Origin of the sequence: Rufibacter hautae, assembly GCF_008271695.1 — a bacterium.
GTDB classification, from domain to species: domain Bacteria; phylum Bacteroidota; class Bacteroidia; order Cytophagales; family Hymenobacteraceae; genus Nibribacter; species Nibribacter hautae.
Genome location: NZ_VKKY01000003.1, coordinates 748,555 through 806,225, shown reverse-complemented (window position 1 = coordinate 806,225; position 57,671 = coordinate 748,555). Strand labels below are relative to the sequence as shown.

General features: G+C 49.1%; 55 protein-coding genes (2 of these 55 only partly in view). 17 read left to right on the top strand and 38 right to left on the bottom strand.

What is annotated here, in order from left to right; translation table 11 throughout:
- The 4 genes from FOA19_RS19805 to FOA19_RS19790 form a co-directional block, all read right to left on the bottom strand.
- A protein-coding gene (locus tag FOA19_RS19805) for an SDR family NAD(P)-dependent oxidoreductase (protein ID WP_149092572.1) crosses the window boundary here: on the bottom strand, positions 1–375 show its 5' portion. The gene continues 648 nt to the left of window position 1, outside the view; only the first 375 of its 1,023 coding nucleotides appear in the window; the start codon lies at positions 373–375; the stop codon falls past the left edge of the window.
- A 4-nt stretch (positions 376–379) separates the two neighbouring features.
- Entirely contained in the window at positions 380–1,309 is a 930-nt protein-coding gene (ligD, locus tag FOA19_RS19800; RefSeq protein ID WP_149092571.1) for a non-homologous end-joining DNA ligase, read from the bottom strand.
- A gap of 407 nt (positions 1,310–1,716) precedes the next feature.
- On the bottom strand, positions 1,717–2,265 hold the full coding sequence (locus FOA19_RS19795; RefSeq protein WP_149092570.1) for a hypothetical protein: 549 nt from the start codon (positions 2,263–2,265) through the stop codon (positions 1,717–1,719).
- A 341-nt stretch (positions 2,266–2,606) separates the two neighbouring features.
- A complete protein-coding gene (locus FOA19_RS19790) occupies positions 2,607–3,155 on the bottom strand; it encodes an NUDIX domain-containing protein (protein WP_149092569.1) in 549 nt (182 codons plus the stop codon).
- Positions 3,156–3,316: 161 nt separating this feature from the next.
- Between FOA19_RS19790 and FOA19_RS19785 the strand changes: the two genes are divergently transcribed.
- The 6 genes from FOA19_RS19785 (at position 3,317) to FOA19_RS19760 (ending at position 10,591) form a co-directional block, all read left to right on the top strand.
- Entirely contained in the window at positions 3,317–3,787 is a 471-nt protein-coding gene (locus FOA19_RS19785) for a DUF2059 domain-containing protein (RefSeq protein WP_149092568.1), read from the top strand.
- Positions 3,788–4,067: 280 nt separating this feature from the next.
- Complete coding sequence (locus FOA19_RS19780) at positions 4,068–4,895, top strand: phosphatase PAP2 family protein (RefSeq protein WP_149092567.1); 828 nt, start codon at positions 4,068–4,070, stop codon at positions 4,893–4,895.
- 238 nt (positions 4,896–5,133) lie between these two features.
- Complete coding sequence (locus FOA19_RS19775) at positions 5,134–5,919, top strand: dienelactone hydrolase family protein (RefSeq protein ID WP_149092566.1); 786 nt, start codon at positions 5,134–5,136, stop codon at positions 5,917–5,919.
- 399 nt (positions 5,920–6,318) lie between these two features.
- A complete protein-coding gene (locus FOA19_RS19770; protein WP_149092565.1) occupies positions 6,319–8,124 on the top strand; it encodes a glycoside hydrolase family 3 protein in 1,806 nt (601 codons plus the stop codon).
- A gap of 101 nt (positions 8,125–8,225) precedes the next feature.
- Positions 8,226–9,515, top strand: a complete 1,290-nt coding sequence (locus tag FOA19_RS19765; protein WP_149092564.1) for an exo-beta-N-acetylmuramidase NamZ family protein — start codon at positions 8,226–8,228, stop codon at positions 9,513–9,515.
- Positions 9,516–9,544: 29 nt separating this feature from the next.
- On the top strand, positions 9,545–10,591 hold the full coding sequence (locus FOA19_RS19760) for a sulfatase-like hydrolase/transferase (RefSeq protein WP_149092563.1): 1,047 nt from the start codon (positions 9,545–9,547) through the stop codon (positions 10,589–10,591).
- A 96-nt stretch (positions 10,592–10,687) separates the two neighbouring features.
- On the opposite strand, the gene FOA19_RS19755 is transcribed toward FOA19_RS19760, so the two are convergent.
- The 3 genes from FOA19_RS19755 to FOA19_RS19745 all read right to left on the bottom strand — a co-directional run bounded on the left by FOA19_RS19755 (position 10,688) and on the right by FOA19_RS19745 (position 13,496).
- A complete protein-coding gene (locus tag FOA19_RS19755) occupies positions 10,688–11,473 on the bottom strand; it encodes a CDP-alcohol phosphatidyltransferase family protein (protein WP_223808990.1) in 786 nt (261 codons plus the stop codon).
- A gap of 18 nt (positions 11,474–11,491) precedes the next feature.
- On the bottom strand, positions 11,492–11,881 hold the full coding sequence (locus tag FOA19_RS19750; RefSeq protein WP_149092562.1) for a GtrA family protein: 390 nt from the start codon (positions 11,879–11,881) through the stop codon (positions 11,492–11,494).
- A gap of 289 nt (positions 11,882–12,170) precedes the next feature.
- On the bottom strand, positions 12,171–13,496 hold the full coding sequence (locus FOA19_RS19745) for an inositol-3-phosphate synthase (RefSeq protein WP_149092561.1): 1,326 nt from the start codon (positions 13,494–13,496) through the stop codon (positions 12,171–12,173).
- Between the two features lie 343 nt (positions 13,497–13,839).
- Between FOA19_RS19745 and FOA19_RS23450 the strand changes: the two genes are divergently transcribed.
- A complete protein-coding gene (locus FOA19_RS23450) occupies positions 13,840–13,995 on the top strand; it encodes a hypothetical protein (RefSeq protein WP_190300481.1) in 156 nt (51 codons plus the stop codon).
- A gap of 152 nt (positions 13,996–14,147) precedes the next feature.
- Positions 14,148–14,519: an SPW repeat domain-containing protein gene (locus FOA19_RS19740; protein ID WP_149092560.1), complete on the top strand. Its 372-nt coding sequence runs from the start codon at positions 14,148–14,150 to the stop codon at positions 14,517–14,519.
- Between the two features lie 116 nt (positions 14,520–14,635).
- Here the strand turns inward: FOA19_RS19740 and FOA19_RS19735 are convergent, their stop codons facing one another.
- The 8 genes from FOA19_RS19735 to FOA19_RS19700 all read right to left on the bottom strand — a co-directional run bounded on the left by FOA19_RS19735 (position 14,636) and on the right by FOA19_RS19700 (position 20,260).
- On the bottom strand, positions 14,636–15,595 hold the full coding sequence (locus FOA19_RS19735; protein WP_149092559.1) for a bestrophin family protein: 960 nt from the start codon (positions 15,593–15,595) through the stop codon (positions 14,636–14,638).
- Between the two features lie 37 nt (positions 15,596–15,632).
- Positions 15,633–16,529, bottom strand: a complete 897-nt coding sequence (locus FOA19_RS19730; protein WP_149092558.1) for a hypothetical protein — start codon at positions 16,527–16,529, stop codon at positions 15,633–15,635.
- A 119-nt stretch (positions 16,530–16,648) separates the two neighbouring features.
- A complete protein-coding gene (locus FOA19_RS19725) occupies positions 16,649–17,089 on the bottom strand; it encodes a PepSY-like domain-containing protein (protein ID WP_149092557.1) in 441 nt (146 codons plus the stop codon).
- Positions 17,090–17,274: 185 nt separating this feature from the next.
- Positions 17,275–18,537, bottom strand: coding sequence for a sensor histidine kinase (locus tag FOA19_RS19720; RefSeq protein WP_149092556.1), 1,263 nt, complete (start codon positions 18,535–18,537; stop codon positions 17,275–17,277).
- Complete coding sequence (locus tag FOA19_RS19715; RefSeq protein WP_149092555.1) at positions 18,534–19,211, bottom strand: response regulator transcription factor; 678 nt, start codon at positions 19,209–19,211, stop codon at positions 18,534–18,536. The genes FOA19_RS19720 and FOA19_RS19715 overlap by 4 nt, the downstream gene beginning before the upstream one ends.
- A 130-nt stretch (positions 19,212–19,341) precedes the next feature.
- Positions 19,342–19,602: a hypothetical protein gene (locus tag FOA19_RS19710; protein ID WP_149092554.1), complete on the bottom strand. Its 261-nt coding sequence runs from the start codon at positions 19,600–19,602 to the stop codon at positions 19,342–19,344.
- Between the two features lie 13 nt (positions 19,603–19,615).
- A complete protein-coding gene (locus tag FOA19_RS19705; RefSeq protein WP_149092553.1) occupies positions 19,616–19,807 on the bottom strand; it encodes a hypothetical protein in 192 nt (63 codons plus the stop codon).
- Between the two features lie 24 nt (positions 19,808–19,831).
- Positions 19,832–20,260 (bottom strand): hypothetical protein, encoded by a 429-nt coding sequence (locus FOA19_RS19700; RefSeq protein ID WP_149092552.1) that lies wholly within the window; start codon positions 20,258–20,260, stop codon positions 19,832–19,834.
- A gap of 348 nt (positions 20,261–20,608) precedes the next feature.
- On the opposite strand from FOA19_RS19700, the gene FOA19_RS19695 reads away from it, so the two are divergent.
- Both FOA19_RS19695 and FOA19_RS19690 read left to right on the top strand, forming a co-directional pair.
- Positions 20,609–21,847 (top strand): helix-turn-helix domain-containing protein, encoded by a 1,239-nt coding sequence (locus tag FOA19_RS19695; RefSeq protein WP_149092551.1) that lies wholly within the window; start codon positions 20,609–20,611, stop codon positions 21,845–21,847.
- A 96-nt stretch (positions 21,848–21,943) separates the two neighbouring features.
- Complete coding sequence (locus FOA19_RS19690; protein WP_190300480.1) at positions 21,944–23,437, top strand: S41 family peptidase; 1,494 nt, start codon at positions 21,944–21,946, stop codon at positions 23,435–23,437.
- Between the two features lie 374 nt (positions 23,438–23,811).
- Here the strand turns inward: FOA19_RS19690 and FOA19_RS19685 are convergent, their stop codons facing one another.
- Complete coding sequence (locus tag FOA19_RS19685) at positions 23,812–26,085, bottom strand: Tex family protein (protein WP_149092549.1); 2,274 nt, start codon at positions 26,083–26,085, stop codon at positions 23,812–23,814.
- 252 nt (positions 26,086–26,337) lie between these two features.
- Here FOA19_RS19685 and FOA19_RS19680 point away from each other — a divergent pair, with 252 nt between their 5' ends.
- Both FOA19_RS19680 and FOA19_RS19675 read left to right on the top strand, forming a co-directional pair.
- Complete coding sequence (locus tag FOA19_RS19680; protein WP_149092548.1) at positions 26,338–26,724, top strand: hypothetical protein; 387 nt, start codon at positions 26,338–26,340, stop codon at positions 26,722–26,724.
- A gap of 202 nt (positions 26,725–26,926) precedes the next feature.
- Positions 26,927–27,112 carry a hypothetical protein gene (locus FOA19_RS19675; protein ID WP_149092547.1) on the top strand — a complete coding sequence of 62 codons (186 nt, stop codon included), beginning with the start codon at positions 26,927–26,929 and terminating at the stop codon, positions 27,110–27,112.
- A 104-nt stretch (positions 27,113–27,216) separates the two neighbouring features.
- Here the strand turns inward: FOA19_RS19675 and FOA19_RS19670 are convergent, their stop codons facing one another.
- Positions 27,217–27,810 (bottom strand): hypothetical protein, encoded by a 594-nt coding sequence (locus tag FOA19_RS19670; RefSeq protein ID WP_149092546.1) that lies wholly within the window; start codon positions 27,808–27,810, stop codon positions 27,217–27,219.
- A 267-nt stretch (positions 27,811–28,077) separates the two neighbouring features.
- Between FOA19_RS19670 and dinB the strand changes: the two genes are divergently transcribed.
- Together dinB and FOA19_RS19660 are read left to right on the top strand one after the other, a co-directional pair.
- Positions 28,078–29,139: a DNA polymerase IV gene (gene dinB / locus FOA19_RS19665; protein ID WP_190300479.1), complete on the top strand. Its 1,062-nt coding sequence runs from the start codon at positions 28,078–28,080 to the stop codon at positions 29,137–29,139.
- 125 nt (positions 29,140–29,264) lie between these two features.
- Positions 29,265–30,071, top strand: coding sequence for a class I SAM-dependent methyltransferase (locus tag FOA19_RS19660; RefSeq protein WP_149092545.1), 807 nt, complete (start codon positions 29,265–29,267; stop codon positions 30,069–30,071).
- Positions 30,072–30,137: 66 nt separating this feature from the next.
- On the opposite strand, the gene FOA19_RS19655 is transcribed toward FOA19_RS19660, so the two are convergent.
- A complete protein-coding gene (locus tag FOA19_RS19655) occupies positions 30,138–30,677 on the bottom strand; it encodes a hypothetical protein (protein WP_149092544.1) in 540 nt (179 codons plus the stop codon).
- A gap of 28 nt (positions 30,678–30,705) precedes the next feature.
- The gene (locus FOA19_RS19650) at positions 30,706–31,242 is read right to left on the bottom strand and encodes a DUF7935 family protein (protein ID WP_149092543.1); all 537 of its coding nucleotides are present in this window, start codon (positions 31,240–31,242) and stop codon (positions 30,706–30,708) included.
- A 209-nt stretch (positions 31,243–31,451) separates the two neighbouring features.
- Between FOA19_RS19650 and FOA19_RS19645 the strand changes: the two genes are divergently transcribed.
- Positions 31,452–31,802, top strand: coding sequence for a HesB/IscA family protein (locus FOA19_RS19645; protein WP_149092542.1), 351 nt, complete (start codon positions 31,452–31,454; stop codon positions 31,800–31,802).
- Positions 31,803–32,003: 201 nt separating this feature from the next.
- Here the strand turns inward: FOA19_RS19645 and FOA19_RS19640 are convergent, their stop codons facing one another.
- The 10 genes from FOA19_RS19640 to FOA19_RS19595 form a co-directional block, all read right to left on the bottom strand.
- The gene (locus tag FOA19_RS19640; RefSeq protein ID WP_149092541.1) at positions 32,004–32,876 is read right to left on the bottom strand and encodes a ChaN family lipoprotein; all 873 of its coding nucleotides are present in this window, start codon (positions 32,874–32,876) and stop codon (positions 32,004–32,006) included.
- 199 nt (positions 32,877–33,075) lie between these two features.
- Positions 33,076–34,386 carry an ABC transporter permease gene (locus FOA19_RS19635; RefSeq protein WP_149092540.1) on the bottom strand — a complete coding sequence of 437 codons (1,311 nt, stop codon included), beginning with the start codon at positions 34,384–34,386 and terminating at the stop codon, positions 33,076–33,078.
- A gap of 4 nt (positions 34,387–34,390) precedes the next feature.
- On the bottom strand, positions 34,391–35,296 hold the full coding sequence (locus FOA19_RS19630; RefSeq protein ID WP_149092539.1) for an ABC transporter ATP-binding protein: 906 nt from the start codon (positions 35,294–35,296) through the stop codon (positions 34,391–34,393).
- 385 nt (positions 35,297–35,681) lie between these two features.
- Complete coding sequence (dnaJ, locus tag FOA19_RS19625; protein WP_149092538.1) at positions 35,682–36,836, bottom strand: molecular chaperone DnaJ; 1,155 nt, start codon at positions 36,834–36,836, stop codon at positions 35,682–35,684.
- Positions 36,837–36,842: 6 nt separating this feature from the next.
- On the bottom strand, positions 36,843–37,406 hold the full coding sequence (locus FOA19_RS19620; protein ID WP_149092537.1) for a nucleotide exchange factor GrpE: 564 nt from the start codon (positions 37,404–37,406) through the stop codon (positions 36,843–36,845).
- Positions 37,407–37,637: 231 nt separating this feature from the next.
- Positions 37,638–38,633: a GTPase ObgE gene (obgE, locus tag FOA19_RS19615; RefSeq protein WP_149092536.1), complete on the bottom strand. Its 996-nt coding sequence runs from the start codon at positions 38,631–38,633 to the stop codon at positions 37,638–37,640.
- A 145-nt stretch (positions 38,634–38,778) separates the two neighbouring features.
- Positions 38,779–39,372 carry an adenylate kinase gene (locus tag FOA19_RS19610; RefSeq protein ID WP_149092535.1) on the bottom strand — a complete coding sequence of 198 codons (594 nt, stop codon included), beginning with the start codon at positions 39,370–39,372 and terminating at the stop codon, positions 38,779–38,781.
- A gap of 134 nt (positions 39,373–39,506) precedes the next feature.
- The gene (hpt, locus tag FOA19_RS19605) at positions 39,507–40,046 is read right to left on the bottom strand and encodes a hypoxanthine phosphoribosyltransferase (RefSeq protein WP_149092534.1); all 540 of its coding nucleotides are present in this window, start codon (positions 40,044–40,046) and stop codon (positions 39,507–39,509) included.
- A 112-nt stretch (positions 40,047–40,158) separates the two neighbouring features.
- On the bottom strand, positions 40,159–42,405 hold the full coding sequence (locus FOA19_RS19600) for a sodium-translocating pyrophosphatase (protein WP_149092533.1): 2,247 nt from the start codon (positions 42,403–42,405) through the stop codon (positions 40,159–40,161).
- 108 nt (positions 42,406–42,513) lie between these two features.
- Positions 42,514–43,428 (bottom strand): M20/M25/M40 family metallo-hydrolase, encoded by a 915-nt coding sequence (locus FOA19_RS19595; protein ID WP_149092532.1) that lies wholly within the window; start codon positions 43,426–43,428, stop codon positions 42,514–42,516.
- Between the two features lie 372 nt (positions 43,429–43,800).
- Here FOA19_RS19595 and FOA19_RS19590 point away from each other — a divergent pair, with 372 nt between their 5' ends.
- Both FOA19_RS19590 and FOA19_RS19585 read left to right on the top strand, forming a co-directional pair.
- On the top strand, positions 43,801–45,069 hold the full coding sequence (locus tag FOA19_RS19590) for a tetratricopeptide repeat protein (protein WP_149092531.1): 1,269 nt from the start codon (positions 43,801–43,803) through the stop codon (positions 45,067–45,069).
- Positions 45,070–45,252: 183 nt separating this feature from the next.
- Positions 45,253–46,608, top strand: a complete 1,356-nt coding sequence (locus FOA19_RS19585) for a hypothetical protein (protein WP_149092530.1) — start codon at positions 45,253–45,255, stop codon at positions 46,606–46,608.
- A 79-nt stretch (positions 46,609–46,687) separates the two neighbouring features.
- On the opposite strand, the gene FOA19_RS19580 is transcribed toward FOA19_RS19585, so the two are convergent.
- The 9 genes from FOA19_RS19580 to FOA19_RS19540 form a co-directional block, all read right to left on the bottom strand.
- Complete coding sequence (locus FOA19_RS19580; protein ID WP_223808989.1) at positions 46,688–47,764, bottom strand: glycosyltransferase family 4 protein; 1,077 nt, start codon at positions 47,762–47,764, stop codon at positions 46,688–46,690.
- Positions 47,765–47,768: 4 nt separating this feature from the next.
- Positions 47,769–49,001, bottom strand: coding sequence for a glycosyltransferase (locus tag FOA19_RS19575; protein ID WP_149092528.1), 1,233 nt, complete (start codon positions 48,999–49,001; stop codon positions 47,769–47,771).
- Positions 49,002–49,067: 66 nt separating this feature from the next.
- Positions 49,068–50,279: a glycosyltransferase gene (locus tag FOA19_RS19570; protein ID WP_149092527.1), complete on the bottom strand. Its 1,212-nt coding sequence runs from the start codon at positions 50,277–50,279 to the stop codon at positions 49,068–49,070.
- Positions 50,280–50,337: 58 nt separating this feature from the next.
- The gene (locus tag FOA19_RS19565) at positions 50,338–51,411 is read right to left on the bottom strand and encodes a glycosyltransferase (RefSeq protein WP_149092526.1); all 1,074 of its coding nucleotides are present in this window, start codon (positions 51,409–51,411) and stop codon (positions 50,338–50,340) included.
- 1,374 nt (positions 51,412–52,785) lie between these two features.
- Entirely contained in the window at positions 52,786–54,015 is a 1,230-nt protein-coding gene (locus FOA19_RS19560) for a polysialyltransferase family glycosyltransferase (RefSeq protein ID WP_149092525.1), read from the bottom strand.
- A 56-nt stretch (positions 54,016–54,071) separates the two neighbouring features.
- Entirely contained in the window at positions 54,072–55,220 is a 1,149-nt protein-coding gene (locus FOA19_RS19555; protein ID WP_149092524.1) for an acylneuraminate cytidylyltransferase, read from the bottom strand.
- 42 nt (positions 55,221–55,262) lie between these two features.
- Positions 55,263–56,141, bottom strand: coding sequence for an N-acetylneuraminate synthase family protein (locus tag FOA19_RS19550; RefSeq protein ID WP_149092523.1), 879 nt, complete (start codon positions 56,139–56,141; stop codon positions 55,263–55,265).
- Between the two features lie 63 nt (positions 56,142–56,204).
- On the bottom strand, positions 56,205–57,275 hold the full coding sequence (locus FOA19_RS19545; RefSeq protein WP_190300477.1) for a glycosyltransferase family A protein: 1,071 nt from the start codon (positions 57,273–57,275) through the stop codon (positions 56,205–56,207).
- A 30-nt stretch (positions 57,276–57,305) separates the two neighbouring features.
- Positions 57,306–57,671, bottom strand: partial view of a glycosyltransferase family 4 protein gene (locus FOA19_RS19540; RefSeq protein ID WP_149092521.1) — the 3' portion only. The gene runs 732 nt beyond the window's last position; the window shows 366 of its 1,098 coding nt (coding positions 733–1,098); its start codon lies beyond the right edge, outside the window; its stop codon occupies positions 57,306–57,308.

The following is a 57,671-nucleotide window of genomic DNA, read 5'->3' as shown; positions in this document are numbered from 1 at the left end:
GGCAATGATACCGGCGTTGTTGATGAGCACCTCTACCGGTCCCAGCCGGTCTGTGATCTCCCGGATCATGGCTTTCACCTGCCCCTGGTCACTCACATCGCAGTTAAAGGCGAGAACGGTGGCGCCGCCGGCTTCCAGTTCTTCGCGGGCGGCATCCAGTTGGTGCTGGGTACGGGAACAGATGGCTATTTTGGCGCCCTGCTCGGCAAACATGCGGGCCAGCACCAAGCCCAACCCGCGGCTACCACCGGTGATGAGCACGGTGCGGTCTGTAAAGGAGAATTCCTGTTTGCGGCGCGCGCGGGCACGCAGGGCCAGGATTGTCCCCAAGGCGGCCCCGGCCAGTAAAAGTGTTTTCTTGGTTTGATCTTTCATAGTTCTATTTTTTCAGTTTCTTTAGGTAGGCGGCAACGTCTATTCCTTCCCCCAGCACCGGCTTGAAGATATCACCTAGTTTCTGGACGCGGTCAGGTACGTTCTTTATGGTAAACTGCGAAGGGTGCAATCCGGTTTTGACTTCTTCCCACAAAAGCGGCGTGGAAACGGTAACGCCGGCTCTGGGACGCACGCAATAGGGCGCCGCAATGGTCTGCGCGATGGCATTCTGCAGAAAATCAATGTAGATCTGGTTCCGGCGTTCTTTGGGGCTGCGCTCCAGGCTGGTGAGTTTAGGAAGTTTGCCGTGCAGGCGCTGAGCCAACAAATGGGCGAGTTCTTTCACCAACTCAAAGGGCCATTTGGCAGCCAAGGGCACATACAGGTGCATGCCGGTGGCCCCGGAAGTTTTGGCGTAGACAGGTATCTTCAGTTCATCCAGGATCTTCTTCGCGGCCAGCGCCGTTTCTACCACCTCGTCATAGGTGTTCTCGCCGGGGTCCAGGTCCAGCACCAGGTAATCTGGGGTGTCCAGGTTTTGCAGGCGGGAGTTCCAAGGGTTCAACTGAATGCAGCCTAGGTTGTTGAGATAGGCCAAAGCGGCTTTGTTCTGGCAAACCAGGTAATCGACTTGCTTACCCGTGGACTCGGCTTTGATGGACGTGGTCTGGAGCCAATCGGGGGCGTGCTCGCCAGCGTCTTTCTGGAAGAAACCCGGTTTGGTGATGCCGTTTGGGTGCCGCAGCAGAGACTCGGGCCGGTCTTTGAGATAAGGCAGCAACACATCGGCCATGGTCTGGTAGTACAGCACCAAGTCTTTTTTGGAAATGCCCTCCTCGGGCCAATACAGCTTGTCTGGATGCGAAATGGAGATTTGCTTGCCGTCCAGTTCCAGCACCAGAGAGTCTTCGTCTTTTTCCTGTTTTGAGGCCATTTTCGGGTTTTTTAGTTGATGGGGTTTAGCGAGGGACCTTTGCCTTCCAACTCCAGCTGGAAATCATAGTGCAGCTGGGAGGCTTAGTGCCGGTGCACCACAAAATGCAGGGCGCCTTTGCTTATGGCTTCTTTGCCTTCGGGTTCCGGGGTTTGGTTGAAGTGGCGTTTCTGGTGGTATTCTTGCAGGCTCATGTAGGCAGGTCTTTCTTACAAATGGCTGAATTTTGGCAGCTACGTCTGCGCGGCGGGCCAAGCGTTTACTACACGTCTTGTACGGAAGAAACCTTTTCTTTGCTGTCTTGCCCAGGCAGGAGGATTTAGGGGCGTTTCTAGGAAAACAGCCCAAAAACAGAAGGCCTGCCTCTATGCAAGAGACAGGCCTTCTGTGAATTAGTTATAAAGCGCCTAGTTTGTTCTGGCGCCCCGACCGGCTACATCTGGATCATTGTTCTGATCTTTGCCGCCCTTGTTGGGTGAATATTTCTCATCATCTGGGTCACCGCCATGGCCGGCGTGTCCGCTGCTGCGACCGCCGCCGGTACCGTCGTTCCCGTTATGGTTGCCTTTGAACCCGCTGTGGCTATCGCTGAGACCGCCGGCGTGGGTACCGTAGCCAGTGTCTTTGTCACTCTCGGCGCCGTGAATAGGTCGCTTCTCCTCATTCGGCTGTTTGCCAAGTTCCATGTTACGTTCGCCGTAGCCTCCGCCCCGGCGGCCCAGGATATCCCCGCCGCCGTTTACGTCATCGTGGGCTTGGCCATCGTCAATGCGACCGCCGGCATCATTTATGTCTTGGTGTCCGTCGGCGTCATAGTTGGCGGTGTTGCCGCCTTCGGCTTTGGTGCCGTAGTTATGATCCGCAAAAACACCGTCCCCGCGATTTCCATCCTGGCTGTTGTTGCTTCCATTTCCCTTCTGACGGGGCGTTCCTTGGTCCTTATTTTGATCTTCCATAGTTGGTCAGATTTAAGTGAGTACAATAAACTGATGTACCTGTTTACGGGCAGATCCGGGGAGAGTTAGTTAATGGTCTCTATTTTAGAACTCCGGGAGCATTCTCCGGCAGAAGACCAATCAGAAGCACCTCAGCCGATACGGTACGGCTTGCCAGCCAATTTCCGGGCGTTCTCTTATGGGCAGCAGCCAAAAGGTGCGCCTCTCACCTCCCTATAGCCAGGCAGACGAAAGCCGCACAATTGTTTTTGTTTTAGGGCTGATTCTGAGAAAACGGTACTAAAACGGAAATAAGTAAATTGTTCTGTAGCATCGGTCTTAATCCAGCCCGGAAAGGATTTCTATTTTGCTTTTTTCTTGCTCTGCAGGTCTGGCAGCACATTGGCTTTGGCCCACTCCACGGCCAACAGGGTTTTCCCGTCAATGAAGGAGTATTTGGCCAGTTCACTTGGAGACAGTTCCAGGGTTTTGATGTCCTCGTTCTCGTCGCCTTTGCCGCCGCCTTCGCTCGTTTTCTTGCTCACCTCGGCGTAGAACAGGTAGATTTTCTCCGCGAAAGCCCCCGGGGAGGGATAGAAGTCATAGATTTTTTGGAGCTTGTCTACGGCGTAACCGATCTCCTCCTCAATCTCGCGGGTGATGGCCTCCTCCGGTTTCTCGTCTTCGCTGTCCAGCATGCCTGCCACGGCCTCTACCAGGTCCTGCTCAATGGCCGGCCTGAACTGCTTGGCGAAGATGAATTTCTCTTTTTCGGTGTCGTAGACCAGCGCCGCCGCCGCCTGCCCGGTCTGGAAGACCTCACGCTCAAACTCGTTTCCTTTGTCTTGCACGGTGTACACCTGCAGGCGGTAATGCCCTTGGTAAGCGGTTTCTCTCTTGATTATTTCCATAGGTATGAATGGCTTGGTGATAGATCTGATAATCTTAGATTGCTGTGTTACGCAGACAAGGGAAAGCGGTTCCTGCGTTGGGATTGTCCAAAATAAATAAGCCTTAAAACTGGCTATTGTGCCCCGCTATACGTATTTATGGAACAAATTAATCTTAAAAAATGAAAAAGTTATTCTCTCTGTGGGTCATGCTGCTGGTGGTTTCAGCAGGCAGTGCCATGGCGCAAGCTCAGACGCAGACCCAGAGCAGCCATTACAAAGCCGCAGAAACCCTGCTCCTGACCATGGGCAGCCCCAAGACCATTGATGACAACCTCCAGCAGATGCTTACCATGCAGATGGAACAGGTACCGGCCATGAAAGCCGCCGAGGTGGAGGTAAGGTCTTTCTTTTCCAAATACATGAACTGGGATGCCATCAAGTCAGACCTGATTCAACTGTACATGACGGAGTTCACTGAGAAAGAACTCAAAGACATGAACACGTTCTATCTCACGCCCACCGGCAAAAAGATGGCGTCTAAACAGTCTATCATCACCATGAAAAGCGCCCAGATTGGCCAGTCCAAGGTGGAGCCGCACATGATGGAACTGCAGGAGGCCATCCAGAAGAAAATGCAGGGCGACAATTAGGCAACCCGCCCGTCCCGCAAAACGAAACGCCCCAAAGCAACAGGTTCCCTTTCCGGAGGGACTGCTGCTTTGGGGCGTTTTCCTTGAAAATGGGCTAAAAAAGCTAGCTTCTAAATGGACAAACCTTGCTCAAACAATGAGGAAGGCATACCCTTTAACCTTATAAACCTTTCAGTTCAAAGGAGCTTGCCAGAGATTCATCGAAATATTCTGAAACAGGAAACTTATTGTGGTAGAATGAACTTAGGTTTTTATCTATCCCTTTGACTTTTAAGTTTCTATGCGATTCCTTCTGATCCTTGTAGCGCTTCTCTACATGACCAGGGCTTCGGTATTTGCCGCCTCTCTGGGTCCCGATTCCTTACAAACACAAACAGACACCACCTACTTCCAACAGGCCCCCAGCCTTCCCTGGGTGAAACAACACAAAAGCTTGCTGCTAAAATCTTCCTCGGTGCTCCTGGTGACCGGTCTTTTCATTACCTCCTACAACCGGTATGACCGTCCGCTGCACGTTTTGGCACAGCAGGAACGCACCTCTGTTTCTGACAAGACCGCCCGCCTGGTAGAGCCTTTGGGCACGGCCCTTCCGCTGCACGCCACCTTTGCTACCATGTTTGCCATGGGTGCCCTGGCCAAACGGCCCAAGATGCGCGAAGCGGCCCTGGTAGGCTTAGGCGGATTTTACCTGAGTGCGGTTTCTACCAGCATCCTGAAGAAAAGTTTCCAACGCCACCGCCCCAGCAGCACAGATGACAGCCACCTGTTTGACGGCGCCGACGGCAGCGGCAAGAACACCTCTTTCCCGTCATCGCACACGTCCAACGCCTTTGCGGCGGCCACAGCCCTGGCCTCGGTGTACCGAGACAGCAAATGGGTGCCCGAGGTAGCATACGGGGTGGCCACGCTGGTAGGCTTATCCAGGATCAATGACAACAAACACTGGGCTTCTGATGTGCTGGCAGGGGCCGCTTTGGGCTACCTGACCGGAAAGGCCAGCTACTGGGCCATCCGGAAGGCGAAAACCCAACTGCAGAAACGGAACTGGGTGGTCTCTCCTAACTGGCAGAACGGCGCCGCCGGTTTAAACGCCTCCCTGCGGTTCTAACTCACCCGTCAAGATTCTGTTTCAGGCATCTTTTCCTTGAAAGAGCGTTGAAACAGCCCTCCGGCTTTTTGGTTTCTCAGCAGAAAGCTGGCTGACAGAACAATCGGAAATTGGGGTGATTTTAGGCTCAGAAATTGTAAAGCGGAACTGTTACCTTAGGGGCAGTATCCGCTTTTCTTTTTACCGGCTCTGGATACTGAGCCAGACCCACTTGATGAACCTAAAACGCTAGACCAAGATGAAAAAACTCCTTTTTGCCTTCGTGCTCTTCTTCTCCGCTCAGGTTGCGGCCCAGGCCCAACAGATCAAAACGCAGTTGGTGGAGTACAAAGAAGGCTCTACCACTCTGGAAGGTTACCTGGCCTACGATGCCACTAAGAAGGGCAAACAACCGGCGGTGCTGGTGGTACACGAGTGGAACGGCATAGGTGACTACACCAAAAAAAGATGCGACCAGTTGGCCCGAATGGGGTACGTGGCCTTCGCGCCCGATATCTACGGGAAAGGCGTGCGGCCCACCACCTCAGAAACCATGGGTGCCGAGGCTACCAAGTACAAAAACAACATTCCGCTCCTGCGCCAGCGGGTGAACGCCGGGCTTGCCCAGTTGAAGAAACAACCCAACGTAGACGCTACCAAGGTGGCCGCCATCGGGTACTGCTTCGGGGGCACGACGGTGCTGGAACTGGCCCGCAGTGGTGCCGATGTGGCTGGCGTGGTGAGTTTCCACGGGGGTCTGGGCACGCCTAACCCCGCCGATGCCGCCAACATCAAAACCAAGGTTCTGGTAGCGCACGGCGCCATTGACCCGTTTGTGTCCAAGGCCGAACTGGACGGCTTCTTCAAAGAAATGAACGATGCCAAGGTAGACTATCAGTTCATCGCCTACAGCGGCACGGTGCACGCCTTCACCAACCCAGAGGCCGGCTCAGATATCAGCAAAGGTGCCGCCTACAACGCCGCCGCCGACCGCCGCTCCTGGGAAGCTATGAAACAGTTTTTCGCGGAGATTTTCAAAAAGTAAGCTTAAAAAAAGCCCCATAAACCAAAAGCCGTTGCCAGATTCAGTTCTAGCAACGGCTTTTCTATTTACCCACAACAGGCGTTTCCAGGCCCCAATTTTAAAACGAAGCTGGAAATAGGAAGTCCATACCCTGGGGTATTGCAAGGCATATTTTCGCAAGTCATTGACTTGAATCTGCAGGTTTGATACTCCTCCAGTCACCTGTTTTTATCCGGCCCGATTTGTGTATGAAGCCCATTCACCTAATACGTTCTTTCTGGTAGGCTGCGGCGCTACACGATCTTGGTATTTAGCCTTGGCCGTCAACCTACCTTAAAAGATAGCGTAAGGTAAAGGCTTTTAGATGGGTGCTTTCTCCTCCCCCGGCCCCCGGAAAACAGAACTTATTGCCAACCAAACATGCCCAAAAACGCTGCCTTCACACGTGCTCTTCTTCCCTTTTGCCTATTGCTTTGCCTGGCGGGCATTTGCCTTCTGGGCTGTAAAAAGAAGAATCCGCACGCAGAGGAAACGGTGGTTTTCAAGCCCGAGCCTATCTCGCCGGAAGACACCATCAAATACCCCAACGCCCTCATCACCACGCTTAACCGCAAGAACAAGTGGGTAGACTCGGTGTTCCGGCGCATGACCCCAGATGAGCGCATCACGCAACTCATGATGATTGAGGTGTTCTCCAACAAAGGGCCGGCGCACGAGGAAGACGTCCTTCGATTAATTAGGCAGTACAAGGTGGGCGGGCTTATCTTTTTCCAGGGCGGCCCCATCAGGCAAGCCAAAATGACCAACCGCCTGCAGGCCGCCTCCAAGATTCCCCTCTGGATCGGCATGGACGCCGAGAACGGTATTGGCATGCGCATGGACAGCGCCATGCAGTACCCGCTGCCCATGCTGCTGGGCGCCATCAACAATGACAGCCTTATTTACCAGATGGGCGCCGAGATGGCGTTTGAGTTCAAGCGCTTGGGCATGCACCTCAACTTCGCGCCGGTCATAGACGTGAACAACAATCCGCATAACCCCATCATCAGTTACCGGGCCTTTGGGGAGAACAAAGACGATGTCAGTTCCAAGAGCCTGGCCCAGATGATGGGCATGCAGGACAACGGCATCATTGCCACCGCCAAGCACTTCCCCGGCCACGGCGACACCGATGTGGACTCGCACTATGACCTGCCCGTCATCCCCTACGGCCGCAACCGGCTAGACTCCCTGGAACTGTACCCTTTCCGGCACCTCATCCAGAGCGGCGTGGGCGGCATCATGGTAGGGCACATCCACCTGCCCAAACTGGACTCCACCGCCAACCTGCCCGCCTCCCTCTCCAAACCCATCGTGACGGACATCCTCCGGAAAGAACTAGAGTATAGCGGACTCATTTTCACCGATGCCATGGTGATGAAGGGCGTGACCAAGTACTTTAAACCCGGCGAGGCCGAGGTCATGGCGCTGGAGGCCGGCAACGATGTGCTGGAACGTTTGGTAAGCGTGCCGCAGGCGCTGCAAGCCATCAAAGCCGCCATCCGGCAGAAGCGACTGAGCCAAAAGGAGATTGACCGCCGGTGCCGCAAGGTTTTGGCCGCCAAGTACTGGGTGGGGCTGAACAAATACAAACCCATTGTGCTGGACAGCCTTTACCGCGATCTGCACGCCCCGCACGCCCACGAGATGCTCCGGCGCCTCTCAGAAGGGTCGCTCACGCTGCTGCAGAACAAACGCAAGATGATTCCGCTGGAGGATAAAAAGCGCCGTACGGTGGCCAGCCTGGCCGTGGGCGGCACTAAGCCTACGTTTTTCCAGAAACAGATCAAAAACAAACTCACCACCAAGGATTTCTTCCTGCCCCGCCGCACCACCAAGAAAGACCTGGAGAAACTCCGGAAGGAATTGCTCAAGTACGATTTGCTGCTCATCAGTATCTACGGCCCCAGCATCAGGCCCAGCAATAACCTGGGTTTCAGCCCGCAGGAACGCGCCTTGGTGAACGAACTCATCCGGAAGAAGCGAAGCGTAGTGGTGCTGTTTGACAATGCCTACACCTTGAACCGCTTTGAAGACGTGAACCAGGCCACGGCCCTGGTGGTGGGCTACCAGCAACTGCCGGCGGTGCAGGCGGCGGCGGCCAGGCTGCTCACCGGCGACCTCACGCCCCAAGGCAAACTTCCCGTGACCGTGAACGCCCAATTCCGCTACGGCGATGGGCTGTAATTTGGCCGCTCTGCCGCTTTAAGGCTGATTTTAAAAAATCGGCTGCAAAACAAGAGCACAGGTAACGTGATAATAACCAGCAACTTTGCTATATTAGCCTTATGATCCGATTTCTGCCCTCCCGTGACTTTTGGGTTTTGTGTTTCTTCTTTCTGGTGCTCTTCCCGGCCTTTTCTCAGGACCGGAAAGGAGCCAAAGCAGTGGCCCCGGCAGACAGGGTCATCATTGGCATTGAGCGGCTGGTCACCCCCGAGTTCCTGCCTTTCATCCAGAACCGCCGCGTGGCCATCCTCACCAATCATACCGGCGTCATGCCAGACAAAGGCCATATTGTGGACCTGCTGCACGCCCGCCCAGATGTGAAGGTGGTGAAACTCTTCAGCCCGGAGCACGGCATCCGCGGCGAGGCCGATGATCACGTAGCCGATGACCTGGACAAAAAGACGGGCCTCAAAGTCATCTCGCTCTACGGCAAGGTGCGCAAACCTACTGCCGAGATGCTCAAAGACGTGGACGTGCTTATTTTCGATATCCAGGACGTGGGCGCCCGCTACTACACCTACATCGCCACCATGCAAGCTGTGCTGGAGGCCGCCGCCGAGAACCAGAAACTGATGATCGTGCTGGACCGGCCTAACCCCATCACCGGCCTGTACGTGGATGGGGTAGTGGGCAAAAACGCGAACGAACCCGTAACCAGCCCCAACTTCCTGCCCATCACCCACGGCATGACGGTAGGCGAACTGGCCCGCATGTTCAACGGCGAGCGCAAGGCCAAGAAACTGCCCCAGGCCGAGCTCATGGTGGTGCCCATGCGCCGGTACAGCCGCGGCCAGTGGTTTGACCAGACTGGTCTGCCCTGGGTCAAGCCCTCGCCCAACATGATCAACCTTACCACCGCCACCCTGTACCCGGCCACCTGCATTCTGGAAGGCACCAACGTCTCGGAGGGGCGCGGCACCCTGCAGCCGTTTGAGTTCATCGGCGCGCCCTGGATAGATGGCGAGAAGTTGGCCCGGCAACTCAACAGCTACAAACTGGCGGGCGTGACTTTTAAACCGGTGCAGTTCAAGCCAGACAGCGTGGTAGACGGCATTCGGATCTATCCGCCTAAGTTTATGGGGCAGACCTGCTACGGCGCCCAGGCCGTGGTCACGGACAGAGCCAAGTTTGAATCGGCGAAGGCCACTGTGTACATCATCCATGCCCTGAAAGCGTTGTACCCTTCCCAACTGGAGTGGAAAAACACCCGGCTGGACGGCCTCTGGAAAACCGAGGTCACCCGCCAGCGCCTGCAAGCCGGCGACCAGCCCAAGGAGATCATCTCTGCCTGGGCCGATGAACTAGCCTATTTCAAAAAAGTGAGAGCCCGATACCTGCTGTATCCGTAAAAGCAGGCTTTAAAACTTTTGACCACTACATGATTATCCGTTTTCTTCTGCATTCTGTACTTTCTGGTTTGCTGCTGAGTTCTTCCTGCCAGCCGTCTAACCCAACCTTTGCCTCAGGGCAAAAGCCCCTTGTCTCCGAACCGGAAATGGCTTCGGAACAAAGGCCTGCCGCCACCCCGCGACAGCAGTCCGCACCAAGCGGCAACTACGCCACGCAGAACGTGGTGCTGGTGGTCATTGACGGGGTGAGGTACTCTGATTCCTGGGGAGACTCCACGTTCAGTAACATTCCGCACATGGCCCGGGAGTTGGCGCCCAAAGGCGTTTTCCACCCCAAATTCTATAACAAGGGCGTTACCAAAACCAACCCGGGGCACGTGGCCCTCACCACGGGCAATTACCAGCAGATCAAAAACACCGGCGGGGAGTTGCCCCAGTCGCCCTCGGTTTTCCATTATTACCGCCAACACACCGGCGCCCCTGCCACTGATGCCTGGGTGATTACCAGCAAAGACAAACTGGAGATCCTGGCCCGCACCACCAGCACAGACGCGGCGGCCAAATTCGCGCCCTCCACCAGCAGCGGGAACAACGGCCTGAACTCCGGCTACCGGCCAGACACTACCACCATCCGGATAGCCAAACAGGTCTTCAGCCAGCACAAACCCAAACTGGTGCTCATCAACCTGCGCGAACCTGACTCCGAGGCGCACGAAGGCAATTGGGACGGCTACATCAAAGCCATCAAGCAAAGCGACCGTTTAGTGGCCGATTTATGGAAATGGCTCCAAAAACAGCCCAACTACCGCAACAACACCACCCTGCTCATCACCAATGACCACGGCCGGCACCTGGGCGACCGCTTTGGTGACCACGGCGATGGTTGCGAGGGGTGCCGCCACATCAGCCTGCTCATGCTGGGCCCTGACGTGGCACCCGGCACGGTGGCCTCCAAGCCCCGCTCCCAGGCAGACGTGGCCGCTACCATGGCCGAACTGCTGGGCATTCCGCTTCCCAAGCAGGACGGTGAACCCATGCTGGAGCTGTTGACGCCTCCCCGTCCCATAGGTGATTAAGCGAAAAGGCGTTTAGGGCCTGTTTCTCATAAAACAAGCCCTAAACGCCTTCTCTAATTCTGATTTGTTCTGGGAGAGTGTCTCTCCGCTTTTTGCCTACTGGTGCATGGTTTGGTTTCTTTCCTTCAACTCCAGGGCTTTGCGGGCTTCCATGAGCCGGGTGAATGCCGTGATGTTGGTAAAAATGGCCAGCACCGTGATGGGAATAGTGAACACCGACATGGTCTCAAAGATGTGGAAAGGCAGCCCGGGCACGTACAATTTATAGTCGCCCCCGATGAGGTAGGCCGTGAGCCCGCAGAACATCCCTGCTAGGGCAATCAACACCACCCGCTCGGGCCGTTGGAAGAATCCGCCTTTGCACTCTACACCTAGCCCCTCGGCGCGGGCGCGGGTATAGCTCACCATCATAGACCCGATCATAGCAATGAACGCGAAGAGCGAGCTGAGGAAATAGTGGTGGGCCATGAGGTAATAGCAAATCCCCAGGAACATGATGAGCTCGCTGTAGCGGTCCAGCACGGAGTCATAGAGCGCCCCGAAGGTAGAGCCCATGTTGCCCATGCGCGCCACCTGCCCGTCCAGCATGTCAAACAAACCGGCCATCATGATCAGGAACCCGGCCCAGCCCACGTAGGAGAAATCATCGCGGTTCTCGCTTTCGCCGCCCACCACAAAGATGACCGCCACGCCCACGTTCAGGATAAAACCCGTGGTGGTGACGGCGTTAGGCGTAAAGCCCAGCCTGATGAGGAGCCTCACAAAAGGATTCACTATTTTGTAGATTCCCTGCTGCAGAAACACCTTCCAGGCTTTCTCGCCGGTGCCTTTCTTTTTCTCAAATGTAGAATCTACCTTCATTTTCTCTCCGGTTGCTTCCATGGGTGCAAGGTCAAGGGATTAGCTGTATGTGGTGTCCTTTTTAAAAACGAACTTCTTTTGCATGAGGTAATTGTAGCCAACCCCCACAAAAATAGAGACAATCACCTTTGAGATAAGGTAACTGACCCCGGAGTAATGCGTGATCACGAAAACGCCGGCGGCGTTCAATAGCAGACTCCCCAACCAGATGATGAAGTACCTGGACGCCTGGGCCAGCAAACTGGCGTCCTCGGCGTGAAAAACCCACTCCCGCCCTAAGGCAAAATGCGTGACTCCCCCCAAGGCGGTCCCTAGAACGGTGGCCACCACGTACCATGCCCCAAATAACTCCACGGCCAATACAGTCACCAGAAAGTCTACCACTGTGGCGGTCACAGAGGCAGTCTGCGCCTTTAAAAAGGTGAGCATCTAAAACAGCTTTATGTAAGTCAAAAATTGAAGAAAGAGGTTGAGGTACTTTGGGCCGAACTTATCATCCAGCTCCTACAACCCTTGGTCCTTGTGCAGTGTTTTTACGGCTAAAAGCCTTCTGCTGCCCTAAAAACCAGGACCGCACCCAACCTGTCAGCACACATACGGAATAGTCACCTAAATGGCTAAACAAGCGAGCAAACGCGGTCTATTTCCAGCAACACCCTCTTTCTATCATTTTTGCCCCGCGAAGTTGGCCTTGGTTTTCACCCCTGATCTGGAAAGATTATAAGGTATCTACCAGGTCTTGGTAATAGTCCAGGCCCAGGTGGGTGATCAGGTCCTCGCCCATCATGTGACGCAGGGTGTTCTGCAGTTTCATCAGCTGCTTGAAGATGTCGTGCTCCGGAGCCAAACCTTCCGCTGTCTGCGGGGATTTGTAGTAGAAACTCAGCCATTCCTGGATTCCAGACATGCCGGCTCTTTGCGCCAAATCCGTGAACAGGGCAAGGTCAAGCACTAATGGAGCAGCCAAGATGGAGTCGCGGCACAGGAAGTTGATCTTGATCTGCATCTGGTAGCCCAGCCAGCCGAAGATGTCGATGTTGTCCCAACTCTCCTTGTTGTCGCCGTGGGGCGGGTAGTAGTTGATCCGGACCTTGTGGTACATGTCCCCGTAGAGCTCGGGGTTCGACTCGGGGCGGAAGATCTCGTCCAGCACGCTCAGTTTGGAGACTTCTTTCGTCTTGAAGTTCTCCGGCGCGTCCAGCACGTAGCCGTCGCGGTTGCCCAGGATGTTGGAAGAGAACCAGCCTTTTACACCCAAAGCTCTGGCGTGCAGACCCGGGGCCAGGATGGTCTTCATCAGGGTCTGGCCGGTCTTGAAATCCTTGCCGGAGATAGCGATGCCATGCTCTTTGGCCAGCTCCACGATGGCGGGGATGTCCACGGTCAGGTTCGGCGCGCCGTTGGCGAAGGGCACGCCCGACTTGATGGCCGCGTAGGCGTAAATCATGGAAGGGGCGATATTGGGGTCGTTGCTGCGCAGACCTGCCTCGAAGGCCTCTATGCTCTGGTGCACCCCGGACTCCTCGATGTAGATCTCCGTGGAGCCGCACCACACCATCACCAGGCGGTCGCAGCCGTTGGCTTCCTTGAAGCTGCGGATGTCCTCCATCAGGGCCTCGGCCAGCTCCATCTTGTCGGCGCCCTCCTTCACGTGGGTGCCGTCCAGGTTGCGGGCGTAGGCCTTGTCGAAGACCGCCTTCATGGGCACGATGCGCTCCAGCTCGGGCCGCACCGCGTGCAGCAGCAGCGGCTCCAGCACCTTGGCCGTCGTGGCCGCCTCGAACACGTTGTCGGCGTATACGTCCCAGCCCCCGAACACGATATCTGAAAGTTCCGCCAGCGGTACGAAGTCCTTAATGAGCGGGTGTCTGTCCTCGGTGCGTTTGCCCAACCGGATGCGGCCCATCTGGGTGAGGGAACCCACCGGTTTGGCCAATTCTTTCTTCACGGCCTCCACCCCGGCGATGAACGTGGTCGCGACGGCGCCCAAGCCCGGGATCAGGATTCCAAGTTTACCCTCTGCTGGTTTCACTTCGTAGTCCATAGTGCTGATGTTTAGATTTTAAGATCTGGTTTTCCTATGCTCTAGGCTTATAAACGGTGGCATAAGTTATCTAAAATCCCATGAATGCCGCTATGTTAATGCCCTAAATCTCCGCGTTTTTATACTGTAAATAAATAAGCCTGTTCTGGTTTGGGCCAGCACAGGCTTACAGGAAAACAAGTGAAATATAATCCTATTCCGGGTTTTATAGCCCTTTTCAGAAAATCGGCCCAAAAGCGCTGCCCGCTGCTTCCCGATGGTCTGTTATGAAGCAGACTGATCTGATGGTGGTTTTTAATTTATAGTGATTTTGGCCTCCGGTACAGAGATCTCGCCAAAAAGCGTGAGCAGTTTGGACTCCTTGGGGTTCCCAATCTTGCAGCATTTGCACCGAAAAATAAAGACCAAGGAGACCAAAACCGTCCTTTCGGGCCTCAAAGTAGTAGTGCAGTTTTCGGCCGCAGTCATCACCAGCCGCAACAGAATGTGGATGGCGTAGCCTCAGGCAAAAAGGAAAAGGTAGTCTGATGGCCAAAAACCGTACTTACCGCAAGCTAACCGCCTAAAAATCAGTAAAAAGACATCGGCCATCTCGTTTCTACCGCGTATAAAAATGCAGTTGTCTGTAGATTTAAAAATAAGGAGGTTCTTATGCGGATTATACCCACCACTATCCATGGGTTCATGGATTATCTTATAGCGGTTCTATTGATTGCCTCCCCATGGCTGTTCGGCTTTTACCGGGCCGGGATAGAAAGTTACATTCCCATTGGAGTAGGCGCCGTTATTCTGGTGCAGGCCCTCATGACCCGCAACGATACTGGCGTTATGAAAGTGATTCCCATGTCGGCGCACATCATCAGCGACCTGGCCATTGGCTTGTTTCTGGCGTTGTCGCCGTGGCTGTTTTTCTTCCATGACTACATCTGGGAGCCGCACTTCATTGTAGGGCTGCTCATCACCGGCCAAGCCATTCTCACCCAGGTAGCCCCGGCAAGGACCGTGAGCAAGGAACGGTTCTAAAGAAATTTCCCATAATTGAAAAAGCAGTTCACCTGTTCTAGGCACGTTTTTAAGAAAACGCCCCGGAAACAGGAGAACTGCTTTTTTGCAGAAATGGCCTTAAAACGGAAAATCGGCTACAGCATGATGCCTTGTTTCAGGTCTTTGGGTTGGGGGAAATTCTTATCGCCCCAGTGCTCTTTGAGGTTGGTTTCTATGGCGAGGGAGAGTTGGGTGAGCGGCACGTCTTCCAGGCGGTTCTCAAACGGGTCTTCCATGCGCTCGCCTACCAGGTCCAGGCACAGAAACACGAAGGAGATAATCACCGACACTGGGATACTGGCCCAGCCAATCTCCTCCACAAACACAAAAGGCAGCAGCGAGGCGTGGATGAACACAAACACCCTTGAGAAGAAACTGTACTGCCGCGGGAAAGGTGTGTTTTTGATCCGTTCGCTCCGGCCCTGGATGTTGTTGAACTCCACCAAGGTCTGTTCTAGTTGCACAAAGCGGTAATCTGAGAGCCAGCCCCGTTCAAAGGCCATCCGGAGATCATCGCCTTGCACGTTGAGCAGGTAATTGGGCGGGTTGTTTTTATGCCAGAACGCCTCGTATTCTTCCGGGGAGAGAAACGCCACGGTATCTGAGTACTCGTTGGTCTCCTCAAAGATCTCCTCTTGCCGGGTATTGTTGTAGGCCTTGGGCTTGCGCAGGAAAACCCGCAGCCCGTGCACAAACGCCAGGTGGCGGTACACCATGCGGTGCTGCAGTTTCTTCACCAACTCGGCATTCTGCGGGTCTGCGGGGATGATCATGGTAATGACCTGGCGGGCCCAGGACCGGCTGCTGTTCACCAACTGACCCCAGATCTGCCGGGCCTCCCACCACCGTTCATAGGCGTTGCTGTTCTTGAAACCCAGGAAAATGGCCAGGGCGGTACTCAAAGCGGTAAGGGTACTGAAGGGCAAATGCAACTGCAGCACCTCATAATAATCGTGGAATAGGTAGACCACCACGGAAAGCAGCAGGTAGTACAGCATGCTTTTCCAGGTGTAGTAAACAATGACGTTCCACTTCAGGTTTCTATCTAAAATCATTACGCAAAGGTTTGATTATGCAGAACAGCCTTTGGGGTTATCTTGTTTGAGACAAATTCACCCGCAGGATGTTGGCCGGGTCTTTCTTCCCCTCGTTGGAGATGAACAACTCGCCCGATGGGCTGAAAGCGATACCCTCTGGTTTGTAGAACTCGGCGTCGTTGAGTTTTAGTCGTTCCCTGATGCTGCCGTCTCCGTTCAGGATAAACAACTGCGGATTGGAGGCCTCGGTCAGGTAGATGTCACCGGTTACCGGATGGATGGCGATCTCTGAGGGCTGCCACGTTTTGCCCAGGCTTTTGGCGGTACCCTGCGCCAGCAAAGGGTCTTTCAGGCTCAGCTTGAAAATGGGCTCCGCCGATAGGGTTTTTGAACCCAGGTCAAAGGCATAGACGCCTTTAAAATCGGGGCCGCCGGGTTCCTCGCCTTTGATGGCCAGCAGCAATCGTTTCTGTTTTGCGTCATACGTGAGGCATTCTACGTTGTGCGCCTCGGTGAGCGGGGTTGAATATTCCTTGATTTCAGGCGTGCCTGACTGCCAATTGCCCACTTCAAACAGGTGGCCGTCGCTTCGCACCACGTAAGCGGTAGAACCCACCAAAGCAATGCCCTCGTAGTCGCCGGCCGCCCCGAAGGTCACCTGCTTTTCAATTTGGTCTGTGTTGGTGTTGTAGCTAAAAATCACGCCAGCCTCGTCCTGCACGCAGGCAAACCGCCCCTCGCCCAAGAACGCAATCCCCGACACTTCGCGCAGGATGGGAGGCACTTCCCATTTCTGATGGACCTGCACCCCCGCTGAGGCGCTTTCCAAGGTTTTCTTCTTTTTGGCTTTTTTGGGTTTTTCGTCCGCAAAACCGTGGGCCTTGTTATTCTCACAAGCCAGGGCCGCCATGGACAGCAACAGGCTCAGACATATTATTTGAATGCGTTTCATACCATGTGTTTTCTAAGGTTGGACATGCGCAAGAAGTCTCTTGCTTTTTACTTAACAAATTGTGTTTTGATGCTGATTTCAAAAAAACAGCTCTAAAACAGCTGGTTTTCCACCAAACCTTAATCCCAGAAGGTGGCCGTGGACAGAGTACCGTTGGCGGTGAATACTTTCTTCAGGTCTTCGTTGTGGTTCTCCAGTTCCACCTGGTAGAGCACCTGCCCGTCTTTCTCCACTTTCTCTACGTCATCGATCAGAAATGCCTGAAAATCTCTCTTTAAGGCCAAGGTGATGACCTCAGGGAGATCAGCGGAGGCAATGTCCTGCTTGTGACTCACCACCTGGCCAGCGGCGTTCACCAGAGCCGTATGTTCCACCTGGGCCAGGGTAAACTCGGCCTCGTAAAGACTTCCCTCCTTTTCCCATTCAAGGTTTTGGGCGTTGGGGAATTTTACCTGCAGGGCGTTCTGCACCAGCGACGGAAGATGCGTGGCGGTGAGGTTCTGGCTGCAGCCACCCAGCGCGAATGCGACGGCCAGCATAGTCAAAAACATAGTTTTCATAGGTCTCAAGGTTAGCTTATCAAGTTATAATACCCCAAAGGTCAGACCCGAAACAGGAAAGAATTGGGAATCTGGTGGGAGAAGGGAAAAATTTTGCGGTTACATCCAGGTATTCGCAGCGGCGGTCCTGCTGCGTTCCGGGCCTCCTTTTCTGTAAACAGCCTTAAAACAGCGGCAACGGATTTCTAGAAAGAGACCGTAAAGGAATGGCCTTGCTGGAAGCGGTAGGCAATCTCAAAGCCGTACAGGTCACAGATGGCTTTCACAATGGACAGCCCCAAACCGGTGGAGGCCGCCGCCGAAGTCTCTTTGTAGAAACGGGTAAAGATTTTTTCCTGGTTTAGGGGTGTTTCCTGGCCGGCATTCTCTACCGTTAAACCTTCCCTGGAAAGCTGAATGCGCAGAGAGCCTCCTCTTCTATTATGGACGATGGCGTTCTTGAGCAGATTCATCACCAGCATGGCCGCCAGGTCTGGGTTCATCTGCAAAGACACGTTTTCCTGCACCTGCAATTCCACGGAGATGTTTTTGTATCTCACCTGATCCTCGAAATCAGCCAGGGTCTTCTGCAGCAGCGTGTCCATGGCTACCGGTTCTTCTAACGCAAACTGGCGGTTCTCTATCTTGGAAAGCAAGAGCAGGGTTTTGTTCAGCCGGGTGAGGCGCTCCAGGTTTTCCATCACGGCCCCTATCTGCAGCAGCTGGTCTTCCTGCAGCGGCTGGCTCTCGGCGAGGAGTTCCAGTTTGTTCAGGCTGATGGCCAGCGGGGTCTGGAGTTCGTGAGAGGCGTTTTCAATGAAGGCTTTCTGGTTCTGGTAAGTGGCCACGTTCTGCTGCAACAGCTTCTCCACGGTCGCGTTCAGGAGTTGGAATTCCTCAATGTTGGTTTCTTTCACCGGCACCGTTTTGGCCTCCTCCAGTTTGAAACGCTGCAGGCGCTGGAGAATGTGGTAGAAAGGCCGCCAAATACGTTTCAGCAGCAAGTTATTGAGCACCAGAATACTGCCCACCAACCCCAGGTACAGCCAGAGCAGCGAGTACAGTAGGTCTTCAATGAGGTCGTCTTCCTCTACCATGGAGGTAATCACTCGCAGTTCATAATACTGGTTTTCTTTCCGGAACACGGTGGTGAGCATGCGCACGGGCTCAAAATCCTGCTCGTTCTGCATGTACATGAGCGTGTCTTGGTAGCGGTCTTTGCGGTGCACGGCCAGCGTGAACGGGATCTCCTTGATGCTGAAATACCCGGCCTCAAACGCTTTCTGCCCCAGCACGGTGCTGTCTCGGGTGGCTTTCTGCACGACCAGAATCTTTTGGTTTTCCAGGCCATCGTCCATGCTGTCATAGATCTCGTCCAGCATGTTGAAGTAGAAGAGCGCCGCCCAAACCGAGATCACCACCAGCAGCAGCGCCGCGAAGTAAGAGGTGGCGTAGTTGAGCAGTTTCATGCCACCACCAGTTTATACCCGATGCCGTAAATGGCCTGGATCTCTACCTCGGCTCCGCAGTCTTTCAGTTTCTTGCGCAGGTTCTTGATCTGGGAGTAGATGAACTCGTAGTTATCGGCTTGGTCAATGTAGTCGCCCCAGACGTGCTCGGCCAGGGCGGTCTTGCTCACCAATCGGTCTTTGTTCGTGACTAGGTACAGCAGAATGTCAAACTCTTTTCGGTTGAGCACCAGTTCCTGGCCCGCCACCCACACCTGGTGCTTGTCTGGGTCTATCTGCACGTTCTGGAGTTGGTGCAGGGGCTGACCGTCAAACTTCCTTCGGCGCAGCACAGATTTCACGCGGGCGTGCAGCTCGGCCATGTGGAACGGTTTGGGCAGGTAGTCATCGGCGCCCAACTCCAGCCCTTGGATTTTGTCATCCACGGAGTTGCGCGCCGAGACAATGATCACACCCTCAGATTTCTGCTGTTTTTTGAGTTCCTCCAGAATCTCCAGGCCGCTGCCGCCGGGCAGGTTTATGTCCAGCAGAATACAGTCGTAGGCGTACAGGCCCACTTTTTCCAGCGCGCTGTCATAATCGGTGGCGGTTTCTACCAGGTACTGCTCCTGCTTTAAAGAGCGCACCAGCGTGTCCAGCATCTGGGGTTCGTCTTCAATCACCAGTATTTTCATGGCCGTGGGGTTTGCCCGCAAGTACGGCGGGAAATCTGGAAAGAGTTGGGAATACCTGCCCTGATACGGAAAAGCAGCAGGCCGGCGGCAGCAACCATTTCAGGGCCGTTTTCCTGAAAACGGCCTTAAATCAGAAGCGGGTGACTTTGCCTTTGGCTTCCCAGTGGCTCGATTTGAGGGTGACGCCATCGGACTCAAACTTGAGGCGGCGCACGTAACGTTCCCCGTTGATGCTGCCGTCTGGGCGGCGCTTGCCAATAAACAACGTCACGGCGTAGCCCTGCTTGTCTGTGATGAAGGTAATATCGTTGCCGGAGAAGACATCGTCCAGGCGGCTGTCCGGCGCGAAGGTTTTGCTTAGTTTGGCTTCCAGTTTGGGGCTTAGCGGCATGGCGTGGAGGCGGTTAAGAAACGGTGTACGACTGCAGAATGGAAAGGGCCTCGGCTTCTTCGGCCTCCACCACCTCGTCAATCACCGTCTGGATTTCCTGGTCTGACCACTGCGCCTGCTCGGCGGCTTTCACAAATACGCCCAAGGCCACAAAGCGGCCACCTTCCAGGGGAAGAATCACTTTTACTTTTTTGCGGATGTTCATGCGGAATGGAATATCGTTCTGGGGCTATTTTACGGAAAACAGGCCAAAATCGCTAAGCCCGGAGGTCTTTTCCTGCGCCCACCGCATGGCCGAGTTCACCTCCTGAAAGTACTCCACCTCTGAGTGGAACTTGGGCCGAAGGGTGGCCACCATGCTGCTCACCGCCATCTGGTTGAAGATATCGTCTGAGATCACGAACGCCAACCGCTTGATGCCCAGCAACTGAAACTGCGGAAACCAGGTGTTCAAGGTCCATTCCTGGTCTGCCTGCCGGATGACTTTCATGTGCTTCATGTCCATGACCCAACTCTGGAGACTGGTTTTGCGCGAAACCTGCAAAGCCTCGGTCATGCCGTCGCGATAGGCATCGCTGGGCACAAAACCTTGCCAGTGCAGCACCAAAAGCAGGTGCAGCCGGTCGGTTTCCATTTGCAGGTAAGACTCAGTCTCCATGTTTTTCAGGTTGTCTGTATGGTGGCCATTTACTGGGCACTGGAAGGCTAATATGGATAACCGCTAGGGCAACCTTCATCCATATATTAACTTCTTTGGGGAAAACAGGTTTTGGAAGCAAACAACAAATGAATGGTACACAGGTAATATTTAGCCTCTTCTTCCCTCCAATTTGTAAGCTGGAAGCACAAGAGCGACAGCAGGCAAGAATTGCGGTTTGCTTTTGCCTTTCTATACGCAGGACCAGCGGGAAAGTGAACACGGAGCCATACTAAGCCAGAGTGCTTGAAAAGCAAGATTGTCTTCCAAGATTTTTGTTAATTTGGATAGGGAAAGCACAAACAGGCAATGTCTACGCAAACGGTACAGATTATTTTGGTAGGAGGAGCGGTACAGGGCCTTGTTTTGGCTTTCCTGTTGGCTACCCGCAAGACCAACCAACTGGCTAACCGGATACTGGCCACCCTGATTCTGCTTATCTCGCTGCAGTCTGTGTTGGTGGCCTTTGATACCCGAGACTTTTTTCTCACGTACCCGCACCTGAGCAAGGTAAGCTGGTTGTTGCCCCTGCTGTTTGCGCCGCTCATTTACCTGTTCACGGTGAAGCTTACCCATGAACGACCCCGTTTGCGGCGACTAGACGCCATTCATTTCACGCCGGCGGTACTGGTGTTTTTCAACCTGCTGCCTTACTACCTCAAAAGCCGGGAAGAGAAGATTACCTACCTCAATGACTTTGAGCTGGCTTCTAAAGATGATTTCGGGTTTATCGGGCAGTTGGCCCTGGCCTTGGTCATTTTCTATGTGCTTCTTTCTTTAGGGGTTCTCAAACGGTACCGGGCCAAGATCATGGAGACGTTTTCTGAGCTGGAGAAGATCAGGTTGCAGTGGCTGCGGCAGTTTCTCTTCTTCATGCTGGTGATTGTGGCCGTGGCCGTGGTTTCTTTCTACGCCAAGAAATGGGACGTTCCCGTGCTCACCGAGATTTACCGCTACCACCTGCACTACTTTGGCGTGATCGGGTTTATCTACTGGATCGGGTACAAGACCCTTTCCCAGCCCCGCATTTTCATCTCCTCCCCACCAGTCTATTCTGAGACAGTGGCCGTGCTCCCGGAGCCGGTGCCCACCCCCGTGCTGCAAACCCACCAGGAAAGCACCGCAACTTCAGGTGCCTCGGGTTTAGGAGCCAAATACCAGAAATCAGCCTTAAAGGAAGAGGAAGGTCAGCTGTACCTGGAGCAGTTGCTTTCTTTCATGGAAACGGAGAAACCGTACCTGTCTCCTACCCTCACCATCCAGGAACTCGCCGACAAGCTGGGCGTCTCCAAGCACCACCTTTCCCAGATCATCAATAACCGGCTAGGCAAGAATTTCTATGATTTCATCAACCAGTACCGGGTGGCCGAGGCCCAACTCCTACTGGTGGACCCCAAGTTCCGACACTTCACCAACCTGGCCGTGGCCGAGGAAGCCGGGTTCAACTCCAAAGCCACTTTCAATGCCGTTTTCAAAAAACAGACCGGAAAGACGCCGTCTGAATACATCAGGACCCACACAGAAAGCCGTCTGAACTTAGCGGATTAGATGAAAATAGCCCATTTAACAGGTCTGAACTTAGCGGGCCAGACGATTCGCGTCTCGGGGCCGTGTAGGTTTGCAGCGTTCAATCAGTTAAATCCTATGAAATCAAAACTCTTGAGACGCTGTCTATTCTCCCTGTTTATGCTGGGCTCGTATCCGGGCCTGAGCCAAACAACCCAGACTGCTACTGACCAGCAGCAGCAGTTCAGTCCTGCCCAGTTGCAGGAGGACCTCCAGTTCATGCACCAGGTGCTTAACGAGGCGCACCCCGGCATGTACCGCTACACCTCCAAAGATCGCTTTGACCAGTTGTTTGACAGTGTGGCCCAAACCCTCAACCGGCCCATGAACCAGCAGGAGTTCTTTGTGGCCGCCACCCCACTCATCACTGCCTTGAAAGATGGCCATATCAAGTGGATGCCCCGCGAGCGGAAACACGGCCAATACTTCTACAACCTGGAGCAACTCTTCCCGCTGCAACTGCACTTTACCGGAGAGCAGGCGCACCTGGTGAAAAACCTGGCGGGCACCACCACCATTCCGCTGGCCTCAGAGATCGTCTCCATCAATGGCCTGTCTATCCCTGCCCTAGTGGACAAACTCCTGCCCACCGTCTTCTTCGCCGATGGCAACAGCCAGGCTGTGAAATGGCTTTCGCTGGACAATTTCCTTCCGTTCTACTACGGCACGTACATTGGCGCATCGCCCAGCTACGAGATTGCTTTCAAAGCGCCTGGCAGCCAGGAGGTGAAAACCGCCCAGATTCCGGCCATTACCTTGGAGACCATCCAGGAACTGGAGAAAGAGCGGGAGAAGCACAAGGAAAGCGTGATCAGAGTCGCTTACAAAGACCACAACACCGCTTTGCTCCGGATTGAGAACTTTAACATCTACAAAAACGAGATGGATGTGGAGAAGGTGATGAAAGACATTTTCTGGCAGATGAACGCCAAAAACACCCAGAATCTCATCATTGACCTGCGCGGAAACGAAGGCGGGATAGACAAATGGGGCGCCCTGCTCTATTCCCATATCACCGATAAGAAGTTCCGGTACTATGACAGCATGCTGGTGCCTAAAAAGGAGAAGTTCACCTTTGAGAAGAACATCATCTGGCTCCCTGGCATGTACCCCATCTACCGCAAACTTATTTCCAGGACCAAAGGCAGTAATTACACGTTCCGGTTCAAGAAAACCCTGCGGGAGCAGAAACCCCAGAAAAACCCCTTCAAAGGCGATGTCTATGTCCTCACCGATGGCTATAGCTTTTCGGTTACCTCTGAGTTCTGCGCCATCGCCCATCATCACAAACGCGCCACCTTCATCGGCCGCGAAACCGGAGGCGGCTACTACGGCAACACCAGCGGCTTCCACGTACCGGTGAAACTCCCCAACACCCACCTTGAGATCGCCATCCCGCAGTGGAATTACTTCATGGCCGTTTCCGGGTATCCGCACAAAGACCGCGGCATCCTACCAGACCATCCCGTTGAATACACCGCGGAGGACCTAATCCAGAAACGCGATGTAGACCTTGAATTCACCATGAACCTGATCAAGTCTAAAAGGGCTTCCTCGGCACAGGCAAAGTAGAAGTCCCATTTGTGTCGCACGCATATCGTCCCCCTTTGAAGGGGGTAGGGGGATGACAAGGTCGGTTACGAAAAAAACGTCTGCTACAAAGCAGGGACTTTGATGGTGATTCTCCCACATGGGCAACCACAAGGGATTGCCCCTACACCTCAGGAACACCATGATTAACTTGTGCTAATCATCCCCTACCCCCTTCAAAGGGGACATCCTTGTACAGCGCTTACTTTCACCTGGCAAAGGTGCAGGGTTATTCAGGGGAGAATCTGCAACCTAAAACTGTATTTCGTTTAAGCCACCTTTTTGCTAAAACACACCCAAAACAAAAAGGCCAGTGAACAGCACTGGCCTTTTTGTTTTTACTCTAATGGATAAACCTACCGGAACATGTTCTTCAACTTGTTCAATTTGGTAGCCATGTCTTCTTCCTCAACCGGAGCATCACGGCGGCTACCACCTCCCGTGTTCCCGGATTTGCGGTCATTATTGCCGCGGCTTGGTCTGGCAGTAGCGGCCTGCGGATCACCTTTCATGGAAAGCGCGATGCGTTTGCGGCCTACTTCCACCTCCAGCACGGTTACTTCTACTTTCTGACCCACTTTCACTACCTCGTGCGGATTGCTCACGAAACGGTCAGATAGGTGGCTCACGTGTACCAGACCGTCTTGGTGCACCCCAATGTCTACGAAGGCCCCAAAGGCGGTGATGTTGGTGATAATGCCCGGCAGTTTCATGCCCTGGCGCAAATCTTTGATCTCGTTTACGCCTTCGGTGAAGCTGAATACCTCGTAGCTTTCACGCGGGTCACGTCCGGGTTTGGAAAGCTCACTCATGATGTCCTGCAGCGTAGGCAGACCTACGGTGTCAGAAACGTATTTTTTCAGGTCGATTTTCTTGCGCAGGTCGGCGTTCTTGAGCAAGTCTTCCACGGTGGCGCCCAGGTCTTTGGCCATCTGCTCTACCAGCGCATAACGCTCTGGGTGCACGGCGCTGCCGTCCAGCGGGTGCTTGCCGCCCCTGATGCGCAGGAAGCCGGCCGCCTGTTCAAAGGCTTTGTCGCCCAGGCGGGCTACTTTGCGCAGCTCGTTGCGCGTTTTGAACGGTCCGTTTTGGTTACGGTAGTCCACAATGTTCTGGGCCAACTGCGGCCCCAAACCGGAAACGTAGGTCAACAACTGCTTACTGGCGGTGTTCACTTCCACGCCCACGGCGTTCACGCAGCTCATCACCACATCGTCCAAGCTGTGCTTCAAAGCATTCTGGTCCACATCGTGTTGGTACTGGCCTACGCCAATGGATTTCGGATCAATTTTCACTAACTCGGCCAAAGGGTCCATTAACCGGCGACCGATGGAAACAGCACCACGCACGGTAATATCCTGGTCCGGGAACTCCTCGCGGGCCACGTCCGAAGCCGAGTAAATGGAGGCTCCGCTCTCGTTCACCATGATGATGGCGATGTTGTTAGGCAGACCCAAACCGCGCACGAAGGTCTCAGTCTCGCGGCTGGCAGTCCCGTTCCCAATAGCGATGGCTTCAATCTGGTATTTATGGCACATCACCATCACCTGCTGACCAGCGGTAGAGGCCTGGTGTGCACCGTTGTGCGGGAAAATAGCTTCGTAGTGCAGCAGTTTGCCTTGCTCGTCCAAAGCCACCACTTTACAGCCGGTTCTGAAACCCGGGTCAATGGCCAATACGCGTTTCTGGCCCAGTGGCGCAGACAAGAGCATCGGTCTCAGGTTATCGGCGAATACCCGGATAGCTTCTTCATCGGCGCGTTTCTTGGAGGAAAGGCGCACCTCGGTTTCCATGTTCAGGCGCAGCAGGCGCTTATAGCTTTCTCTTATGGCTAGTTTCACCTGCTCGGCGGCGGCGTTGTGGCCGGTCACAAACTGGTCTTCCAGAATGGATAGCGCTGCCTCTTCTTCGGGTTGGGCGTCCAGCATCAAGACCATTTCCTTTTCGCCGCGGCGCATGGCCAGGATGCGGTGTGAAGGGGCTTTCTCAATGGGTTCATCCCACTCAAAGTAATCTTTGTATTTCTGGCCTTCCTCCTCTTTGCCCGGAATCACGCGTGCCTTGAACACGCCTTTCTTCTCAAACAGATTCCGGATGTTGGCGCGGGCCTCAGGGTTCTCGTTCACCCACTCGGCAATAATATCGCGGGCTCCGGCCAGGGCTTCCTCCGTAGATTTCACTTCTTTCTCTTCGCTCACAAACGCGGCGGCCTCAGTGGCAACGTCCATGCTGGCTTGCTCAAACAGCCTTTGCGCCAGCGGCTCCAAGCCTTTCTCCCGGGCGATAGTGGCGCGGGTGCGGCGCTTGGGTTTGAACGGCAGGTAAATATCCTCCAGCACGGCCATGGTCTCGGCGGCCAGCACCTGGGCCTCCAATTCTGGAGTGAGTTTCTCCTGGTCCTTTAAAGATTTGAGGATGCTCTCGCGGCGTTTGTCCAGTTCCCGCAGCTGCTCTACGCGGTCGCGGATGGCGGCAATGGCCACCTCGTCCAGGCTGCCGGTTACTTCCTTGCGGTACCGGGCAATGAAGGGCACGGTGGCTCCCTCGTCCAGCAAAGCCACAGTTGCTTCTACTTGCTTTTGGTTTACTTGCAGCTCCCCCGCAATCGTCTTGAAATGGTTTTCTGGCATGCTAAATAAATATTCTGAAAAGACTTTGTTCCCCGCTTCTGCGTTCAAACTAGCAGGGCAGGGACTTCAAAGATAAAACTAAATTGGCGGAACCCCGCGCCCCGCGGCTGGCTTTTATTGCTGGCCTTCCCCACCAAGCTGGCCCGGTATTTGTATCTTTGCCCCTGATTGACCGGAACTAATTTCGTGGCCGTCGGCTTTTCAGGCCAGGCTGTAAATACCTACATTTTCAGGATTAACACTAATAAGTTTATGAAGAGGATTATCTTTTTGCTGGCCTTGGCCTTCACTACTTTCACAAGCCAGGCTCAAGCCCCAACGGTTACTCCCGAGGCCCGCGCCAAGGCCATGACCAGCACCATGACCCAGCACCTGAAGCTGAACCCGGCCCAGGTGAATAAGGTGACGGCCATTAACCTTACCAGCATCCAGCAACTGGAGCAGGCCAAGAAGGACCACAAAAACAATCCGCGCCAGCTCAAAGCCACCATGGATCTCATCAGCGCTACCCGCCTGGAGTCTTTGAAAGGCGTACTTTCCGTGACGCAATTCCAGCAGTACCAGCAACAGCGCGAGCGCAAACTGGGCATCCCGTCGCAGGCCGGCACCGGAGGGGTTCCAGAGCAATACAGCAACTAAATAGTTTACTGGCCTTTCGGCTGATAAAGAGTAAATCAAGTCGCCCCGGTTTTGGGCCTGTTTTTGGAGAAACAGGCCCAAAACCGGGGCGATCTATTTATCAGGAAAATAGGCTAAATATTTCTGCTGAAGCGGTATGGAAAATGGGAGGTTTGGGCATCGTTTCTTAAATTCAATCTTCCACAAAAACGTCAGCGCGCCCATGAAATTCATTGGATTAGGAATGTTCCTGGTAGGTTTGGTTTCCCTGTTGGTGGCCACATTTGGGGCAAACCACTTCTTGCTTCTCTGGGCCGATAACTGGGGCCGGCCGCTGGGCTGGGCCATCAGGGCGGCATTCACCACCTTTGGGTACGTGCTCTATTACCTCCATCGGCATGATGACTGATACGGCTGTTTAGAAGCTGTTTTGGGTAAAATGGGCCTAAAATGCATCGGCACCGCCTTGTGCAGACGGTGCCGATGGTGCTGAGTAATGAGCCCTTGGGCAGTTTACATTTCAAGCAAGCCCAGCAGGATGAACACCAGACCTACGATGGCCGCCAGTGCCCCCACCAAGCCCAACCCTGGGATGATAGACAGCAAAGCACCAGCCACCAACAGAATCAGACCGATTTTGATGTATTGGTTAATGGCGTTGGCTTTCTTCACGGCTTTGGCTTCGCGCATGATCTTTTTGGTGGCCATTTTCACGTCCTTTTTGGTTTTAGCCGAGGCCAGGTCGTTGGCTAGTGATTTCACGTGCGGGTTTGCTTCCAAAGCAGAGGCAACCGCAGCAGAAGTCAGGGGCGCGGTGCGGGCCACTTCTCTGGAGGCTACCGGTTTAGCCGCGTTGGCTTCCAGGGCCGGGGCAGGCTTTGTGTTGATTGGTGCTACAGGAGCGGTGGCCTCAGCAGGTTCTGCCTGGGCAACAACTGCCTCCTCTGCAGGGGCCACGGTTTCTGCCGGTGCGGCCGTTGCAGGCGCGGCTTTATGATACGTAGTAGCAGGCGCGCTAAAATCATAGTATTGGCCAGAAGAACAACCAATCATGAGCTGGCTAGCCACACCGCATACTAAAAGAGACAGTAAAGATTTGATTTTCATAGTGTAAGGAGGTTAAAAGTGTATGGTTTAAAGGGTAAACAAAAAGAACCTACCTGCCAGACTAGCCCAAGTAGGTTTCAAAGGCTAACTTCGCAGTACGTAGACTAACGCCGCAAGTTCACCATTCATTTTACAATGGAAAGCCTGCAAATGTTTTTCGCCTGAAAATCAGGAGGAAAAAATTCCAGGAGGACCTGCTCCGCTCCCGGAAAGAGGCCTGAACAGCTTTTGGGCTACGTTGACTTACCTTAGCCAGAGACAGCCAATTTGCGCAAAATCATCCACATAGACATGGACGCCTTCTTCGCCTCGGTGGAGCAGCGCGACAATCCGGCTTTGCGCGGCAAACCGGTGGCGGTGGGCGGTACCAAGGCGCGGGGTGTGGTAGCGGCGGCCAGCTATGAGGCGCGGCAGTTTGGCGTCTATTCGGCCATGCCCTCACAGGTGGCCCTCAGGAAATGCCCGCACCTGATCATGGTGCCCACGCGCTTTGAGGTGTACCAACAGGTCTCCCGGCAGATCAGGGAGATCTTTCTGCGCTACACCGACTTGGTGGAGCCGCTTTCCCTGGACGAGGCGTACCTGGATGTAACGGAAAACAAGTTCGGGCTGCGGTCTGCTATGCTCATCGCGCAGCGGATCAAAAACGAGATTCTGCAGGAGACGCGGCTTACGGCCTCGGCGGGTGTGTCATTCAATAAATTTCTGGCCAAGGTGGCCTCGGGCAAAAACAAACCCAATGGCTTGACGGTGGTGCTGCCAGATGAGGCTGAGGCCTTTGTGGAGGCGCTGCCCATTGAGAAGTTCTACGGCATAGGAGATGTGACCGCCGCCAAGATGAAGCAACTGGGCATCCACTCCGGCGCCGACCTGAAAAACCGTTCCGAGATGGACCTTCGCCGCCATTTCGGGAAATCAGGTTCCTATTTTTACCAGATTGCCCGCGCGCAGGACGACAGGCCCGTGGAACCCAACCGCATCCGGAAGAGCATCGGCTCGGAGCGCACCTTCGGGCAGGACCTGGAGACCGAGGAAGAAATGCTGCCCGAGCTGCAGCGCCTGGCCGAGGAAGTGGCCTATGACCTCCACCGGCTGGAGGCCTCGGGCAAGACCATCACCCTCAAGCTCAAGTACCACGATTTCACGAACAACACCCGCAGCAAGACCTTTTTCTCCTCGGTACGCGCCGAGGAAGTGCTCCTGGACATTGCCCTGGATCTGCTCCGCACACCCGCGTTTCCCAATAAACCCGTCCGGCTGCTGGGCATTACCGTCTCCAACCTCAACTACGGCAAGCACCAGGGCGGTCAGTTGTCTTTTCCGTTTTAAGTGGACGGTAGATAGATGCTAGATATAAGATTCTAGACTCTAATCAGGAATTGATTACTTGCAGCAGCGGGGGATTACTTACTTTCACCTGTCTATTGTCTTGTACCTACTATCTAGTGTCACTTATGGATGCCGCTGCCGACTACATTGAAATGAACCGCCATGCCTGGAACCTGCGCACGGGCGTGCACAAAGACTCCGCCTTTTATGACCTGGTTTCCTTTAAACAGGGCAAAAACAGCCTGAACCCGCTGGAACTGGAAGCGCTGGGCGATGTACAGGGCAAAAAGCTCCTGCACCTGCAATGCCACTTCGGGCAGGACACGCTTTCCTGGGCCCGGCTGGGTGCTAGCGCCACCGGCGTTGATTTATCTGATGCCGCCATCGCGCTGGCGCGGCAACTCAATGAGGAACTAGGGCTGGACGCGGAGTTTGTGTGCTGCAACGTATATGACTTGCCACAGCACCTGGAAGGCCATTTTGATATTGTGTTTACTTCCTACGGTGTCATCGGCTGGCTGCCGGATATGGAGAAGTGGGCCCGAGTAGTGGCGCACTTCCTGAAACCTGGCGGCACGTTCTTCCTGGCGGAGTTCCACCCGGCCGTCTGGATGTTTGACAATGCATTCACCCGCCTGCAGTACTCCTACTTCAATAACGGCGGACCTATTATTGAGGAGTCCTCGGGCACCTACACAGACCGTGACGCCCCTATTCATTACACAGAATACTCCTGGAACCATGCTTTGAGTGAGGTCTTAGGTTCCTTGCTTCACCAGAATCTGCAACTTTTGGAAATACAGGAACTGCCTTACTCCTACTACAACTGCTTCGCGAACATGGTACAGGGCCCCGACGGTTTCTGGCGAATCAAAGGCATGGATGACAAACTGCCCCTGATGTACAGCCTGAAGATGGTGAAGGAATCTTAGATATTGCAGCAAAAAGGGAGACTCCAGTGAAGTCTCCCTTTTTGCTGCAAATGAAATACCTTTGCCTTAGTTTACTTTAAAAGAGTTAAGAATTTGATGCGCCGTCTGTTGCCACGTGCTTCGCTCTTTCTCCAGACAATTAAAGGTGGCCAGAAACAGTTTCCCGTTCACATCTGTGAAGAACATGAGGTTGTATACCTCTTGGTCTGCGGCAGGTGTAACCAACTCAAGGTAACCTACCTTTCTTCCGTTAATCACCTTAACTCCACTGCTGACCCACTTGGCGGTAGGAAAGGAAGTCTTAAAGCTATTGATCATACTTTGCTTAAATGCTTCCATTTGCCCTTGGGCCGCCTGGGTAGAAAGGTAGTTAAACGCCACATTGGTTTTGGCTGAACTATCGGTGTACGCCATGGTAGGCCGCCGCTCTGAGGGATACTTCAGCTTGAGAAGTTCCTCGGTCATTTCGCCAAACGCCGCCGGGACCAAGATTTCTACTTTTTTGTTGAGGAGCTGCTTTTTCTCCAAGGAGATATCTTGGGCATGGACAGAGACACTTAACAGACCCATCACGAAAACTAAAGCAATCAGTAAACTTCTGTTCATTTTAAAAGGCTTCATCAAAAGGAAAGGGTTAAAAAATCTCGTGCAGCTCGCGCTTCAGGAATTGGATGGAAGGGGCGGTAGGGTCTACCTCGTTGTGCAGGATGGTCTCCAGCACGCGTTTGGCCAGCTCGGTACCCCGGCTTTTGTCCTGCAGGTTCTGGTACGCTTGGTTGATCATAGAGACCACGTCTTCTTTGGCTTTCTTCACCTGCTGCCAGGCGGCCTCGCTCATGTACAGTTGTTGGGAAAGGTTGTGCGTGTACTCGGCCCGGATTTCCTGCAGCAGTTGGGCCTGGAAATCGGCGGCGGTCAACCCCGAGGGACTCACCCTTAGAAGTAAGTTACTGGGCGTGATGCGCTCCAGAAACAGAATGATGCGCTCATAGGCCTGCAACCTGATGGGCAGAATGGTCTCACTGTTCTTCAGCCGGATGTCCAGCACCTTTTTGCGGTAGTCGCGCTCCAGGTAGCGTTGGGTTAACAGGTACATGGCGCCGCCCACCACAAAGGCCGGCAGCGAGCCCAATAAAACTAAAAGTACAATGGAGGAAGTGTCTGTGGTCATGGTTTTCTGGTAGTGGCTTCGGTTCCTGCGGTTTGGGTCAGAAACAAGCCAGCGTCATGTAGAACATATATTGGCAGAGTAAATATCGGGAAAAAATTGATGTGGTGGCCGCTGAATCATTTTCCGGGTTTTTCGGTTACCCATAGTATAGCGCCGAAGCGTAGAAACAGCTTAGTTTTTAGTAACTTTACAGCGCAAAACCCACTTCTATGGAAAGCACGACTATAAAAAAAGCCCCAATTTCACTCACTGAGCGTGCCCTGCACGAGGTGAAAGTGATTATGAAAGATAAGAACGTACCCGAAGAATACGGTTTACGGATTGGCGTACAAGGCGGTGGCTGCTCTGGCATGTCTTACCTGCTAGGCTTTGACAAAGCCAAAGATGCCGATGAGATTTACGAACTGGACGGCGTGCAGCTGATCATGGACAAAAAACACGGCATGTATGTGATGGGCATGGAAGTAGATTTCCAGGATGGCCTGAATGCCCGTGGATTTGTCTTCAACAACCCGCAAGCCAAAAGCACCTGCGGTTGCGGCAGCTCTTTCTCCGCCTAACATTTCCCGCTCCAACTTCTCAAAAGACCTGCTTTTTAGCAGGTCTTTTTTTGTGCCTTATTTTTGGGAAACGGCTTAAAAACAAAGGAGCAAACCAGAACGTTCTAGCCATTTCTCCACTTCTTCGTTATTGGCCTATTTCTGAAAAACCAGTCTGAAAACAGCCTGAATAGCACATCAGCATATTATAAAATCAGCACATTAATAGGTCTTCGTCATGGTTTCCGGCACCGCCAGCACATAGTCGGCGCGTTTTTCATGTTCCTGGCTTAGCTTATCCAGCTGCGGTTGCAAGACAGTGCTGATGGTCATGATTTTTAGCTCGGGGCGGAGGCGGTGGAGGTACCAGACAATGCCTTCGTAGTGGTCTGAGTGGTAAGCGCCGTTGAGGTGAAACAAGCGCTGGCCAGGCTGTAAGTTTTTGCTGATGAAATGGGCCATGGTGGCGTCTTTAAGGGCTTGCGCTTCCACAATCTGCGTCGAGGCCGCCGAGGTGCCGTGCGAATCCCCGAACATGCTGAGCATCCGTTTGTAGGCAGGAAGTTCTAGGTCCACGGTGATGGGCAAAGGCGCGAGCCATTGTTTTTCGCCGGCAGGTAATGCCTCCAATCCTTTCAGGCTTTCCCGAGCCACGATGCGAGCCGATCTGCGGGGCGCGTTGGTGGCAATTACCTTGATGGAATTAACTTTGGCGAACTGCAGGGTGGGTTTGTAGTCGGTGGCGTAGTTGGGCCAGGCGCGACTGATTTCCGTGAATTTGGGTTCTTCCAATTGCCCCAACAGGAAGGAATCTACAGCACCTTGGGTGTCGGTTTCCCACATCTCGGCGCCCAGCACCAGTTGTTTTCCGTGTGTTCGGTAAAGGTCTTTGGTAAGTTCCAACTCCAGCCAATGCGCGATGGGATCATTGTGCTGCTCGCCAAAAAACACCACATCGGCGGAAGCCAGCTCTTTGAGCATTCTCTCGTACTTCACCGCCTTGCCGTTGCCCTGGAACAGACGATACGCAGGTTTATCCATGGTAAAAGAGGAAAGGAACACAAGGGAGACCAACAGCAACAAAATCTTTTTCATGTTTCAGAGCAGTTTTCCGGAAATCAAGCTGAAAGGGTAATTAATTGTTAGTTGTCAGTTGTTGGTTAGGGAATAAAAATGGTTGTACGATGGATTTTCTAATTACCTGTATTCTGCGTGTTTTCAGAAAACAAACTAAAAACAATAAAAACCAGAAACTAACAACTGAAAACTGACAACTGGCAATTAATAACCGATCCTAGCCCTTGTAGAAGAGCCATTTAGACAACTCGCGGTAGTTTACTTTTTTGCCGTACATGAGAATGCCCACGCGGTAGATACGGGCGGCCACCCAGATGGTCCCGATAAAGCCCGCTATCAGGAAGAACATGGACAGCAGCAGCTCCCAGGTAGGCACCCCGAAGGGCATGCGCAGCATCATGACTACCGGCGAGGTGAACGGCACCATGGACATCCAGAAGGCCACCGGTCCGTTGGGGTTCTTCACGATGATGGTCTGCGCCACGATGAACGACAGAATGAGCGGCACCGTGATGGGCAGCATGAACTGCTGGCTATCGGTCTCGGAGTCTACAGCAGCACCCACCGCGCCAAACAAAGCGCCGTAGAGCAGATATCCGCCCAAAAAGTAAAACAGGAAACTCCCGATGAGCAAGGGAAGATTCAGGTTCTGAGCGGCGCTCACCACCTCATGGATTTCTTGCGCCTGCTGCACCTCCCGCTCATTTCCCATGCCTTGCATGGTTTGGTTTATCTGCGCATCGGAGAAACGCTTCAGGTCAAACCGGGCAGATACGCCCCCACCAATGGCCGAGGTAAGCACAATCCACAGCACAAACTGGGTGAGCCCTACCGCCGCAATGCCTAGGATCTTCCCAGCCATGAGTTGAAAAGGCTTTACCGAGGACACCATCACCTCCAGAATACGGCTGGTTTTCTCTTCAATCACGCCCCGCATGATTTGAGCCCCATAAATGAAAATGAACAGGTAAATGAGGAATGCGCCAATGAACCCAACACCGGTAGTCACCTCCACATCGCTGCTCTTCTCCCCATCGGCGCTTAGGTTCACCGTCCGGATGCTCACGGGGGTTTTGATTTTCTCCAGCACGCGCTGGTCAATGCCGGAATTGGCGAATTTCACTTCCTCCAGTTCTTCCCTCACCCTCTTCTCCAGGTTTGACTTCATAGCCAGGCTGGTGCTTTTCTGGGAGAACAACTGAATGCCCTGCGGCTTGTCCAGGTTCAGTTTAGGGATGTAGAGTAAAGCGGCATCCTCAGATTCAAGGTAAGCGGCCTTGGCGGTTTCCACCGGACCGGGTACGTTGATGAACTTCAACTCCTCCGTAGAAGTAAATTTACCTTTGAGGTAGCCGCTCTCATCCAGCACCTGCACCACTTTGGTGTCGTCAGACATGGTGGCCAGCCAGATGGGCACAATCATGACCAAGGCCATCAACAGGGGCCCCAGGATGGTCATCACAATAAAGCTTTTCTTGCGCACGCGCACCAGGTACTCGCGCTGAAACACCAGCCAGATTTTATCCATGGGTTTACTTCTGGGTTACGGTTTTAATGAAAATGTCATGTATACTGGGGATCTTCTCCTGAAAGCCGTGCACCTCCACTCGGTCGGTGAGATAGCGCAGCAGTTGGTTTGGCCCGATTTGCGGCTCCAACTGCACCTCGGCTTGGAACTGGTCGCCCTGTTGGGCCTGCGTCAGCACCTTGAAGTCTGGCGACATGATGAGCAGTTTGCCGGTGCCTTCCACGTGGTAAGTATGGCTCCGGTACCTGGATTTAACTTCTCGCACGCTGCCCTCCATCACTTTCTCTGAGTTGTTGATCAAAACGATGTAGTCGCACATCTGCTCCACCGATTCCATGCGGTGCGTGGAGAAAATGACGGTGCAGCCCTGGTCCCGGAGTTTCAGGATCTCATCGCGGATGATGTTGGCGTTCACCGGATCAAAACCAGAGAAAGGCTCGTCCAGGATGAGCAACTTGGGCTCGTGCAGCACCGTGGCGATGAACTGCACTTTCTGCTGCATGCCTTTGGAAAGGTCTTCCACGTTCTTGTTGAGCCAGGGCTTTAAATCCAACCGATCGGCCCACACTTTGATGCGCTGGGTGGCGTCTCCTTTCTCCAAGCCTCTCAATCTTGCAAGATACACCAACTGCTCCCCCACCTTCATCTTCTTGTACAGGCCGCGTTCCTCCGGCAGATAGCCAATCTGTTGCACGTGATGCGGCTGCAGCGGCTGTCCTTCAAACAGAACACGTCCTTCGTCTGGCGCCGTGATCTGGGTAATGATGCGGATGAGGGAGGTTTTCCCGGCCCCGTTAGGCCCCAGCAGCCCGAAAATACTGCCTTTGGGCACTTCAAAAGACACCTTGTTCAGGGCTTGGTGCGCCTCATAGAGTTTGCTCACGCCCTGGATCTGAAGAATGGGTTGCAAGAGTTTAGCGGTTGGTTCGTCAGGCTAAAGCTAAGGCAAAGCGCTTCGGTTTGCAAGTTGGGTGCAGGGCTGTTTTCAGGGTGTTTTTAAGAAATCAGGTCTAACGTAGCGGCGTTACCCTGTAACGCCGTGGCTCTCCGCAGCAGGCATGTTTCAACAGCAGGACCTACCTTGCCGCAATCCCTGCCTGTGGTGTAGAAAGGGTTGTCTTGTAGGAAGCGCTTTTGTTCCATGGCACCACGTCGTTACGGTGTAACGCCGCTACATTTCTGGGTCGTTTTAGGAAATCAGCCCTAAAACAACAATGCCCGCTTTCCTTTTACAGAAGCGGGCATTGTAACTATTTATTGACTCAGAATTCTGGACTCAAGACTCAGAACTCATTCTATTGAAAGTACTCTTTCATTTTCTCGAAGAAACCCTTCTCGTTCTTGCCGGGGTTCGGGACGAAGTTCTGGGACTCGCGGAGGCGCTCCAGGATTTGGCGTTCCTCTGGGTTCACGTTCTTCGGGGTCCAGACGTTGATGTGGATGAGCTGATCGCCTTTGCCGTAACCGTTGATGTCCGGAATACCTTTTCCGCGCAGGCGCAGGATCTTACCAGACTGGGTTCCCGGATCGATCTTGATCTTCACCTTGCCCTCAATGGTAGGCACTTCCACGCTAGCGCCTAAGGTCGCATCCACGAAGCTCACGTACTGCTCAAACATGACGTTGTTTCCGTCGCGACGCAGGGTTGGATGCTGCTCTTCCTCAATCTGGATCAACAGGTCACCGGGGATACCACCGCGCTCGGGCACGTTTCCTTTGCCGCCCATAGACAGTTGCATGCCATCAGCTACACCAGCCGGTACGTTGATGGAGATCACCTCTTCGCGGAGCTGACGGCCTTCGCCGTGGCAGGCATCACACTTCTGGCTTACAGTTTTACCCTCACCGCTACAAGTAGGGCATGTGCTGGCAGATACCATCTGGCCCAACATGGTGTTCACCACGCGTTTCACCTGACCAGATCCCTGGCAGGTACCGCAAGTATTGAGGGCAGTTCCGTTTTTAGAACCGTTTCCGTCGCAGACGTTGCAGGCCTCGTAACGTTTTACCTTGATTTTCTTCTCAACGCCTTTGGCTACTTCCTCCAGATTCAGCTTCAGCTTTATGCGCAGATTGCTGCCTTTGCGCACGCGTTTGCCGCCGCGCTGTCCCCCGCCTCCGAAGAAGCTCTCGAATCCGCCACCGCCTCCGCCGCCGAAGATGTCGCCGAACTGGGAGAAGATGTCTTCCATGTTCATGCCGCCGCCGAAGCCACCACCGCCGTTCACGCCCTGGTGCCCGAACTGGTCGTAGCGCTGGCGTTTCTGCTCATCGCTCAGCACCTCGTAGGCTTCCGCCGCTTCTTTGAATTTATCCTCGGCCGTAGGATCATCGGGGTTCTTATCGGGGTGAAACTTGATCGCGATCTTGCGGTACGCTTTCTTGATCTCATCCGCCGTGGCCCCTTTGGCTACGCCCAGTATTTCGTAATAATCTCTTTTGGTTGCCATGGCTTCTTATGCTCCAATTACCACCTTGGCAAAGCGAACCACTTTGTCATTGAGGTAATATCCTTTCTCTACTTGGTCAATCACTTTGCCCTTCATTTCGTCAGAAGGGGCCGGAATCTGCGTGATGGCTTCGTGCACATCAGCGTCAAACGGCTGCCCCACGGCGTCCATAGACTTCAGGCCTTTCTGCTGTAATAGGTTCTGGAACTTACTGAACACCAGTTCCACGCCTTCGCGCACGGCGTTCACGTCTTGCGCGTCCTTCATGGCAGCCTGGGCCCGCTCCAGATCATCCAGCACCGGAATCAAAGCGACCATCAGCTCTTGGTTAGCCGTTTTGAACAACTCTAACCGCTCCTTGGAAGTGCGGCGTCTGAAATTGTCAAACTCGGCGTGGAGGCGCAGGTATTTGTCGCGCAGCTCATCGGCTTCTGAGGAACCGCCTTCGCTAGCGGTGGCCTCGCCGTTGGGCTGTTCAGCCTGCTCGGTTGCGGTTGACTCGGTCGCCTCGGTGTTTTCAGGCTGGATATTCTCTTGTTCCTGAGGATTTTGTTCAGCTGCTGTACTCATATGTATTCGTTATCCTTTCAGATGTTTATTCTTCATTTCTAAGTGCCTGACAGGAGGCAACTATTTTGCCAAAACTGTTTTTATGTCATTCTGGCATTTTTGGACAGAAAACGCCCGCTTTCTGCGCCGCAGGTTTGGCAGCTTCTCAGAACTTCGCCCTCCCGGCTGGCAGCAACATTGGCGTTTCAAGCGCCTTTTGGTAAAAACAGGTGCAAAACAGCGGCCAGAGGCTTAGGCAGTATTCAGCGCCTTCCAGATCATGTCTTTCAGTTGCGTGATGTTCTTCATGGTAAGGCTGGAGATGAAGATGGTGGGCAGGTCCTGCGGAAGTGTTTCCCGCATCTCAGCTTCCAGTTCATCGTCAATCATGTCTGATTTGGTGATGGCCAGCAGGCGCTGTTTGTGCAACAGTTCGGGGTTGTAGGTCCGTAGTTCGTTCACCAGAATCTCGTACTCCTCGGCAATGTCCGGGCTTTCAACCGAGATCATGAACAGCAGAATGGAGTTGCGCTCAATGTGCTTCAAGAATCGGATACCCAGTCCTTTTCCTTCCGAGGCGCCTTCAATAATCCCCGGAATATCGGCCATCACGAAGGATTTGTAGTCGCGGTAGGCCACTACGCCCAGGTTAGGCACCAGCGTGGTGAACGGGTAGTTCGCAATCTTCGGCCGGGCGGCCGATACCACCGACAGCAACGTGGATTTCCCGGCGTTGGGGAAACCTACCAGACCTACATCGGCGAGAAGTTTCAGCTCCAGGATGGTCCACTCTTCCAGGCCGGGCTCGCCGGGTTGGGCGTACAGTGGCGTTTGGTTCGTGGGCGATTTGAAATGGGCGTTGCCTAAGCCACCGCGGCCACCGGGCGTGATGATCTCCATCTGTCCGTCTTCGGTGATCTCGGCTTTGATTTCACCGGTCTCCGCGTCGCGGGCAATGGTCCCGATGGGCACTTCCAGAATGACGTCTTTCCCGTAAGCGCCGCTGGAGTGGCTGGGACCGCCGTAACCGCCGTTCTCGGCAATCACGTGTTTCTGGTACTGCAAGTGCAGCAAGGTCCAGAGTTGGGAGTTTCCTTTGAGAATGATGTGCCCTCCCCGGCCGCCGTCACCGCCGTCTGGCCCACCGTGGGCAGTTTTCTTGTCGCGGTGCAAGTGGGCAGAACCGCCTCCGCCGTGCCCCGAGCGGCAGCAGATCTTGACGTAGTCAATAAAGTTGGATGATGACACTGTATTATTGGTAAAGTAAATGCTATGTTAACAAGGAAGCATTCCTTTGCGGGGAATGCTTCCAACGTATTGTATCAAAATGTACGTCTTGCCAGAACAGCAGGATAGCGCCAAAACGTTCCTTTGCCCGGCAGACGGGTATCTTTTACTTGCTGTTGAGCGCCAATTGGCAGGCCCCAATGATCTCGCAGCTCTTAGAGAAAATCTCCTCAATTTCCCCGATGCCGTCTACCGAGTAGAATTTGTTCTGCTGCGCATAGTAGTTAGCCACCGGCGCCGTTTTGCTGTTGTACTCTTGTACCCGTTTCTGGATGAGGGTCTCGTCGGCATCGTCTGGACGGCCTGAGGTTTGGCCGCGGAGCAACAGGCGTTTCACCAATTCCTCTTCAGACACCTGCAAGGCAATCATGCAGCTGATGCTTTGGTCGTATTTGCTCAGCAGCACATCCAAAGCCTCAGCCTGCGGCACGGTGCGCGGAAAACCGTCAAAGATGAACCCAGCAGCGTCGCGGTTGTCCGCGATCTTGGATTCAATCATGCCAATCACCACCTCATCGGGCACCAGCAAACCAGCGTCCATCAGACCTTTCGCCTTCAGGCCCAGTTCGGATCCCCGGGAAATCTCTGAGCGCAGCAAATCACCGGTAGAAAGGTGAATAAGCCCGTATTTTTCAATTAATTTCTGGCTCTGCGTGCCTTTGCCTGCCCCTGGAGGACCGAAGAGTACGATGTTCAGCATGGGTATGGAAATTGTGAGGAAACAAAAGTAAGAATAAAATCTTGGAAATGACAGCTATTCAGCTGGCCGCTACCGCTAGGCTTTCCTGTTTTAGGGCTGATTCTCAGAAAACAAGCCCTAAACAGCCCTTGCCCTTACATCACCTTGTAAATATCGCGCAGGTTGCGGCCCAGGCCGTTGTAGTCTAACCCGTACCCCACCACAAAATCGTTGGCGATGGACATGGCTGGGTATTTAATGTCTAGGTTGTGCTGCAGGCACTCAGGTTTGATGAGCAGCGTGGCCACCTCCACTGAGGCCGGTTCTTTTCCCTGCAACTGCTTTAAAAGATTGGCGATGGTGTGCCCCGTGTCCACGATATCTTCCACAATGACCACATGCCGTCCCTTGATCTCTTCCTTCAGCCCGATGATCTCCTTCACCTGGCCGGTGCTTTGCATGTCCTCGTAGGAAGATAGCTTCACAAACGAGATCTCGCACTCTATGGTCAGCTCTTTCATTAAGTCAGAAGCGAACATGAACGCGCCGTTGAGCACCGACAGAAACAGCGGCTTTTTCCCGCGGTAATCATGGCTTAGCCGGGCAGCCACAATCTCCACGCTATGAAGGATTTTCCGCTCTGGAAGGTAGATACTGAACTGCTTGTCTAGGATTTTTACCGTTGGGTGGTGCATCTGTCTTGAGGATAAGAAGCATCAAATTTGCGCAAAACTGCCCTAAATTAAAAGCAAGTCGCCCTTTTCTGTTGAAAAGGGCGACCGAGGTTTGATCTCAGGCCACAACAGATCAGCGGCTGCTCACCTCCGGGCCTTGCGGGTATTTCGCTGTAGAAGCCAGGTTTGTGTTGCCGTCCAGCTGCCGGGTGCTCTCTAAATCCGGGCGGGTCTCGGGGGCTGGAGGCGTAGTTTCGCGCACGGCTATATGCGGGGCAATCACCAGAGACACAATGGACATGAGCTTAATGAGGATGTTCATGGACGGACCCGAAGTATCTTTGAAGGGGTCACCCACGGTATCACCGGTCACCGAGGCTTTGTGCGGATCTGAGCCTTTGTATTCCATCACGCCGTTCACCAACACGCCTTTCTCGAAGGATTTCTTGGCATTGTCCCAGGCGCCTCCGGCATTGGATTGGAAAAGGGCCATCAAAACGCCCGACACGGTCACCCCGGCCAACACACCGCCTAGAATCTCCGCGCTGGACACTTCCTCAAACGCACCCTTCAAGCCAAACCCGATGACAATGGGCACAATCAGCGCGATGGCACCCGGCAGCATCATTTCCCTGATAGCGGCTTTGGTGGAAATGGCCACGCACTTGTCGTACTCCGGTTTGCCGGTGCCTTCCATAATGCCTGGGATCTCACGGAACTGACGCCGCACTTCCTGCACCATGGCCATGGCCGCCCGACCCACCGCGCTGATGGCCAATGCCGAGAAAACGAACGGAATCATGCCCCCGATAAACAAACCGGCTAGCACCGGCGCTTTATACAAGTCAATGGTAGTGATTCCGGAAATACCCACAAAGGCGGCAAACAAGGCCAACGAGGTCAAAGCCGCAGAAGCAATAGCGAATCCTTTCCCAGTGGCGGCAGTGGTATTGCCCACGGCATCCAAGATATCTGTGCGCTGACGGACTTCTTTGGGCAACTCGCTCATCTCGGCAATTCCCCCGGCGTTATCGGCAATGGGCCCAAAAGCATCAATGGCAAGCTGCATGGCCGTGGTGGCCATCATGCCGGCGGCGGCGATGGCTACGCCGTATAAGCCGGCTACGGAGTAAGAAAATACGATTCCGGCAGCCAAAACAATGATCGGCAAAGCCGTACTCATCATGCCCACGCTCAGCCCGGCAATGATGTTGGTAGCCGCGCCAGTAGAAGATTGCTGCACAATGGTATCTACCGGCCTTTTGCCCATGGCGGTGTAATACTCAGTGATGATGGAAATCAGCGTGCCTACGATAAGCCCGATGATGACGGCGTAGAAAATGCCCATAGAAGTGAACTCATAGCCCCGTAGGCTCAAGGTCTCAGGCATCAACCATTTTATGACGAAATAGGAAGCGATGGCTGTTAGCGCCACTGAAGACCAGTTGCCCATGTTCAGGGCAGCTTGCACGTTTCCACCTTCTTTCACGCGTACAAATAGGGTCCCGATCATGGAGAAGATAATGCCCAAGCCCGCAATGAGCATGGGCAGGATGATGGGCGACAAGCCCCCAAAGTTATCTGTAACCGTAATCTCGCGGCCCAGCACCATGGTAGCCAAAATAGTCGCCACGTAAGACCCGAACAAGTCGGCGCCCATACCAGCCACGTCTCCCACGTTGTCACCCACGTTATCGGCAATGGTAGCGGGGTTTCTGGGGTCATCCTCGGGGATACCGGCTTCTACCTTCCCTACCAGGTCAGCTCCTACGTCGGCCGCTTTTGTGTAGATCCCGCCGCCCACGCGGGCGAACAAGGCAATACTCTCGGCACCCAGGGAGAACCCGGTCAAAACCTCCAGGGCCCTTTCCATTTCCTCGCTGCTGGCCGAAGCGCCGGCACGTTGCACAAACCAATAATAAAAAGCGATAAAGAGCGAACCTAATCCCAGCACGGCCAAACCCGCCACGCCCATGCCCATCACCGATCCGCCGCCAAAAGACACCTCCAGAGCCTTAGACAAGCTGGTCTTGGCGGCCTGGGCTGTCCGGACGTTGGCCTTGGTGGCGATGCGCATGCCAATGAAGCCGGCCAAGGCCGAGAAAATGGCCCCAATCAAAAAGGCCAGTACAATAATGGGCGAGGAATTCTCCCCGGCATAGCCGAGGTAAAGAAGGAAAAGGGAAGCGATGACGGCAAAATACGTGAGCACTTTATACTCTGCCTTCAGGAACGCCATGGCGCCTTCGGCAATGTAGCGGGCAATGGTGCTCATCTTTTCATCGCCGGCATCTTGTTTGGTAACCCACGCCGATTTAATGGCAGTGTACAACAAGGCAACCAGCCCGAAGGCAGGTATTGCGTAGAGAATTGTCTGCATAAAGTAAGGCTTTGTTGGTTAGGTTAGGATTCTGAGCATAGAAGCTCTCTGCAAGCTAATCTTTCTCGCCTAAAAAACAAATATACGGTATACTCTATGCAGGCTCTTTTACAGTTTCTGCATCAGGAGCTTATACAAATCTACCATAGCGTAAATGTCATTCTTATGCACGATTTCATCCGGGGAATGCACATTATCCTCGGGAGCGCCAATAAAGCACCAATCCCAAGGAATATTGCCATAATGCAACTCTTTGCCGTCTGAGCCCCCGGCGCTCTCCACCTCTACCTGGAACGGGATGTTGGCTTCCTGTGCCAGCCGGATGATCTTCTGCACGAAGCTTCTCCTGGGAATGAGGGAATCGCGCAGCGAGATCGCCACCCCCTGGCCGGCGTGCACCCCTTCCGTGACCCAAGTAATGTCTGAGATTAAGGCCTGGACCACCTCGTAGGTCTCATGGATGTATTTGGCCAGGTATCCCACCGATCCGCCGCCAGTCTCCTCCCAGCACCCGAAAGCGATAATACCATCTTCCAGCGTCTCGGCTACCTGCAAAGCATTCCACACTCCTAGGCGGTTGTCTAAGTAGCAGCACTGCACGATTTCCTCGGTTTCCCGAAAATCAGGCTTAAAAACCAATTCCGTGCCTCGCTCTATCTCCCGCTCGAAGTCATAGTGCAACTCTCTTTCCTCCTCGTCCACCACCAGCGTACAGGAAATCTTCCCCTGGCTGTCCTCTCCTACCAGTTCAAAACCAGTTTCAAGACTTGGACCACCAATCCGGATGAGTTGCCTACCGTAACGCACCATAAACCCGATGGAATCAATATGGGCGAAAATCACAGTCCGCGGCTTCCCGAACACCAGCAGAAGACAATCCTGAAAACCTTCCCCGTGGATGACCTGCGGTTTCACCTTCCATTTCGCCTGATTTTCCTGCACATAGTTGAGCAGAAATTCCTTCATCTTCACTTCGTTCCCAGACGGAGCATGGATTTGGCAGAGGTCACGCAATAATTGCATAGTTGTTCGTTTTTTCAAAAGTAGCAGATTTCTTTCTCAGGCTGCTGAGGTAATCTAAATTTTTGGCTTACGCGCAAAAGCCCAAAGAAAGTACCTGAGGTTACATTTTCGCTCCTCTTTGCTTTGTATACTGGCTTGGAATAGGGTCGCAAGGCGCTTACCCGTTCTTCTTTTCACGCACTAAAAGAAAAACGGGTAAGCGCATCGGGGATTTTTGACTTATTTTTGTAAAAACAAACCCAAAACAGCCTCTGTATTACTACGTAAATTGAACCCTACAGAAGCCAGTGCATGTTGTGGGAGGGCTATACCACCTCCTTACCCCGCACCCCTCTGATGAGCTTGTCGCGTTTTAGGAAGTTTAAAAATTTGATGAAAAAGACCCTTTTCTTATTTCTTCTTCTCTTCAGCTTTATCCAAGCCAAGGCCCAGGTAATAGACTCCACGAAACAGATAGACCAGAAACTGCTGGACTCTCTGCAAGCGAGCATCATTCTGGATTCGGTGGATGTTTTGCCCCAAGCCCTGAACATCAAAGGCTGGCTCTTATTGAACGAGAGCATCATGAATGAGTTAGGAGGCGCTGTGGACAACATGTACAATTTCAAGTTTGAAACCGCTGAGAAGCAGTTCAAATCATTGCGCCGTCGGTATCCCAAACACCCTATGCCTTATTTCCTCATCGGCCTGAGCCAATGGTGGAAAATGGTGCCCTCTAACATCACCGATACGCGCTTTGACAATTACTTCCTCGCCTACATGGACACCACCATCACCCTGGCCGAGAATCTATACGACAAAGACAAAAACAACCTGGAGGCTGCCTTCTTCCTATCGGCCGCCAATGGCTTCAGTGCCCGACTGCACGCCGAGCGGAAAAACTGGCGCAAAGCAGCCATCACCAGCAACCGCGCCTTGGATTACCTCCAGAAAAGCAAAAAAGCTAATGGCCTCAGTGACGAGTTCCTCTTTGGCGAAGCGCTTTTCAACTACTACTCCATTTGGATACACGAGAATTATCCGCTCCTGCGTCCGGTCCTATACTTCTTTCCCAAAGGCAATAAGAATTTAGGCCTAAAACAGCTGCAACAAGTCGCTTTCAACGGATTCTATACTGGTACCGAGGCAAAGTACTGGTTGATGAAGATTTACGCAAATGATGCCAAAAACGGAGCATCAGCCATGTCCCTGGCGCAATATCTTGCCAGCACCTACCCCGATAACCCGTATTTCCAGCGCTTCTACGCCCGTATGGCTTTCACCGAAGGGAACTTTACTGTGGCAGAGCAGCTTTCAACCCAGATCTTGGACAAGATCAACCGCAAAGTCTTCGGCTACGAAGCCATCAGCGGTCGCTACGCCAGTTTCTATTTGGCTTACATCAACCAATACCGCAACAGAGATTACGCCAAAGCCAAAGGATACTACCAGCAATGTATTAGCTTTGCCGAACAAATCAACGAACAGGAATCCGGTTACTACATTTCTTCTTTTGTCAACCTGGCCAGAATCAGCGACAAAGAGAAAAACGTACGGCAAGCAAGGCAGTATTATGAGGTTGTTATGAAGTTAGCAGACTCAAAATCTGACGCGGAGAAAGAAGCTAAGGCTTACTTAAGGAAGAACAGGAAAGTGAAATAGCACTACCTAGAAATTAAAATTTAAAACAAAGATCTAAGCCGCGTATTCTTATTTATAGAATTAAAATTTTCGTGGTTGGCATTCGTGTTCTTTTTCAAAACTTGCAGAGTCACATTTAAAAACACCAGAATCTGCATTTCACATATACTTTACAGCTCTCAAGCTAATTCTTAAATCAAGATAATGACCCAATTTCTTTTTTTTACTGACTATTTACTCCTCCCATTTTATTTACTTTTTGTCATATTTTTAATGAATTTTTATTTTCAAAGGAAGCATGGCAACAATAGTAAATTGAAAAAGCATTTTAATTTGGCTCTATATTTAAAACTTTTTGGTTCTATCTCTATTTCAATGATTTATCAGTATTATTACAGAGGTGCATTTGACGGGATACACTATTTTGAAGGAGCCAAAATGTTAACATCTTATTGGTTTAATTACCCAGATCAATTCTTTACTGTACTCTTTCAGGATCTAAAAACTTTCAACTTAACAAATAAAGCTGGCCTGAGTGGTTCAAGCGTCCACATATTCGCTAATGAATCATTCATGGTAAGTAAGGTTGCTGCAATATTTAATTTGGTTTCTTTCAATTCATTCTTGCCATGCGCTATCTTCTTCTGTATAACAGCCTTTATTGGTTTATGGAACTTTTTTATTTTCATGATACAGGAATTTCAAATTCCAATAAAAACCGCAGCATATTGTTCACTGTATATTCCATCAGTTTTAGTTTGGGGATCTGGAATTTTTAAGGACACCATAACCTTTACCGCTTTATTATGGTTATTTATTTGTGGTTACTATGTTTTTATCAAAAAGAAAAATATTATAAAAAACGCTATTGGAATAGGCATATGCATAATAATAATCTACTTCATCAAGCTTTATATTATCGCCGCCTTTACTCCTTTCTTTATAATATTTGTTATTAATAGCAATAAAAACCAAATCAAAAATGATTTAGTGCGAATATTAAGTACACCTTTCATTTTAATGTTTGGCGCTGCGAGCATGGTTCTTTTTCTTCAGAACGCCGATGAACTATTTGGAAGGTATTCTGTTGACCAAGTATTAGAAACTGCTAGCCAGACAGCTTATTATATAAAAGAGAATAATGCCGGATCAGCTTATAACCTAGAAGTAGATTTCTCCTCACCAACAGGGATACTAATAGCCATCCCTCAAGCAGTTAATATCACCTTATTTCGACCATACCCATGGGAGTACCTAAATCCATTCATCCTTTTCGCATCTATTGAAAGCATGTACTTTCTATATTATACTATATACTTATTTTATAAAATAGGATTTTTTAAAACATTTGGAGTGATTTACAAATCTCCAATTGCGCAATTTGGTCTATTATTTAGTTTAACCTTTGCTTTTATGGTTGGGATTTCTTCTGCTAACTTTGGGTCTTTAGTGAGGTATAAAATTCCTATTATGCCATTTTATTTATTGTTTTTGGCTGTATTATATAAAGAAAAGATATTCAAAGGTATAAAACCTAAAAGACGGAAACTGATTGCTTAATTACCATTTATTTCGCCTTCTACATATTTTCTAAAAGGAAAAGCACAATCTTTATGCTTTTCCTTTTAGAAAATATGTTTTACTTTCCATTAACCTTATTTAATATTCCAACATAGACAGGAGCATTAGATTTGATAGAATAATACTTATCTACACGCTCAACTGCACTTGTGCCAATCAAACGCCTTAGTTCTTCATCCTTCACCAAAGCCCTGATAGCTTGTAGCCATTCTTCAGGTGAATTCACTAAAAAACCCGACACTCCATGCTCAATGACTCTAAAGTTAGCACCAATGGCTGTAGCAATGGTAGGTACACCTAATGCCATATACTGCAGTGCTTTAAGTCCACTTTTCCCTAATACCCATTCCTCATTTGGCAATGGGTAAAGACCAATATCAATTTTAGAAAGATCCTCTACTTCTGTACTTTCATCCCAAGGAATAGCATTCACCTCTACCCCTTCCATTTTGAAATCTTGATCCCCAATAACTAAAAGACTGAAGTCAAATTCAGCTTTAAGCTTTAAGAACACGTCTTTAAGCAAATACACATATTTTGAGGTGCTATGGCTACCGCTCCACCCAAGCGTTATCTTCTTTTTTAAAGTATAATTAGTTCTAGGCAAATAGGCTTTTGTATTAATGGTAGAAGAAATATCAGTGGTTTCAGGATTAAACTGCCGTACAAACTGATCCAAATGTGGAGTACAGGTTATAATATGATCTGCCTCTTTCATTAAATAAATAGGCTTATTACCAAATTTAATAAGATTGATAAGAGGATTAGATTTACTCTTTGGTTTGAGGAATATAAGGTCGTCTATATCATAAATTAATCGTTTAGAAAATTTTCTAAAAAGCCATTCAAAGATAGGTGGACCAATAGGAGTTACCCACAAGTGAACATAAACCACATCATACCTATGTAATGTAAAAAGATCTTTTAACCTTCTAAAGTAAGCTAGGACGGTAAATAAAATCTTCTTTAACGTATTGCCAGGTTTGTAAACTATACTCCAAAATTGATTATCTATAAATGAACTAGTGGTTATATCATAGCCCGCTTCTTTGATATAAGGATAATATTGCTCATATTTCAATCGTTGACTAGGGGCTTTTCCATAAGGATACGGCGCAACAAAAAGGATCTTCAAAATATTAATTACTATTTAAAGACTGATAAACTTTATTATAAGAATCAATTCCACATTCCAAGGAAAATCTCAATGAACTTTCTCGAATATGATTATTACCTTCATTTATCTTAGGAAGAACCTTTGATAGAACCGAGTCATACTCTTCATTTGTAAATGACTTAACTACTGCAGAATTATTCAAGTCTAACCTTAGAATATCATCAACATCTCCAATCTTTGTATTACCTATAACAGGAACATTCATGGCAAGCAACTCAGCTAATTTAGTAGGAGAGCATGCTTGCTTGGCAAAGGATGGGATAATAAAGAACAATGACAGGTTAGACAAAGCGATCAAGTAAGGCACCTCATTTTTGGTGCCTCTTTTGACTATAATTTTTTCTGGTGCTATTCCTTTCCTTGTAGCTGCCTCAACCGCAAGATGATGGTCATTATTGGCTACAATTAAAAACTTTGCATCTGGCTTTTTCTGCAACAGGGTTCTAAAAACATCCATCATTTCATCTGTCAGATAAGCAGGCCCTAAACTGCCCAGGTAATTTAAAATAAACTCATTACCTATTATCCCCAACGATTGACGCATATTTTCCAAAGCCTGAGGATCTAGATTACTCCTGTCATACACATCAAAGTCAGCACAGCAAGGAATCACAGAAATGGGAGATTTAATTTTCATGCCTTCCTTCTTCCAACCTTGTAAAACCAATTTACCTGCTTCTGTAAGACTGATGATATGGCTGGATTCTTCTAGGAATTCTTTTTCTTTCTTTTTAAAATATTTGTACACAGACTTATGCAGAAAATTGTTTTCTACATCAAACCGCTTAATTTCACGACCTGCATCTGGCCAGAAATCTCGCATATCAAAGATAAACTTTATCCCTTGTGTACGCTTAAAATGTAAACCTATTAATGAAGCCATATAGCTTCTACAATGAAGAAGTTCTATTTTATTCTTTTGAATCAACTCCTTAGCACGTTTTCGCATATGAAGAATATCATACATTGAAGACAATACAGGAGGACTCTTATGATAGGTGACAAAATGCCATTCAACGCCTGCCTCAGCAAACTTCATTTTGTATTTATCTATAATATCAGCACGATCTATCTTTTCAGCGCTTAAAAGAGTTATTTGATGCCCTTTTTTTCCAAGCCCAATCAAGTATGGGGCAACCTGAGACTGACCAATGTGATCAGTGATACCATCATAGGTTATGTATAAAACATTCATGTTATTCCAATACAAGTAAAAACAATTTTAAAAAATCAACCCAGTAAAACTAAAATACAGAACTGATCACCTATTAGACTCAAAAAGGGAGTCAATGGTCTGAAACCAAAGGTGCTTGATTTTATCAACTGAGAAATCTAATGACCTTTCTTTAGCATTGTGCCCCAACTTTACCCTTTTTTCTTCATTCTTCAACAAGAGAGAAATTGTCTCCTGCCAAACCTGTAAGGCAGATAAGTCATTAGATTCCGGGATAGGCATTAAATAACCATATTTGGTTTCTTCCGCATTAACTCTTTTAGGGTCATGAGGCGTATAGGCCTCAAGAATTACATGAGGGCCACCTGTTGGACAATCACTGCTGATGATTGGAAGTCCGGTGTGCATCGCCTCTACCAAAACCAAAGGAAGACCCTCTGTTTTAGAAGGGAATACAAAAACATCAGAAGACTCCAAAACAGGGAACGGATTAACAAATCCAGTAAAGATTAAATCCGCATTTCTTTCATCAAGTACATCCGAAACAATCAAATCCAACTCACCTGCTTTTTTTATTAACGATTCCTTCATAGGCCCATTGCCAATAAGAACCAACTGCAGTTTCACAAATTCCTTTTTTAATTTTTTAAGAATAATCAAAAGAGGCTCCAAATTTTTACCTTCATGAAGCCTTCCTACATTAACAAGCCTCCTAAGTTCCTTAGCTGTTCGATTGTCTTTATTTCCCGATGGTGGAAAGGCAATAAAATTATTTATATACTTTACCTTAATTCTAGGTAAGTTGAAAAGATCTGTTAACTCTTTTTCCAAAGAAGAATTAACAGCAATAATTTTATCAAATCTGCTGTAAACCCATTCCCCTAATCTTCGGAGTTTAAGCAAAAGTCGGCTTTGTGGATTACCAACAATACTTGAATGGCCAATAGAAATTATTTTGTCCTTCCCTTTTGACAAAGCATTAACTAAATCAGCACCCCATAAATTGCTAATGGTCACATCAATCTTGTGTTTCTTTTTGAGTTCTTTTAATCTAGCAATTTTTTGTGGATAGCCTTTCAACTTGCTAAGGAGAGACCTTTCATTAGGTGAGTTTAAAGAAAGAATTACATTAGAATCATTCTTGAAGACGTGTGGTTCACCAAAGGCATTAAAAGAACACTCAAATACATTATATTTTTCTGCCAATATTCTGCCCAATTCATACACCATTTTCTGTGTACCACCTTCATCAGCAAAGGTTGGAACAAGCAAAAGAACATTTTTTTTTTCAAATATCATTCAATTACAAATTTATGCTCTTCTTAGCCATTTTAAAACAACACTTCTAGTTACCTATCTATATGAGGTAAAATTCTTCAAGAGCATCCATATATTTATCTTTTCTAAAAACTTGACTGTATTGAAAACCTTTATGTGCCATGTCCTTAAGAAGCGACCTATCATAAAAAAGTTTGATAATAACATTCGACAAATCTTTAGAATCAAAAGGATTAAAAAATAAAGCATTACCCTTGGTAACTTCTCTAAGAACAGGAATATCAGAAACAACAACTGGTAAACCTACAGCCATAGCTTCCACCACGGCAATTCCAAATCCTTCATAAGCTGAAGAAAGGACATAGCCATCATAGTTAGATAATCTAGTGGCCACATCAGAAACAGCACCTATAAACCTAATATTGTCCACTGAAAGAGTTTTGGCTTTATCTTTCAAAGAGGACAAAAGAGGACCTTTACCAAAAACATCTAGACTCACCTTATCACTACCTAATCTTGCATTGATTAAGGAAAACGCTTCAATGAGAATTTCATAATTTTTTTGAGGTTTTAGGTTACCTACAGAAACTAAGCTAAGCTTTCCTGTTCCTGGCTCATAACTTTTATAATTTTTAAAAAATACATCTTCGATATAATTATACAGCACAAAGGTATTACTCTTTGCGCCTATATATTTTTCAACATCACGTTTAACTTCACCTGAAACACATAAAATTTTAACTCTTTTATTAAAAGTATATTTATCCAGCAACATAGAGTAATAGGGATAATTAGCTCCATTTGGACTATACAATACATTATGATAAGAATTTAATAAAAGGATATTATTAGGTGTTACCAATCTTGAAAGTATGCAAGAATAATATAAATGTGCATGTACTACATCAATCTTAAATTCTTTAATAATGCCTTTAATTTTTCTTACAGTAGTTGGAATAGAATGAACCCATTTAAAATTCATGCATATAACAGTTATTCCAATGAGTTCCTCGGAAAAGTCATTATCAGGTTTTAAACTAATTATAATATGTTCAAACTGAGGTAAAGAATTTACTACTCCGACTAATAAAGTTTCTGCTCCACCTCTACCCAAGGAATCTATGATGTGCAAAATTCTTTTTCTTGTTTCCATATAGAAGGAAAAATTAACCTTTCAAAGTTTCAAAACCTAATTTTTAATCGTCCAAGCTTTATAATTTCATTCAAACCATCTTACAACCCCAATTACCAACTTTGACAAACCCTCTGCTGAAAGTCTGTTTAAATGAAAACCAAGGAAGGGGTAATAGCATAATAGAATAATAAAAAACCAAAACCAAGGTAATAGGATATGAGATACTAGTAGCATAAGCAATCCCTACAACACCATATTTTTAATTAAAAAATAATTAAGTAAGATATTAGTAACATTATTTACGATAGCTACATATGCCATGTGCAGGCTTTTTCAGAAGTATTAAATAAAAGCAACAAAATTCATGTATAACCCTCAAAATACATAATTTAGAGAAATCCAGAATATATAAGGAATGGAAGCCTTGAATTTTTCATTAACAATAGATCCAAACAAAATTGGGCTTCCCATCAAAATAATAAAAATTCCGATCAATAAACACGCTAAAAAGCATAACTAAGCTGAAGGATTTATACCTTTTTTACTTAATCAACTTAGCTAACCTTTCATAAACATAAGGTGTATATATCTTTTATAAAATGTTTACAAATATAAAAAGGACACTAGATATTTGAACTGCCATGACATGAAAACCAACATCTGCTATCCCTATAGTATTTGCCATTAAAATTCTATCTGAATTGCTGATAACAAATCTATTTATTATATAAAGAATTAAGGGCATCACATAAAAAATTCATACAAAATAATATTTCTTTTTAGTATCAAATGTTATTATTTTTTCTCTTTAGAGGTACACAATTGAAAAAAAACGAAATAAACACTTGTAGAAATAAACCAAGCATATATTCTCCCATGCCATCCTAAGTGGTATTTAACTAAAAGAAGGAGTAACAATAAAATTTCAGGTATTGCTTTAGAAAAAATGAAAACAATATAATGTGTGGCTTTTTTCTAAATACTAAGAAGACAGAGAAACTAATAATATATATAGTTAATAAAGCCATAACGCAAATTTTCAGAAACTGCTTGAATATTTAGCAAACTCTCTAGGGGTTTATTAAATAATATTGAAGCTATCAGAAACAAAACAAAAGGAAAAAGTGGAATAACTTGTACAGAAGAAAACAAAGAAGCATACTCTTTATTCATCTTTTATAAGGTAATATTCTACAGATAAATAATCAGAAAAAAAACAACCAATTAAGGGAACCAAAGTAAAAAAATAAGAATTATATATTGTTTAAATTAAATAATCCTCTAGAGTAGGATACCTAAAAAAGATGGGCAAAACCAGGAAGTTAGCCGCCGCTCCAAAAAATCCAGCAACTCTATAGATTACAAAAGATTTAAATAACTTTAAACTCATTGCTAACTCAACAAAACTTCCCTAAGTCTTTCACCTGCTTTTCCATCCAGCTTAAACATCCAGTTTTCTATGAAACTCTTTTTATTTAAAAGCTGACTTTTATGTAATTCATCAATTGAACTTAGTACTTGCGACAAATTCTCAATTTGATAAACTGGATGTCCAACGCCACTATCCACTAAAAACTTTGATGGAAAAACCTCATCAACCGGATGATTCTCAAGTGTAATGATGGTAGTGTGAGGAAATGCCACCAAGGGCATTAGCAATGTAGAGTAAAATCCCATCACCACTTCTACCTTAGAAACTAACTCTGAAAACCCATCATTATCAATAAGTTTTAATTTACCCTGACTTTGCAGTGTATCCCACCCACTAGGCTCTTCTAGTGGATGAATCTTTGCAAATAATATATATCCCGCTTTTCCACATTCCTCGGTAAGTTTAGAAACAAAGCGTTCTTTATAGGATTTAGTCCACCCTAGCAATCCTTGCTTCACAAAAGCTTGATCGATAAACAAAACTGCTTTAAGACGTTGAGAAGATGACTGAAGATCAGACCATTGGTCAAATGAGGGAAGCCCAATAAAAACTACTTTCTGGTTCTCCTCTAAATGGTCAGCGAGTTGATGCGCTTTGTAAATTTTTGGACTAAATGAAATATAAAGGTCTGCAGTTCTATAAGAAGAATTGATTAATTTAAACGTGTTAAATATTGAATTTTTGCTTCTAACTGCATAATACCTCTCTAAGAACTCCTTTGGTTCACTGCTAACTTTCTGTACAGTTCGCTTAAAAAACAGCCGTGTTTTAGCTTTGACCAAAAAGTTAGATAACACATCTAGTAGGTAAAGATGTTTCTTTGTCTTATGTAAGCTTGTGATTTTTTCTAAAGAAGCTTTTAACTCATAATCTCTGAATCCATGTTCCAAGTGGCAAGTTATAATACTTCTCTCCTTACACGCCACATTTAGTGCCACATGGTTATAACTTTCTATAAAGAAGAAAATCACCTTACAAGGATTTATTTTATCTAGTAAATCAAATGCATCATTATAATCTTTCCAAAACAAGATTTGCCCATACTCTTTATATGCCTCATTTTTTACTTCATTTTTAGAGGCATATTCAATAAAATAGAAATTAAAATCTTGTTTACATACCTTGAATAAGTCTAAGAAATCTTTTCTATTATAGTCGCAGACTACAAGTAAATTTGGTTTTTCATTCATGGATATCCCTAGGATAAAAGAGGAAGCTTATTATACATTCTTAATTAAATTGGCTGCTACAAGCCTAAAAGTATTTCTACAAACTCTCTTACAGCCCCTTCTCCACCTTTTTTATTTAATAAAAGGATATTAGGTATTTGTTTAACCTTTGCAAATGCATTACTTGGAGTTGCAGGCACACCAACATTGTTAAGTAGCTCTATATCATTTAAATCATCACCTATATAAGCGACCTCATCTAATGAAATTCCTTCCTGCTCGCATAACTTTTTTACAACAGAAAGCTTATCACTAACACCCTGATAAACAAAGTCAAGCTTTAACTTTTCTGCTCTATTCTGATTTAATTGTCTATTTTCAGCAGTCACTACTCCTGTTTTAATTCCAGCATTTCGCAACAACTCAAACCCTTTTCCATCATAGGTACAGAACTTCTTCAACTCATCTCCATGCTCACTATAATACATGCCTGCATCTGTCAACACACCATCTATATCAGAAAGGAACATTTTGATTTTAGGTTTGCTCAGGTTCTTTGAAAAATGCTTTTGCATGAGCATTTCCACTACAATCCAATCATCGTCTTCGTCTAACTCAGTTGAAGTGTACTCAGGCATTTCATAAATACCTATTTTACCACTAAGCCTGTTCCTCTCTCGCTTAATATTTCCGACAGTGTTTATATAGAAAGCCCCATTTTCAAGCAAAAGGCCTTCAAAATCTTGGCGTCTAGGTCTGCTCAAATAATTGTAGTTGATTGGAGCCCCATCTGCACTCCAAACAAATCGCTTGATACGGGCACATGTTAACAAGGAATCAAACTCTTCTGCCTCATATTTACCTATTGCTTTGTCAAAATCTTCAGCCTGGGTAAGGGGGGAAGTAGCTTGCACTAATATAATGGCAGTATCTTCTGAAAAACCTTCTTTAGAAATGAATTCCAAAAGAACTGATTCGGTGGAAGAGGTATCCTGAGCGTTTGCATCTGAACGTCTAAAGATTTCAGCCTTACTAAAGCCAAATCCCAACACCACCTCTTCTATTTTGTCACTGTCAGTTGCAACATAAACTTTATCAATCCTGGATGCGTCTTCTAAAGCTTTTAAATTCCAATATATCAAAGGTTTACCACAGAAACTTTTGATATTCTTTAATGGTATAGACTTACTGCCACCTCGGGCAGGAATTACTGCAACAGTTTTCATTTTAAAAGAAAAGAGAATCCCCTCTTACGAGGGGATTTCAGATTATTTTTGATTTTTAAGTTTTGCTCTTTGCACTTTCTCAATTTCCAAAATTTCTTCTTCTTTGAAACTAAGAGCTTGGTATGTAGCATTCAAATCTCTAACAAGTTTTTTGAAACCAGTAGGCTCCAGAGAGGCAGCATGATCAGTACCTTTCCAGGTTCTATCTTTGGTGAAATGGCGCTCAATCCAATTTGCACCTAAAGTGAAAGCAGCATTGTCAATAGCTATACCTAAATGGTGTCCTGAAAAACCAATGGTCTTCACTCTATCTCCAAACCTCTCATAGAGTCTGTTAATCTCTAATAAACATACATTATCAAATGGAACTGGATACCCAGAGGTGCAGGAATATATTACTAGCCGATCTTTTGCTGCATTTGTTTCTTCAAAGAAACGCACAACTTCTTCCTCTTCTTCTTGAGTTGTCATACCAAAGGAAATATGGATTTCTCCTTTATAGGTATCTCTGAGCACTTGCAACATTGCGTAATTGTTATTGCAAGCAGATGGCACTTTTATAAAATCTGGATTTAACTCAATGATTTCATTAGCAGAAATCACATCCCAAACTGATGTAGAGTAACCAATACCAATCTTCTCGCAATAATCCTTAAGCTCCTGATGTTGCTCTTTTGTAAACTCAAGGTATTCTCTATGCGCACCATATGTATCTCCATAAGAGTTAGCCGGATTTGGATGGGGCGCATTGTATTGTTCTTCTGTTAAAAGTTCCAGATTATTCCTTTTCTGGAATTTAGCATAATCAGATTTGCATTCCTTAGCTAGTTGTATTAGCTCTTTAGCAATTTCCATACTTCCCATATGGTTACAACCAATTTCAGCTATAACTTTTGGAGCACTGTAGTTAAAATCAAACATATTATGAAGTTTAAGTAGTATTTGAAACAAAATTTAAAATTAAGCACGAAGACTTAAAGTTTACTATTTAAAAAGATATTTTTTTACTTCTGCCATCTCCTCATCTTTCAATTTGACTTTAAAATGTGTAGAACCTGTTTCAAGAATGGAAGGAGGTAAAATGTACCGGATAGCCTTATAAAGACCACTTCTTATGATGGTAAATCTATTGTTTGAAAAAAACCTAAATACTAAAAGATATAACCAAACGATATATTCATAGTATTTATTAACTAGTTTATATTTATTAACTATATCTAATACAGTGGTAATCCTTATTGGAACTCTATTTACAATTATTTGCTCCATTATTTTTATAAAATGGCCTGCAAAAACATTCTTATAAGTTAATTGTAAAGTTGAAACTGAAGTAATTAAAGCTAATATCTTCTCAAATAATCTAATTCTAGATTTAAACCTTTGCAATGTGATATTATGTTCACTAATTCTTGAAACATCAACATTACGCCTTAAAAAACAATCTGGCAGGACTTTAACCTTTGCATAAACACAGTTAGCTACTAAAGCTCTTATGTGAAAATCCCAATCTTGCCAATTCATGGCAAGCTCATCCCATAAACCAACTTTAATCAAAGATTCGCTTTTCCAAATTGGCGAAGTAGTCTGCCATGGCAAATCTAAATGCAGAAATCTTTGGAGATCATTTCTTTCATCTAAAGAATTCCAGATTACATTAGAGTCTCCTGGTTTGTTAGTAAAAACTAACATAGGAAATACAGCAAAATCAAGGTTCTGATTTTTTTGCATATAGTCTACCCGTTGTTCCAAGCAGTAAGGGGCTAACAGATCATCTGAATCCAAAAAAATAATGTATTTCCCTTTAGCATGCTCAATTCCAATATTCCTGCAAGTAGGAGCTCCTTTAGGGCTTCTGCTCCTTTTGATAAAAAAGAATCTTTTATCTTTTTCAACAAATGATTCAACAACATTTTGACTTAAATCATTTGACTCATCATCAACAATTATTGCTTCCCAATTAGAATACGTTTGGTTATAAATGGAATCCAAGGTTTCACTTATAATCTTAGCTCTGTTGAAATTTGGGATGATTATACTAACTAATTGACTATTCACATTACAAAGACTAAATATTGGCAATTTGCTTTAAATACAGCTTTCGATTATTTTTCTTAAATTTGTAATACTTTTTTCCATAGTATAGTTAGCAACTATATTTAGGCGCCCTTTTCTTCCGAGGCTAGCAGCTAACTCTGCATCTTCCAACAATTTAGTCATATACTTAGCCATTGTAGTAATGTCACACTCATCTAATAAAAACCCCGTCTCTCCATTAATAACTATATCTTTTATACCAGCATGAAAAGTGCTTACAACAGGAAGTCCACAAGCTTGTGCTTCCAAAATAGTATTTGGAGTTCCTTCAGAATCACCAGACAAAGGAATAAGCGAGTGCTGTACAAAAGCTCGGGACTCCTGCATTAATAGAGCAATCTCCTCATGTGGAAGTGA

Coding starts and splice junctions, on each gene's coding strand:
- ligD (WP_149092571.1), bottom strand. CDS start 1,309: ATGGCCTCAAAACAGGAAAAAGACGAAGACTCTCTGGTGCTGGAACTG.
- FOA19_RS19795 (WP_149092570.1), bottom strand. CDS start 2,265: ATGGAAGATCAAAATAAGGACCAAGGAACGCCCCGTCAGAAGGGAAAT.
- FOA19_RS19790 (WP_149092569.1), bottom strand. CDS start 3,155: ATGGAAATAATCAAGAGAGAAACCGCTTACCAAGGGCATTACCGCCTG.
- FOA19_RS19785 (WP_149092568.1), top strand. CDS start 3,317: ATGAAAAAGTTATTCTCTCTGTGGGTCATGCTGCTGGTGGTTTCAGCA.
- FOA19_RS19780 (WP_149092567.1), top strand. CDS start 4,068: ATGCGATTCCTTCTGATCCTTGTAGCGCTTCTCTACATGACCAGGGCT.
- FOA19_RS19775 (WP_149092566.1), top strand. CDS start 5,134: ATGAAAAAACTCCTTTTTGCCTTCGTGCTCTTCTTCTCCGCTCAGGTT.
- FOA19_RS19770 (WP_149092565.1), top strand. CDS start 6,319: ATGCCCAAAAACGCTGCCTTCACACGTGCTCTTCTTCCCTTTTGCCTA.
- FOA19_RS19765 (WP_149092564.1), top strand. CDS start 8,226: ATGATCCGATTTCTGCCCTCCCGTGACTTTTGGGTTTTGTGTTTCTTC.
- FOA19_RS19760 (WP_149092563.1), top strand. CDS start 9,545: ATGATTATCCGTTTTCTTCTGCATTCTGTACTTTCTGGTTTGCTGCTG.
- FOA19_RS19755 (WP_223808990.1), bottom strand. CDS start 11,473: ATGGAAGCAACCGGAGAGAAAATGAAGGTAGATTCTACATTTGAGAAA.
- FOA19_RS19750 (WP_149092562.1), bottom strand. CDS start 11,881: ATGCTCACCTTTTTAAAGGCGCAGACTGCCTCTGTGACCGCCACAGTG.
- FOA19_RS19745 (WP_149092561.1), bottom strand. CDS start 13,496: ATGGACTACGAAGTGAAACCAGCAGAGGGTAAACTTGGAATCCTGATC.
- FOA19_RS19740 (WP_149092560.1), top strand. CDS start 14,148: ATGCGGATTATACCCACCACTATCCATGGGTTCATGGATTATCTTATA.
- FOA19_RS19735 (WP_149092559.1), bottom strand. CDS start 15,595: ATGATTTTAGATAGAAACCTGAAGTGGAACGTCATTGTTTACTACACC.
- FOA19_RS19730 (WP_149092558.1), bottom strand. CDS start 16,529: ATGAAACGCATTCAAATAATATGTCTGAGCCTGTTGCTGTCCATGGCG.
- FOA19_RS19725 (WP_149092557.1), bottom strand. CDS start 17,089: ATGAAAACTATGTTTTTGACTATGCTGGCCGTCGCATTCGCGCTGGGT.
- FOA19_RS19720 (WP_149092556.1), bottom strand. CDS start 18,537: ATGAAACTGCTCAACTACGCCACCTCTTACTTCGCGGCGCTGCTGCTG.
- FOA19_RS19715 (WP_149092555.1), bottom strand. CDS start 19,211: ATGAAAATACTGGTGATTGAAGACGAACCCCAGATGCTGGACACGCTG.
- FOA19_RS19710 (WP_149092554.1), bottom strand. CDS start 19,602: ATGCCGCTAAGCCCCAAACTGGAAGCCAAACTAAGCAAAACCTTCGCG.
- FOA19_RS19705 (WP_149092553.1), bottom strand. CDS start 19,807: ATGAACATCCGCAAAAAAGTAAAAGTGATTCTTCCCCTGGAAGGTGGC.
- FOA19_RS19700 (WP_149092552.1), bottom strand. CDS start 20,260: ATGGAGACTGAGTCTTACCTGCAAATGGAAACCGACCGGCTGCACCTG.
- FOA19_RS19695 (WP_149092551.1), top strand. CDS start 20,609: ATGTCTACGCAAACGGTACAGATTATTTTGGTAGGAGGAGCGGTACAG.
- FOA19_RS19690 (WP_190300480.1), top strand. CDS start 21,944: ATGAAATCAAAACTCTTGAGACGCTGTCTATTCTCCCTGTTTATGCTG.
- FOA19_RS19685 (WP_149092549.1), bottom strand. CDS start 26,085: ATGCCAGAAAACCATTTCAAGACGATTGCGGGGGAGCTGCAAGTAAAC.
- FOA19_RS19680 (WP_149092548.1), top strand. CDS start 26,338: ATGAAGAGGATTATCTTTTTGCTGGCCTTGGCCTTCACTACTTTCACA.
- FOA19_RS19675 (WP_149092547.1), top strand. CDS start 26,927: ATGAAATTCATTGGATTAGGAATGTTCCTGGTAGGTTTGGTTTCCCTG.
- FOA19_RS19670 (WP_149092546.1), bottom strand. CDS start 27,810: ATGAAAATCAAATCTTTACTGTCTCTTTTAGTATGCGGTGTGGCTAGC.
- FOA19_RS19660 (WP_149092545.1), top strand. CDS start 29,265: ATGGATGCCGCTGCCGACTACATTGAAATGAACCGCCATGCCTGGAAC.
- FOA19_RS19655 (WP_149092544.1), bottom strand. CDS start 30,677: ATGAACAGAAGTTTACTGATTGCTTTAGTTTTCGTGATGGGTCTGTTA.
- FOA19_RS19650 (WP_149092543.1), bottom strand. CDS start 31,242: ATGACCACAGACACTTCCTCCATTGTACTTTTAGTTTTATTGGGCTCG.
- FOA19_RS19645 (WP_149092542.1), top strand. CDS start 31,452: ATGGAAAGCACGACTATAAAAAAAGCCCCAATTTCACTCACTGAGCGT.
- FOA19_RS19640 (WP_149092541.1), bottom strand. CDS start 32,876: ATGAAAAAGATTTTGTTGCTGTTGGTCTCCCTTGTGTTCCTTTCCTCT.
- FOA19_RS19635 (WP_149092540.1), bottom strand. CDS start 34,386: ATGGATAAAATCTGGCTGGTGTTTCAGCGCGAGTACCTGGTGCGCGTG.
- dnaJ (WP_149092538.1), bottom strand. CDS start 36,836: ATGGCAACCAAAAGAGATTATTACGAAATACTGGGCGTAGCCAAAGGG.
- FOA19_RS19620 (WP_149092537.1), bottom strand. CDS start 37,406: ATGAGTACAGCAGCTGAACAAAATCCTCAGGAACAAGAGAATATCCAG.
- FOA19_RS19610 (WP_149092535.1), bottom strand. CDS start 39,372: ATGCTGAACATCGTACTCTTCGGTCCTCCAGGGGCAGGCAAAGGCACG.
- hpt (WP_149092534.1), bottom strand. CDS start 40,046: ATGCACCACCCAACGGTAAAAATCCTAGACAAGCAGTTCAGTATCTAC.
- FOA19_RS19600 (WP_149092533.1), bottom strand. CDS start 42,405: ATGCAGACAATTCTCTACGCAATACCTGCCTTCGGGCTGGTTGCCTTG.
- FOA19_RS19595 (WP_149092532.1), bottom strand. CDS start 43,428: ATGCAATTATTGCGTGACCTCTGCCAAATCCATGCTCCGTCTGGGAAC.
- FOA19_RS19590 (WP_149092531.1), top strand. CDS start 43,801: ATGAAAAAGACCCTTTTCTTATTTCTTCTTCTCTTCAGCTTTATCCAA.
- FOA19_RS19585 (WP_149092530.1), top strand. CDS start 45,253: ATGACCCAATTTCTTTTTTTTACTGACTATTTACTCCTCCCATTTTAT.
- FOA19_RS19575 (WP_149092528.1), bottom strand. CDS start 49,001: ATGAATGTTTTATACATAACCTATGATGGTATCACTGATCACATTGGT.
- FOA19_RS19570 (WP_149092527.1), bottom strand. CDS start 50,279: ATGATATTTGAAAAAAAAAATGTTCTTTTGCTTGTTCCAACCTTTGCT.
- FOA19_RS19565 (WP_149092526.1), bottom strand. CDS start 51,411: ATGGAAACAAGAAAAAGAATTTTGCACATCATAGATTCCTTGGGTAGA.
- FOA19_RS19560 (WP_149092525.1), bottom strand. CDS start 54,015: ATGAATGAAAAACCAAATTTACTTGTAGTCTGCGACTATAATAGAAAA.
- FOA19_RS19555 (WP_149092524.1), bottom strand. CDS start 55,220: ATGAAAACTGTTGCAGTAATTCCTGCCCGAGGTGGCAGTAAGTCTATA.
- FOA19_RS19550 (WP_149092523.1), bottom strand. CDS start 56,141: ATGTTTGATTTTAACTACAGTGCTCCAAAAGTTATAGCTGAAATTGGT.